At 42.5% G+C, this 57,671-nt stretch carries 45 protein-coding genes and 2 tRNA genes (1 of these 47 only partly in view); 27 read left to right on the forward strand and 20 right to left on the reverse strand.

Features of this window, described 5'->3' with window-relative positions; genetic code table 11:
• Nucleotides 1-13 precede the first annotated feature (13 nt).
• The 8 genes from GSY63_RS20350 to GSY63_RS20385 all read left to right on the forward strand — a co-directional run bounded on the left by GSY63_RS20350 (nt 14) and on the right by GSY63_RS20385 (nt 11,172).
• Nucleotides 14-1,729 (forward strand): RagB/SusD family nutrient uptake outer membrane protein, encoded by a 1,716-nt coding sequence (locus GSY63_RS20350; RefSeq protein ID WP_166587699.1) that lies wholly within the window; start codon nt 14-16, stop codon nt 1,727-1,729.
• A 12-nt stretch (nt 1,730-1,741) separates the two neighbouring features.
• On the forward strand, nt 1,742-3,115 hold the full coding sequence (locus tag GSY63_RS20355; RefSeq protein WP_166587700.1) for a sugar porter family MFS transporter: 1,374 nt from the start codon (nt 1,742-1,744) through the stop codon (nt 3,113-3,115).
• A gap of 19 nt (nt 3,116-3,134) precedes the next feature.
• Entirely contained in the window at nt 3,135-4,607 is a 1,473-nt protein-coding gene (locus tag GSY63_RS20360) for a family 43 glycosylhydrolase (protein ID WP_166587701.1), read from the forward strand.
• Between the two features lie 3 nt (nt 4,608-4,610).
• Nucleotides 4,611-5,588, forward strand: a complete 978-nt coding sequence (locus tag GSY63_RS20365; RefSeq protein ID WP_166587702.1) for an ROK family protein — start codon at nt 4,611-4,613, stop codon at nt 5,586-5,588.
• Nucleotides 5,589-5,598: 10 nt separating this feature from the next.
• Nucleotides 5,599-6,114 carry a hypothetical protein gene (locus GSY63_RS20370; protein WP_166587703.1) on the forward strand — a complete coding sequence of 172 codons (516 nt, stop codon included), beginning with the start codon at nt 5,599-5,601 and terminating at the stop codon, nt 6,112-6,114.
• A 616-nt stretch (nt 6,115-6,730) separates the two neighbouring features.
• Nucleotides 6,731-9,472, forward strand: a complete 2,742-nt coding sequence (locus GSY63_RS20375) for a hypothetical protein (protein ID WP_208094621.1) — start codon at nt 6,731-6,733, stop codon at nt 9,470-9,472.
• Nucleotides 9,473-9,490: 18 nt separating this feature from the next.
• Complete coding sequence (locus GSY63_RS20380) at nt 9,491-10,327, forward strand: hypothetical protein (RefSeq protein ID WP_166587705.1); 837 nt, start codon at nt 9,491-9,493, stop codon at nt 10,325-10,327.
• Entirely contained in the window at nt 10,324-11,172 is an 849-nt protein-coding gene (locus tag GSY63_RS20385) for an alpha/beta hydrolase (RefSeq protein ID WP_166587706.1), read from the forward strand. The genes GSY63_RS20380 and GSY63_RS20385 overlap by 4 nt, the downstream gene beginning before the upstream one ends.
• A 187-nt stretch (nt 11,173-11,359) precedes the next feature.
• Here the strand turns inward: GSY63_RS20385 and GSY63_RS20390 are convergent, their stop codons facing one another.
• On the reverse strand, nt 11,360-14,800 hold the full coding sequence (locus GSY63_RS20390; protein WP_208094622.1) for a patatin-like phospholipase domain-containing protein: 3,441 nt from the start codon (nt 14,798-14,800) through the stop codon (nt 11,360-11,362).
• Between the two features lie 788 nt (nt 14,801-15,588).
• On the opposite strand from GSY63_RS20390, the gene GSY63_RS20395 reads away from it, so the two are divergent.
• Complete coding sequence (locus GSY63_RS20395) at nt 15,589-16,800, forward strand: peptidoglycan recognition protein family protein (protein ID WP_166587707.1); 1,212 nt, start codon at nt 15,589-15,591, stop codon at nt 16,798-16,800.
• A 154-nt stretch (nt 16,801-16,954) separates the two neighbouring features.
• Here GSY63_RS20395 and GSY63_RS20400 read toward each other — a convergent pair.
• The 3 genes from GSY63_RS20400 to GSY63_RS20410 all read right to left on the reverse strand — a co-directional run bounded on the left by GSY63_RS20400 (nt 16,955) and on the right by GSY63_RS20410 (nt 17,747).
• Nucleotides 16,955-17,039, reverse strand: a tRNA-Leu gene (locus GSY63_RS20400).
• A 47-nt stretch (nt 17,040-17,086) separates the two neighbouring features.
• Nucleotides 17,087-17,159, reverse strand: a tRNA-Gly gene (locus GSY63_RS20405).
• 102 nt (nt 17,160-17,261) lie between these two features.
• Nucleotides 17,262-17,747, reverse strand: a complete 486-nt coding sequence (locus GSY63_RS20410) for a regulatory protein RecX (RefSeq protein ID WP_166587708.1) — start codon at nt 17,745-17,747, stop codon at nt 17,262-17,264.
• A gap of 58 nt (nt 17,748-17,805) precedes the next feature.
• Here GSY63_RS20410 and GSY63_RS20415 point away from each other — a divergent pair, with 58 nt between their 5' ends.
• Nucleotides 17,806-20,268: a bifunctional UDP-N-acetylmuramoyl-tripeptide:D-alanyl-D-alanine ligase/alanine racemase gene (locus tag GSY63_RS20415; protein WP_208094623.1), complete on the forward strand. Its 2,463-nt coding sequence runs from the start codon at nt 17,806-17,808 to the stop codon at nt 20,266-20,268.
• A 17-nt stretch (nt 20,269-20,285) separates the two neighbouring features.
• The gene (locus GSY63_RS20420; RefSeq protein WP_166587709.1) at nt 20,286-20,876 is read left to right on the forward strand and encodes a DUF502 domain-containing protein; all 591 of its coding nucleotides are present in this window, start codon (nt 20,286-20,288) and stop codon (nt 20,874-20,876) included.
• On the opposite strand, the gene GSY63_RS20425 is transcribed toward GSY63_RS20420, so the two are convergent.
• The 4 genes from GSY63_RS20425 to GSY63_RS20440 all read right to left on the reverse strand — a co-directional run bounded on the left by GSY63_RS20425 (nt 20,873) and on the right by GSY63_RS20440 (nt 25,845).
• Nucleotides 20,873-22,141, reverse strand: coding sequence for a TCR/Tet family MFS transporter (locus tag GSY63_RS20425; RefSeq protein WP_166587710.1), 1,269 nt, complete (start codon nt 22,139-22,141; stop codon nt 20,873-20,875). The two genes, GSY63_RS20420 and GSY63_RS20425, sit on opposite strands and share 4 nt — an antisense overlap.
• 34 nt (nt 22,142-22,175) lie before the next feature.
• Complete coding sequence (locus GSY63_RS20430) at nt 22,176-23,411, reverse strand: TCR/Tet family MFS transporter (RefSeq protein ID WP_166587711.1); 1,236 nt, start codon at nt 23,409-23,411, stop codon at nt 22,176-22,178.
• A 221-nt stretch (nt 23,412-23,632) separates the two neighbouring features.
• Nucleotides 23,633-24,340: an LOG family protein gene (locus tag GSY63_RS20435; RefSeq protein ID WP_166587712.1), complete on the reverse strand. Its 708-nt coding sequence runs from the start codon at nt 24,338-24,340 to the stop codon at nt 23,633-23,635.
• 20 nt (nt 24,341-24,360) lie between these two features.
• A complete protein-coding gene (locus GSY63_RS20440) occupies nt 24,361-25,845 on the reverse strand; it encodes a sodium:solute symporter (protein ID WP_166587713.1) in 1,485 nt (494 codons plus the stop codon).
• Between the two features lie 107 nt (nt 25,846-25,952).
• On the opposite strand from GSY63_RS20440, the gene recR reads away from it, so the two are divergent.
• The 4 genes from recR to GSY63_RS20460 all read left to right on the forward strand — a co-directional run bounded on the left by recR (nt 25,953) and on the right by GSY63_RS20460 (nt 29,355).
• Nucleotides 25,953-26,570 (forward strand): recombination mediator RecR, encoded by a 618-nt coding sequence (gene recR, locus GSY63_RS20445; protein WP_166587714.1) that lies wholly within the window; start codon nt 25,953-25,955, stop codon nt 26,568-26,570.
• A 6-nt stretch (nt 26,571-26,576) separates the two neighbouring features.
• Entirely contained in the window at nt 26,577-27,410 is an 834-nt protein-coding gene (locus GSY63_RS20450) for a glycosyltransferase (RefSeq protein ID WP_166587715.1), read from the forward strand.
• Nucleotides 27,394-28,209, forward strand: coding sequence for an SDR family oxidoreductase (locus GSY63_RS20455; protein ID WP_166587716.1), 816 nt, complete (start codon nt 27,394-27,396; stop codon nt 28,207-28,209). Before GSY63_RS20450 ends, GSY63_RS20455 begins: the two co-directional genes overlap by 17 nt.
• Nucleotides 28,210-28,563: 354 nt before the next feature.
• A complete protein-coding gene (locus GSY63_RS20460; RefSeq protein ID WP_166587717.1) occupies nt 28,564-29,355 on the forward strand; it encodes a hypothetical protein in 792 nt (263 codons plus the stop codon).
• Nucleotides 29,356-29,531: 176 nt separating this feature from the next.
• Here the strand turns inward: GSY63_RS20460 and GSY63_RS20465 are convergent, their stop codons facing one another.
• Nucleotides 29,532-30,419 (reverse strand): winged helix-turn-helix domain-containing protein, encoded by an 888-nt coding sequence (locus tag GSY63_RS20465; protein ID WP_166587718.1) that lies wholly within the window; start codon nt 30,417-30,419, stop codon nt 29,532-29,534.
• A gap of 117 nt (nt 30,420-30,536) precedes the next feature.
• Here GSY63_RS20465 and GSY63_RS20470 point away from each other — a divergent pair, with 117 nt between their 5' ends.
• Complete coding sequence (locus tag GSY63_RS20470; RefSeq protein ID WP_166587719.1) at nt 30,537-31,175, forward strand: WD40/YVTN/BNR-like repeat-containing protein; 639 nt, start codon at nt 30,537-30,539, stop codon at nt 31,173-31,175.
• A gap of 73 nt (nt 31,176-31,248) precedes the next feature.
• On the opposite strand, the gene GSY63_RS20475 is transcribed toward GSY63_RS20470, so the two are convergent.
• The 3 genes from GSY63_RS20475 to GSY63_RS20485 all read right to left on the reverse strand — a co-directional run bounded on the left by GSY63_RS20475 (nt 31,249) and on the right by GSY63_RS20485 (nt 34,035).
• Nucleotides 31,249-32,169 (reverse strand): helix-turn-helix domain-containing protein, encoded by a 921-nt coding sequence (locus GSY63_RS20475; protein ID WP_166587720.1) that lies wholly within the window; start codon nt 32,167-32,169, stop codon nt 31,249-31,251.
• A 64-nt stretch (nt 32,170-32,233) separates the two neighbouring features.
• Entirely contained in the window at nt 32,234-33,079 is an 846-nt protein-coding gene (locus GSY63_RS20480; protein WP_166587721.1) for an SDR family NAD(P)-dependent oxidoreductase, read from the reverse strand.
• A 98-nt stretch (nt 33,080-33,177) separates the two neighbouring features.
• Nucleotides 33,178-34,035: a helix-turn-helix domain-containing protein gene (locus GSY63_RS20485; RefSeq protein WP_166587722.1), complete on the reverse strand. Its 858-nt coding sequence runs from the start codon at nt 34,033-34,035 to the stop codon at nt 33,178-33,180.
• Between the two features lie 142 nt (nt 34,036-34,177).
• On the opposite strand from GSY63_RS20485, the gene GSY63_RS20490 reads away from it, so the two are divergent.
• The gene (locus GSY63_RS20490; protein ID WP_166587723.1) at nt 34,178-35,140 is read left to right on the forward strand and encodes a phytanoyl-CoA dioxygenase family protein; all 963 of its coding nucleotides are present in this window, start codon (nt 34,178-34,180) and stop codon (nt 35,138-35,140) included.
• Between the two features lie 142 nt (nt 35,141-35,282).
• On the opposite strand, the gene GSY63_RS20495 is transcribed toward GSY63_RS20490, so the two are convergent.
• From GSY63_RS20495 to GSY63_RS20510, 4 genes are all read right to left on the reverse strand, one after another.
• Nucleotides 35,283-37,883, reverse strand: a complete 2,601-nt coding sequence (locus GSY63_RS20495; RefSeq protein WP_166587724.1) for an MGH1-like glycoside hydrolase domain-containing protein — start codon at nt 37,881-37,883, stop codon at nt 35,283-35,285.
• A 418-nt stretch (nt 37,884-38,301) separates the two neighbouring features.
• Nucleotides 38,302-38,871 carry a dihydrofolate reductase family protein gene (locus GSY63_RS20500; protein WP_166587725.1) on the reverse strand — a complete coding sequence of 190 codons (570 nt, stop codon included), beginning with the start codon at nt 38,869-38,871 and terminating at the stop codon, nt 38,302-38,304.
• Between the two features lie 131 nt (nt 38,872-39,002).
• On the reverse strand, nt 39,003-39,374 hold the full coding sequence (locus tag GSY63_RS20505; protein WP_166587726.1) for a VOC family protein: 372 nt from the start codon (nt 39,372-39,374) through the stop codon (nt 39,003-39,005).
• Between the two features lie 300 nt (nt 39,375-39,674).
• A complete protein-coding gene (locus GSY63_RS20510) occupies nt 39,675-40,631 on the reverse strand; it encodes an ion channel (protein WP_166587727.1) in 957 nt (318 codons plus the stop codon).
• 223 nt (nt 40,632-40,854) lie between these two features.
• Here GSY63_RS20510 and trpD point away from each other — a divergent pair, with 223 nt between their 5' ends.
• From trpD to trpA, 4 genes are all read left to right on the forward strand, one after another.
• A complete protein-coding gene (trpD, locus tag GSY63_RS20515; protein WP_166587728.1) occupies nt 40,855-41,847 on the forward strand; it encodes an anthranilate phosphoribosyltransferase in 993 nt (330 codons plus the stop codon).
• Nucleotides 41,848-42,477, forward strand: coding sequence for a phosphoribosylanthranilate isomerase (locus GSY63_RS20520; RefSeq protein ID WP_166587729.1), 630 nt, complete (start codon nt 41,848-41,850; stop codon nt 42,475-42,477).
• Nucleotides 42,474-43,655: a tryptophan synthase subunit beta gene (gene trpB / locus GSY63_RS20525; protein WP_166587730.1), complete on the forward strand. Its 1,182-nt coding sequence runs from the start codon at nt 42,474-42,476 to the stop codon at nt 43,653-43,655. The genes GSY63_RS20520 and trpB overlap by 4 nt, the downstream gene beginning before the upstream one ends.
• 101 nt (nt 43,656-43,756) lie before the next feature.
• Nucleotides 43,757-44,530, forward strand: coding sequence for a tryptophan synthase subunit alpha (trpA, locus tag GSY63_RS20530; RefSeq protein WP_166587731.1), 774 nt, complete (start codon nt 43,757-43,759; stop codon nt 44,528-44,530).
• Nucleotides 44,531-45,008: 478 nt separating this feature from the next.
• On the opposite strand, the gene GSY63_RS20535 is transcribed toward trpA, so the two are convergent.
• Complete coding sequence (locus tag GSY63_RS20535; protein WP_166587732.1) at nt 45,009-45,629, reverse strand: L-threonylcarbamoyladenylate synthase; 621 nt, start codon at nt 45,627-45,629, stop codon at nt 45,009-45,011.
• Nucleotides 45,630-45,786: 157 nt separating this feature from the next.
• Between GSY63_RS20535 and GSY63_RS20540 the strand changes: the two genes are divergently transcribed.
• Nucleotides 45,787-46,986, forward strand: coding sequence for a PAS domain S-box protein (locus tag GSY63_RS20540; protein WP_166587733.1), 1,200 nt, complete (start codon nt 45,787-45,789; stop codon nt 46,984-46,986).
• A gap of 53 nt (nt 46,987-47,039) precedes the next feature.
• Here the strand turns inward: GSY63_RS20540 and GSY63_RS20545 are convergent, their stop codons facing one another.
• Both GSY63_RS20545 and sucC read right to left on the reverse strand, forming a co-directional pair.
• On the reverse strand, nt 47,040-47,573 hold the full coding sequence (locus GSY63_RS20545) for a YceI family protein (RefSeq protein WP_166587734.1): 534 nt from the start codon (nt 47,571-47,573) through the stop codon (nt 47,040-47,042).
• A 1,356-nt stretch (nt 47,574-48,929) separates the two neighbouring features.
• The gene (gene sucC, locus GSY63_RS20550) at nt 48,930-50,123 is read right to left on the reverse strand and encodes an ADP-forming succinate--CoA ligase subunit beta (protein WP_166587735.1); all 1,194 of its coding nucleotides are present in this window, start codon (nt 50,121-50,123) and stop codon (nt 48,930-48,932) included.
• A gap of 123 nt (nt 50,124-50,246) precedes the next feature.
• Between sucC and GSY63_RS20555 the strand changes: the two genes are divergently transcribed.
• From GSY63_RS20555 to GSY63_RS20570, 4 genes are all read left to right on the forward strand, one after another.
• On the forward strand, nt 50,247-50,903 hold the full coding sequence (locus tag GSY63_RS20555; protein ID WP_166587736.1) for an ABC transporter ATP-binding protein: 657 nt from the start codon (nt 50,247-50,249) through the stop codon (nt 50,901-50,903).
• Nucleotides 50,904-50,909: 6 nt separating this feature from the next.
• Nucleotides 50,910-51,218, forward strand: a complete 309-nt coding sequence (locus GSY63_RS20560; protein ID WP_166587737.1) for an ATP-grasp domain-containing protein — start codon at nt 50,910-50,912, stop codon at nt 51,216-51,218.
• The gene (locus tag GSY63_RS20565; RefSeq protein ID WP_166587738.1) at nt 51,208-51,831 is read left to right on the forward strand and encodes an HAD family hydrolase; all 624 of its coding nucleotides are present in this window, start codon (nt 51,208-51,210) and stop codon (nt 51,829-51,831) included. The genes GSY63_RS20560 and GSY63_RS20565 overlap by 11 nt, the downstream gene beginning before the upstream one ends.
• An 89-nt stretch (nt 51,832-51,920) precedes the next feature.
• A complete protein-coding gene (locus tag GSY63_RS20570) occupies nt 51,921-53,426 on the forward strand; it encodes a S41 family peptidase (RefSeq protein WP_166587739.1) in 1,506 nt (501 codons plus the stop codon).
• 52 nt (nt 53,427-53,478) lie between these two features.
• On the opposite strand, the gene smc is transcribed toward GSY63_RS20570, so the two are convergent.
• Nucleotides 53,479-57,018 (reverse strand): chromosome segregation protein SMC, encoded by a 3,540-nt coding sequence (gene smc / locus GSY63_RS20575; RefSeq protein ID WP_166587740.1) that lies wholly within the window; start codon nt 57,016-57,018, stop codon nt 53,479-53,481.
• 221 nt (nt 57,019-57,239) lie between these two features.
• Between smc and GSY63_RS20580 the strand changes: the two genes are divergently transcribed.
• A protein-coding gene (locus GSY63_RS20580) for an NAD(P)-dependent oxidoreductase (RefSeq protein WP_166587741.1) crosses the window boundary here: on the forward strand, nt 57,240-57,671 show its 5' portion. It continues 210 nt past the right edge of the window; only the first 432 of its 642 coding nucleotides appear in the window; it begins with the start codon at nt 57,240-57,242; its stop codon lies off the right edge, out of view.

The following is a 57,671-nucleotide window of genomic DNA, read 5'->3' on the forward strand; positions in this document are numbered from 1 at the left end:
AATGCCTGCAACCATGAAAAAGCAAATTTTATCAATCATATTGGTTTTAAGCGTGCTGGCCGCTTGTAAAAAGACCCTCGACCAGCAACCCCAGGGGGTTATTTCGAGCGATGAGCTGAATACACCAACGAATATCGAAAAGATGGTAATCGCAGCCTACTCATCGTTAGGTAACGAAAATCTGCATACGTCTAACAGCCTTTGGCCTTGGGGCAGCATGCGTAGTGGCGATGCCTATAAAGGCGGCGACGGTGTGGGCGACAACAGTGAGTGGAACGACTACGAAACCTTTGTAACCAACCAGAACACAAACAGCCTCACCGACCAGATGTGGGCGCAATTGTATAATGGAATTGCCCGCGTTAACAACGCGCTTCAACGGGTAGAGCAGATAGACGCAGGATCGTATCCACAAAAAATTCAGCGCCAAGCCGAAATGCGCTTTCTGAGAGGAAACTATTATTTCATGCTTAAGATCATGTGGAACAGGGTTCCTTACATCGATGAGAGTATAGCGGTAGATCAGTACATCAACATTTCGAACGTGGCACTGACCAGTGATCAGCTTTGGGATAAAATTGCTGCCGATTTTCGCTATGCTGCCGATAATTTACCCGCTACACAAGCAGACAAAGGCCGGCCAACTAAGTATGCGGCCCAGGCTTATCTGGCTAAAACCGAGTTATATCAGGCATACAAGCAGAACGACGAACATACCGTTACCGGGATAGATCAAACCAAGTTAAATCAAGTAGTAACGCTCTGCGATAGTGTGATTAACTATAGCGGTTATGCTTTAGCCGGAGATTTTGGAGATAATTTCCTAACCGCAAATGAAAACGGTCCTGAATCCATTTTTGCCATCCAATATTCAAAAAATGATGGAACGCAGTTTGGTCGTATAGATATGGGGCACTCGCTGGTTTACCCGATGAATCAGGAGTTTGGTTGCTGCTGGCAGCATATTCCAAGCCAGGACCTTGTTAACTCCTTTAAAACTGCATCTACAGGTTTGCCATTATTTACAGGTTATAATAACAGTGACGCTATCGAAGGCGGCGATTTCCTTAACCAGACATTCGATCCGAGGCTTGACCATACGGTTGCCATTCCGGGGCACCCTTACAAGTACGATCCAAAGTTTGTTTATCAAAAAACCTGGGCAAGGGCCCCGGCCATTTACGGTTATTTTTCGGAGTTGAAAGGTACTGTTGATGCCAGCGACCCATCCTTCCAAAAAATTCCGCCATTTATGTCAAGCTCAAAAAACTGGGAGCTGATCCGTTTCGCCGACGTTTTGCTTTGGAAAGCAGAGGCGCTAATTGAATTGGGCAGACCACAGGATGCACTGCCATTGGTTAATCAGGTAAGGCAACGTGCGGCAGTTAGCACGTCGAGGTTAAAGCAAACCGATGGCTCAGCTACATCAAATTATAAGGTGGCCACTTATCAGCCAGGCGTTAATTGCAACTGGACGCAGGATTTTGCCCGACAAGCACTCCGTACCGAACGACGCCTCGAATTTGCACTGGAAGGAAACCGTTTTTTTGATTTGGTACGTTGGGGCATTGCCGATACTTATTTAAACTCATATTTTACTTCGGAGTCATCTAAACGCTCCTACCTGAAAAATGCTAAATTTACGAAGGGACGCGATGAATATCTGCCGATCCCTTTAAACCAAATCAATTATAGCAAAGGCCTGTATAAGCAAAATCCAGGCTTCTAACCAAGTAAAATTATGAGTTTGAAACCAAACGTGTTAATGATCGCCGTTATCGCGGCTACCGGTGGACTGTTGTTCGGCTTTGATACCGGCGTAATTTCAGGAGCCCTTCCGTTTTTGAAACAGTATTGGCAACTTTCAGATGCCAATATCGAATTAATTACAACAACCGTTCTTATCGGCGCTGTTATCGGTGCCCTTACGAGTGGCAAATTGTCTGATGCCATCGGCCGTAAACGGATGATCATCATCAATGCCATTATCTTCACTGTCGGAGCTTTCGGTTGTGCTTATGCGCCCAATGTTACAACACTTATTGTTATGCGCATTATTGTGGGTTTTGCAATAGGTATCACATCATACGTGGTGCCTATGTACATTTCCGAAATTTCGCCAACACGGGTTAGGGGAGGGCTGGTAACCTTAAATCAGTTGATGATTACCATTGGTATATTGGTTTCTTACGTTGCAGATTATCTGTTGTCTGATGATAGTAAGCCCGAGTCGTGGCGTTGGATGTTTCTGGTGGGCTTTATACCGGCAGTAGTATTATTGATAGGTATGTTTTTTCTGCCGGAAACACCGCGCTGGCTCATAAGTAAAGGACGTTGGGAAGAAGGGAAAAAAATACTTCAAAAAGTGGAAGATGCGGATATCGTTGAACAAACCCTGGCTGAGCTACAATTGGACATTCAACTCGAGAGTAATCAATCGGCAAGCTGGACAGAGGTATTCAAACCTTGGTTACGTGCGCCACTCATTATCACCATTGGTATTTTCTTCTTTCAGCAATTCTCAGGTGTCAACACGATCATCTACTATTCACCTATTATCTTTAAAATGGCGGGTATTGTAAGCAATACTGGTTCTATACTGCCCGCTATTATCATTGGTGCGGTAAATGTTGCCGCTTGTTTTGTATCCATATTATTGCTTGACCGTGTGGGCCGACGCCGACTTTATTTTATAGGCATTTGGGGTATGATACCTTCTTTGGCCTTGCTTGGCGCATGCTTTCATTTTAAAGAACAGCTAGGAGCAAGCCTGCCGGTGTTTGCGGTACTAAGTATTGTGTGCTTCATTATTTTTATTGCAATCAGCCTGGCGCCGTTGGGCTGGCTGTTAATTTCAGAAGTGTTTCCGCTCAATGTTCGCGGCGTAGGCATGAGCATCGGCTCTTTATCACATTGGGGCTTTAACGCCATTATTGCATTTACTTTTTTAAAACTGGTTAATACGTTGGGCGTAGACGTAACTTTTTGGCTCTACGCATTGGTTTGTGTGGCAGGTGTTTGGTGGGGATACTATTACATCCCGGAAACCAAAGGAAAATCATTAGAAGAGATCGAAAGCCATTGGAGAACCGGCGGAACACCGCAAAAACTTTAAACTCTAATCTTTGAAAAAAATGAAAAAAATTTCTTTACTCATCCTATCTGTTATTTTCAGCATTACAGTGCAGGCTCAGTTAGGTGTAAAATATGATCCGAATATTCAATCGACTACTTCTATGCAGTATTTTAAGCCCAAAGGCAACCTCTTTGTGGGCGACTGTATCCCATTTTCGCACAACGGTACCTATTATTATTACTGGTTACTGGACTCGGCGCATCACAAAAGCCTTAACGGCCTTGGTGGGCATCAGTGGGCGCTAAGTACCTCTACCGACCTCAAAACCTGGAAACAGCATCCCTTGGTGCTTGGTATTGATGAAGCCTGGGAAAAGTCTATCTGTACCGGCTCGGTAGTTTATCATAATCATAAATATTACGCTTTTTACGCCACAAGGCTGATTAACGAGGAAGGTAAAGTGAACGAGCAATTGAGCTATGCCATTAGCGACGATGGTATTCATTTCGATAAACAAAAGCCAAATCCATTTTATACTTCTGCTCCGGGTTACAGCAAACGTAATTTCAGAGATCCCAAGGTGTTTGTTGATCAAGCAGGTGTTTTTCACCTGTTCGTATCAAGCGAGCAGGAAAATCCGGTTATGAGATCTGCCGCCGGATGCTTGGTACACCTAACCTCGAAAGATCTGAAAAGCTGGAAAGTAGAAGCACCGATTCTTACGGGGCAGGCCAGTGTTCCGGAATGCCCTGATTATTTCTTCTGGAAAGGTTGGTATTACCTTTTCTACAGCGATAACAGCCGAACTTATTATGTGAAATCTAAAAACGCTTATGGCCCATGGGAGGCTCCTCGTCATCAGGCAATTAATGAAGATTTCTCTAATGTGGTTAAGACAGCCGAATTTAAAAATGATCGCAGGATAGCTGCAGCCTGGGTTCCTAATCGTAATGAGAGTAAAGATGGCGGTCACGAAATATTTGGTGGCAATTCGCTGTTCAGAGAAATTATCCAGGAGCCGGACGGTACACTCGATACCCGTTTTCCGGCAGAGATGATCCCTCTAACAAACAATGCGCTTACAGAGGCGATAAAGCCCGCACTGGCTGCCTCTTTAATTGGGCAAGATGGCGCTCTGATCAACTCCCCAAATGGCGTAGGGGCGGCCCGTATTGACCACGTGCCTAACAATTGCCGTATTACCCTCGAGATAGAACCACAGGGAGCGAATGAAGAATTTGGACTGCTGCTTAAAGGTGATGACCAGGGTGATAACGGGTACCGTCTTAACTTTGTTAACGGCGATGGCATTGTAAGCCTGGGTAATACTAATATTACCGGTGTAGAAGGGCTAAATAAAGTGCTCAAAATAGACCTGGTAATGAAAGATGGTATTTTAGATGCCGATATTGACCATAGGCGCACCATCGTAAACCGAACTTATGAACATAATGGCGACGTAGTATGGCTGTATGCTAAACATGGTAAAGTTGCTTTCCGATCAGTTAAAATCTACCCTTTAAAAGACTAAGCCATGCTACTAGGTTTTGACATAGGCGGAACTAAATGCGCCGTACTTATAGGGGATAAAACTGCAGACGATATCCAAATCTTATGTAAAGAGTCGATGCCAACGGACCTGCCGGTATACGATATGATCGAAAAATTATTTGTTACCGCAGAACGGCTCCTTGCTCAGTTTAATATTGGTATAACAAAAGTAGAGGGCATAGGTATTAGTTGCGGTGGCCCACTTAGCAGTAAGAGAGGACTGATTCTGTCGCCGCCAAACCTATTGGGCTGGGATAATGTGCCTATTGTAAAAATGGCCTCGGAGCGATTCGGCAGGCCGGTTTTACTACAAAATGATGCTAATGCCTGTGCTGTAGCCGAGTGGAGATACGGCGCAGGCAAAGGCTACAACAACCTTATTTTTCTAACGTTTGGTACAGGTATGGGAGCTGGCTTAATACTCAATGGTCAGCTCTATTCCGGAATATCAGATTTAGCAGGTGAGGTAGGGCATATTCGATTGGCCGAGATGGGGCCGGTAGGGTTTGGTAAGGCGGGATCATTTGAAGGGTTCTGTAGTGGAGGCGGAATTGCGCAGATCGGCCAGATTAAGGCGAGGGAAATGTTACAGGTGGGCAAATCCGTAGCCTATTGCAATAGTATTGAAGAACTAACCCAGTTAACGGCTAAATCAATTGCCGAGGCTGCTTTTGCTGGCGACGAAACAGCTTTAGCTGTTTATCAACTCTGCGGGCAATACTTAGGCAAGGCACTCGCCTTATTTATTGATATGCTGAATCCGGAATTAATTATCCTGGGAAGTATTTTTGGTCGTTCGGAAGAACTATTGAGGCCGGCAATGATGGAATCGATTAACCAGGAAGCTTACTTTGAATCTATTGCTGCCTGTAAGATTGTTCCTGCTGGTTTATCAGAAAACGTTGGTGATATGGCTGCGCTATCCCTCGCAACAATGTCAAACCAAACAGCATTTCAATAATTAACCTGCAATGAAAGGCCGTTTAAAAATTGTACTGGTTTTTACATTGCTGTTTAATTCGTCGGCAAGGTTGTTGGCTCAAGACTATCAAACGCATTGGCCAGCGTTTAAAATCGGGAGGACTGACGCCTCTTACTACGGCGGTGAAGATCTTCAACCCCGTAGCAAGGTTTTGTTTGTTTATTTTTTGCCCGATTGCGACGACTGCCAGCATTTTACAACCAAGCTTTTGGAACAACGCAATAGGTTGCAGGGTTTCCGGGTGATTATGATCACCAACACGCCGCTGCAACCGTTGCGTGCTTTCGAAACAAAATATCATTTGAAACAGTATCCGGGCATTGTTGCAGGAACTGAGGGGAGTACGTTCGTGTTTCAGCGCGCTTTCCATATTCAGCAATTTCCTTTTGCTGTGTTATATGCTAATGGACGTCAATTGAAAACTTTCTCCGGCGATGCGATTGGAATGGTACAGCAAATTGTTGATGCTGTTGATAAGAACCAGTCTCGTTCCAAAACTCCCTGATTTATATGTCGATTCTGGTGGGTGAATTTCTAAAATAGGAATCACTCACCTAATCATTTACCACGATTTTGATTTTTATAGCCGTTTACCCTATCCAATAATTGACATTTGTAATTCTACTGGCATTGCAGGAGAGGGAGCACATCTGGTGCTTAACCTATATTTCAAGAAAATCTAAATAAAGCCTAGTCATCTGTTCTTATTTATTTTATATTAATTAATATTAAAAAATATTGCAATTTGTTTAGATTTATATTATAATGAAAATCAATTAGTTGTTAATTGCTTGATTGAATACCTAAATTTTTTACAATGTTCTTGTCGCAATTATTTTTCACTACAAGATACTTTATTACGGACTCTAAAGAGCATCCATCATGATGGCTTGCCGTACGGAAGATGTTCGACAACGTTTATCAAACTTTTTGATTCCCGAAATTATTTTTGCCGGACGCTGATCGCCAAATTTAGGCTATAACTGCCTGTATTGCAACGACTGTTCTATACGCTCCCCTCAGCGGCTTGCGCAGTGATATTTGCAATGATCTATGGTTTTTTATTTCAACCTTAAAATACTATCGCCATGGCCCCCAAATTACTTTTATTTTATTTTTTGTTGGCTGGCCTGTTCATTACGGGCATCTTATCCAACAAGAACAGTTTCCTGCTAAAAACCCCCAATGCAGAAAGCGGGATAGTTTCGCTCGAACTCTGCCATTCTAACGCCGAACAAGCAGCCATTTTAAATGACTGGAAAAAGAATTGGGCTTATGTCCCAAAATATACAGTAGATTCAGTCTATACCCGTGAAAAGGTGTGTGCCCTGCCAACTGCGGTGCATAACATAAAAGTCGATTTCATTTTTATCTTTTTCTATGTCGGGTTATTTGTGTTCTTAATTTGGCGAAAGCAGGAGTGCTACGAAGGTTTTTTAAGTGCCCGCCAGGCTGTATCCCTTGTTTTTATCGCGGGCATGCTGGATATCGTTGAAAACATCTTTGCGCTGCTGTCTATACGGGAAATTGAACGCGGAGCCACCGAAAGCGGTCTCGCACTGTTGGTATTTATTCCGTCCCTTATCAAATGGCTCCTGCTTATTTTTAGTATTGCTTATTATTATTACAGAGTGCTCCGCCCGGCGATGAAGAAAAACCTCAGGATAATAAACTTTTATTTAAGGGCCTTTGCTTTACAGTTATGGCGATTTCGGATCGTAGTGATTGGTTTGTTGGTACTATTAGTCCTGATTAATTTCGTCGATCAATTTGCGGATCTCCTTGTATCCATAAATAGTTCACCTTGGGGCGTATTCTGGTTCATGCTCGCAATACTTGTTCATGCCGTGTTGAACTGGTATTTGCCGAAAGCCTATGATGACGCCCATGAGCGAAAGCGTGATTACGACTTTAAATCCGTTTATCAAAAAAGCCCTGATTATAAAAAACGAGTTACCCTAAAAACCTATCTAAGCAGGTTAATTGGATCGGCAACACTGATGGTCCCAGCTACAGGTATTCTGTCTGCCATGCAGTCTTATCATATCAAATATTTCTTAGACGGCATCCCGCCGATGGCCCTTTTCGTACTAATAATTTTCTTTTATATCGAAATACTCCGGTTCAAATTGTTAGATCGCATATTTTTCAAGAACAAGCAATTTAACGAAAGTCGATATTGGATATTATTCCTAATTGTTTTGTTGGGTGTAGCCTGGAGTTTCTACGCGGGCAACAAGCAACCATCATCGCTCATTCATATTGCCATTAGCCTTTTCGGATTATCTTTTCTCTTTTTGGTCACCGTTAATTATCGCGAAAAGTTCCAAAACAATATACCCTTTGTCCCCATACTTGCTTTCGTGAGTGTGGTCGTATTTGTCTTTTTTATCCTTTTTAATTTTCGTTTTTTTTCGTCACTGGTTACCAGGGAAGACCGTTTTTATTCTTTGCCATTTGTTATCAGTGGAATGGTATTTTATACCATTCTCAGTTCCGTACTACTACTCATCGGCCTTAAGTACAAAATTCAGCCAATTACCTTTTTTATGGTGATCACATTTATGATATCTTCCGCAACGATTTCCGATTTTCATAATGTAAGCCTTGTTGACCGGAAAGTAACGCCTGCAGTGGAGGAGGACAGCTTGCGAGTTTACGTGAGGGATTGGTTGAAAAGCCGCGAATCGGAAATAATGAAGCAAGATGACGTGGGTAAAGAATATCCCGTATTCTTTGTGAATGCCTTTGGCGGTGGTATCAAAGCCGCTGCCTGGACAACGATGGTGGTAGGCAGGCTAGATTCCCTCATGCTGCTCAATAGGGATAGCTCAACGGCAACACCGGATTTCCAGCATTATGTATTCTCTTATTCTGGTGCATCCGGAGGGACTATCGGACTATCATTGTTGGCCGCTTCAAGATTGAAACATGTTGGGCATCCGGATTCGGACACCGTATTTGTTAACGATAAAACACAACTCAAATTCTATGGGCATGATTTTCTGACGAATGACCTGGTAGGCATTCTCGGACGTGACTTTTTAATGGGATCGTTCGGGCTTAACCTTTACGCCGACCGTGCTAAAGTTACTGAGGAAGCATGGGAAGCATATGGTTACCCTTCGGGGCTTGCATACGATACGGTTTTGCGTACGGCGTGGAAGGATAAACGTAAAGAGGTTCCGCTCTTCGTCTCCAATACTTACGACATTAATGATGGTGTCAAAGCTATACTGGCACCGGTAAAGCTAGATACGATGGATTTTCCCGGAGTTCTTCTGATACAAGATTTAATTAAAAACAAAGATATCCATCTGAGTAGCGCAGCCTTCTTGAGCGCGCGCTTTCCCTTTGTAAGCCCCACCGGAAAATTTAATGAGCAACATCATTTTACAGATGGCGGTACCGTTGAGAACTCAGGAGCGGAAACTTCCCTGCAGCTTATCAGGGTTTTTCGTTCTGTTTTGGACACGTTGAAAAAAACTAACCCGGCTTATAGCCGGGTCCACATCTCTATTCTATCCATTCCAAACAGTATTGCGCCCATGGACTCGGTAGAACGCACAAAAAATCTTTACGAGACCAGCGCACCATTGCTGGGTATTTTAAATACCATTAGTGGCAATTCGATCAAGGCCGATATCACAAATAAATACCTCGCCGGTCAACAGGGGTGGAGCTATTACTACGTCAGGCCTAATGATCTGAAGATCTGTAATGGAACAATTCACCCTGTGCTGCCTTTGGGTTGGCAGATTTCCGACTTTGCTTTAGATATGATGCTGGCCTCGGTTAAGCGAAAGGATACTGACCTTACAAAGATTCAGCAATATTTCTTAACAAATTTTAGTAAGTATTGATCCCTAAATCTATATGCAATGAACTTAATGATCATATTGGAAGTAACAAATTTACGTTTATTTAAAGGCGAACATGTATTGGAAATGTTTAAGGGATGGCCGCTCGCCATGCTGGCTGCGTCACTAACAGTTGGTGTGTTTACTACAGGTATTATTGAGGCACTTAAGCGATGGCAAAGGAAAAAGAATTTTGAAAAATGGGTTAAAGGTTGGCTAGAAAAAGGAAGTGTATTGGATGTAATTCCTAGCGACAATAGCATGGAGGGTACCACAGTTGAAAACCCATTATCGTCTGCGCCGGAAAAGCCTAAGCCGAGTTTTGATCTTAAGAGTGTACTTGCCCAGTTAGCATTGCTGACTACTGGAGGCAACGAGAAGGCACTTTATCACTTGCCCATTGAAAATCTTTGTGGTCAATTAGCCATCGCAGCACAGGCGGCTATGGAATACCCGGAAACCTATAAAGCTTTGTTAGGTGCTTTTATTAGTCATCAGGTTGACCAGAAAAGTCTTAATGAGGATTGGAAGACGGTAGTTGAATTTAATAGAACCCTGAACTCATTAAAAACAGAAAGCAATAACAATTATAACGAGGCGAGGAATAAGATCAACAATTATATTCAACGTAACATCGATGGCTTACAGATCGATATTTCTACAAAATGGCTAAACTTCCTTTGGCTTAGTTGCTTGTCTTGTAGTGTAATTTTGGCTGCTGTGCTCGGTTTTTTTGCTTTTGGTTGGGCGGATTGGCTTACATGGTTGGTGGTTACGATAATTGTTGGTTATGAAGGGGCGTTTTTATCGATAGTGATAAGGGGCATTTTGAAACGCTTAGAAAAGAGTAATGTATGAACATTGGGATAAGGCAAAACAAATCCCTTGAAATAAAGCGGGAGCGGGGGATTGGAGCATACACAGCGGTAAATGCGGAGGGGTTGTGGCCTGCTTTTGAAAATGATTTGGTTATTCTGGTTCATGGTTTTAACAACGATCGGAAAAGCGCGCAGGGTGTATACGACAAGCTGCTCTCAAACTATCGAAATTCGGGCGTGCCCGAACGTTATCTGAAACGGATTGTGCCCTTCTTCTGGCCAGCGTATAGAGATTGGGTAATTAAAGGCGCAAGTTACTCCACTATGATTGGTGATACCATTGCCATGTCATTCAAATTGGCGGAATATCTCAACATTTCGTTTCTCAACAACCGAAGGCTGCAAATTACCTTTATTGCCCATTCACTTGGCTGCCGCCTTGTTTTGGAAGCGATGACAAAAATCCTCACTCCCCAGATCCAGAATGTGAAACATACCTGCCTTCTGGCAGCTGCAGTACCAATCAGTTTATTCGGCAAACCATCGGGCAATCTTTATCCCTTAACAAACACAAGTTTGAAATTTTCGGGGATTGCTTCCAGAGCGGATTGGACACTGGCTACCCTTTTCAGACTTGGCGGGCTGTTATCCGCCGATGGAACGGCATCCCGGGCGGTGGGTTTTGATGGCAAACCAGAACACTTATGGACCGATGGTTGTGAGCACTTGCGGATCGGTCATACCAGGTATTGGGGAAATATGCAGGTTGCTCAATTTGTTGCGGGAAAAATCAATATGCCCGTAGCCAGGTCAATACGCCGGAATGATTTATTCGCTAATGAATTTTCTATTAATACAATTGGCAAAAGGGAAATTGGAGAATAGTTTTATAATGCTTTCAAACTATTATCAATTAGCGTTACTGTTGGGCCTAATGCGTTGTTGGTTTGATGTTCTCGACAGGGTAGAAGGCGGGTTGTCCTCGAATGCTCCGGCGGTTCAGATTTTCCAGACAATAATGCGATGCTGCGGCAATCACTGACGCGCTTATACCAAGGCGAAAACGGATTGATCAAAGCGTTCCCAGGAAATCAGTAAACATTTTCCATTGAAATTTTAACTTTTTATCTTTCAAATATTTGGCTTGAGTTGTTTGGCTGTTTTTCCAAGTGGGTATTACACCTGGAAAATGCAGGTCATCAATGTCGCTTATAGATAAATATCCCAATTTACGATAGCTTTCGAATTGGGCTTCATCGAAAAACTGGTCGCCGGTGGATTGCTGCGGGAAAGTTTTATTTACTTTCGAGTACTGACGGACATCGACAGTCTCCTGCCCATTTATGGAGGTTTTGATATAAATGAGTGTTCCTACAGGTCCATCCTTACCAGGATATTTGATCTGACCCTGTGCCACGTGTTTCGAATCTTTTCCTCCTTCTACAATGGCTTTCAAATCCAGCGTTATCTCCACGCCAAAATCAATCCTGCAGCGTCTGATGGCATTGCCAAGGCCTTCACAGGACGCGTCATCATCCTGTTCGCCGTCCCCTAAAATAATATAAGTACAACGGCGCCTGACCAGTTCATAGAGGCCCATGTTATCAAAATGGCCACCATCCGAAAGACAAACATAATCCGTATTAATGTCCGATTTACCCATGAGGTCTTTAATCAGATACAACAGGCCCCAGGATGGGTCTGAATTTTGCCATGCATTTTTCCGCGGATTGCCGATCCACCAGCCGAGTCGTATGTTAAACAACGTCAACAGAAATGCTACTGAAGTTGAAGAATGGTAACCCCAGTTGGGATTAACAGCAGCGCCGGAAATGGCCATAGCCGTTCCCAATGTAGGCCCGCCGTTTGGATTTGAAAATTGTTCCGTTGGTCGGTAGCCATATTCATAAACATGGTCGATATTATACGTTGCAGACCGGGTGGGGCTAAAGTCAAATCCGCAATATAGAGGTGAAAAGATAAATGATTCTGCCATTCGGTCCTGCCGGTCAAGCGCGGAGACCACTGTGGCATTCAATGCAGTATTGATGATTGGAAAGGGCCCCTGGTATCCCTCGGCTGCTCGAAAGGAGGAAAGTAGCAGGTCATCATTTGTATCGAAGCCGGTGAAAGGATTCGCCGTTTTTACACGGTCTTCACGGGTGCGGGTTGCACCCAGGTATGCTCTGGTCAGGCGGTTCCTGTAAAAATGATGCAGTGAAAACTCGTTCACGCCTATACGCCAGCTCAGGGCCAGGGTAAGCACCAGGAGCACGCCCGTTTCGCCCACGTTAAACCATTCGTGGGAATTGGCCGAAAAATCTTTTGGACACAAGTTCCTAAGCTGGCCGGTAATCCAGGAACCGATCAGAAGAAACCCGATCATGAAAATATAAGGGACAAGCTTAACGAACAGAGCTGTTGTGTTTTTTTGGGTTTCTGGATTTCCCTCCTTAGACTCAAATGCCTTTTTTACACCCCATCCAACAATTGCCGCCCACCCTCCCCAGGCGGCAACTAATGCCTTAGAGGCTGCGGGGTAGAGGTCTGGCAAAACCAGCGCGGCTAAGCTAACCAATATCCAAATAAGCACAAAGCGGTGCACGAGGCCGCCAATGCGGCCCCACCATTCCCGGCGGTAATCAGGAAATAGATTACCCATGATGGCCATGCGTACGATCACCGTTAAAGCCAGCACTTCCAAAATAATAGGCAAACCGAGCACTAAAGCCGCTTTGTTAGCATCGATCAACCCAAATAAGCATACTCTCGATTTTATATATTGAATCAACACCCAGGCAAGACCAAGAAAAGCGACACATGCCAGCGACGCAATAATCGAAGAACAGATTACTGCCCACCAGATTTTTTTTCTTAGTATTTCATCCATGGCAATTTCTTCAGTCGTTCTGGTGGCAGAAAGTACCGTTGCCCTGCCTGCGCCTCTTAAGTCCTCCCGCTTATGATAGTTGCCAAATGCTGCCAGCATAATGAAGCAAATAAAACACGAAACGCCCGTCGGCCATATAAGCTTGAGTTTGTTTACGAGATCAAGCTCTTGTGTTGTGTAACCGTAAAACCAAATGCTGATGATCAAGCCAAATATAGCTGCCCAAGCCATTAAAAAACCGGGAATACGCTTTGCCGATTGCACCAATCTGGTTTGGTACAATTTGATAAGTTCCCAATATCTGCGTCCAACTTCTTCTCCTCTTTGCAATTGCGCCGGTTGAAATGAACGCATAGCGAGTGCGACGGCGATAGATCCCGGGAATAATATCAAGAAGCTCCAGATAAGCGATTTCCAGTTACTAAACCTTGGTATGTGATCGTGAACTAAATGCAACCAACCCTGGTACAAATTAAAGATAAACGATAGCGTGCTAAGCAAAATAAGTAAAAGGACAAATTGGTTGATCAGGGTGTTCCGCAACCAGGTCATTCCAGAAGCCCAGGCATCGGCCGACATAATACTAACATTTGGTGATAAATAATTACTGAACATGCGCAGCCACCGTATAGGCCTCACCTCATCGGCTAAAGGGTCTGCTGATGTGTCCGGGCATAACCTGTCGCCCACTTTGCTTATCGAGGTCGCTCTCTTGATCCACGACTCCAACCAGGTGCCGATGTAGCCGCCGCCGGAAACTGTTGACAAATAATCAAAATGATGGAGCAAGCCCAGCTCTGCTAATTTTTGAATAATTCCCAGGTTGAAAGTTGCGGAACGGATACCACCGCCCGAAAATGCAAGGCCCATCAGTTTCATATCAACAGCCCGTTTGATCGGGTCGAAATTAGCAAGGGGCGCCGCGTCAGGATTTTCGGAAGAAGTTTTTTCTTCAGTTTTTTTTACCCCACGCCCCGAAGCCCAAAGATCTTTCTGTCTCGCTAGTCTTAAGTTTTCAATTTCCAGAAGTTCGTCTCCAAAAAAGGTTTCAAAGGGTAATGCAAGCCCTTGTTTTTTAAGTTTTGCCAGAAGCTTTGCATCATCTAATAAAAGCTCTTGCACCTCATCGGTATGATTAGTCCACCAGAGCTCATGCTTTTTCTTGTCTTTTTGATTTAATAAACTGTTTTCTGTAGGTTGGTATACCTGGTACAAACCAATATTTTCCTGGTCTTTTTTACCATCTGCAATTGCCATGATAACTTGTAATGGCATATATTCCAAATGCATGGCCAACGTGTTACGCTCGGCTGCTTGCCCAAACAAGATTTGGCGTAATTTTCGCCGCCAGAAGAATGGCGAATGGTATAAAGGGGCGCATTGACTATCCCAGTCCATATTTGCAACCGGTATCCATTTTAATAGCCTGATAACTACCTCAAAATATTTGTTCGTGATCTTGTGCTGGTCAAACCTGCCTTTGCTGATCCAGATTAAATCATTAATCCGTGCTTTATGGCTGCTGGTTAGTTCGATCCCGTTAAAATTTTCTAAATTTAATTTATTCCAACGCTCTGGTTGTAGCAATGTTTTTGCCACAGGAGGTGTTTGGTTGTACTTCATAATGTCCTGCAAAAGAACGATATATGAAGTTGTTTCTGCGGTAAGGTCAGTTACGATGTCCATATAATAGCTATTAAGGTCTAATGTTACTTGGTTGAAATCGTAAGCATTAATTGCTTGTGGAGATTAAAAGACGATTACTGATTACTATTGTGGAGCGGCTAAAAAGAGTATATCAAATGGGGGAGACTATAAATATAATTGTTATTTGACTGAGACGCAATGCTTTGTCATTTTTTTTGAAGATCGTTTTAACTTTTGTGGTCCGCCTGGCAATTATTTAAAAAGTTGTAGTGTCCAAAGTGGTTTTTTTTTTTGAGTTTGGGGGGATGCGGGAATGCGAGGTCTGTAAGATTTACACCACATTTGGGCCTTTACCGGGAATATGACGATTATAGCTAAATCCTGGCACGTATAACTTCACAGAGATCCCCTTTTCGAATGGCATGCAATTAAATAATAATTTGCTATCTTTAAGTATGCATGAGAGTGGGCCTCCTTTGAACTTCTGTTGAAAGCTGGCTGTGTGGGCATTACTGAACCTAAAATCAAGAGTAGATGTGTTTTTTTGTTGATTTTAAATAAGCCCGAAAGGCCCGGGTAATCGCGATGACGCAAGATCGGCAGGAGCGAAAAAAATGTTAGCTCGCTACCTGAGATTCACCAATGCTGCTTAACACTGATGTGATTAGCTAAACTGAATTCCCCTTAATCGATGGCTAAATCACCCTCAGTTAAAGAATAGACGTTAAGAGAACGCTTTATAAGAAAAAACAGATGGTAAGGATATGGCCGAGCATTTGGATTCTGAACTTGTTACGCAGCTTAAGAAGCTTATAGAAAAACTTGACAAACCTAAAAAGGACATTTATACCTGGGTAGGGTTGGCAACTTCATTCTTTTCTACTGTGGTGATAGCCGGGTTAAGCCTGTATTTTTCTAATAAGGAGTCTGCCAGAAGTTATGAATACAACATCAGGCAAATGGAAATGCAAAAAGCCGCCAGTAGTCAGCAACTCGAATTACAGAAGGCCAACCTGAAGCTGGAAGAAATGAAGGTACTCAATAGTCTAATACCTGCAATTTCCAGTAAAAACATTTCGGAAAAGGTTGCCACCCTTAATTTACTCAAGGCTTTCAATGTTCCTTATAATGCCACTGGTGTAACCAAAGTTACAGATAAAAAGGAGCCAGTTAAAGGTTCTGGTGTGCTCATCGCTGAGAATAAAGACAATAATGTCTTTTTAGCAACCAACAAGTTTTTAGAACTGCTGCTGGCAACAGCACAATCGCCCGATAAGTCTACGTCGAATAGACAGGAGGCTTTACTAAAAGCAAGTAAGCTCCTGATGTCGCACAAAACCACTCCGCAATTAAAAGATAAAGCAATTTCGGTTTTTACTACTATCGCGGCTTCCGCCAATGAACCCGCTGCTTTAAAGCAAACGGCTTTCGATATTCTCAAAGACATCAAAAATATCCCTTATGAACAACTTGCGCCAATGATATTAAAGGAAAATATCACCAGGCAAATAAATACTATTATTATACATCACACCGGCGCTCCGTTCTCATTGAGTAATTATTCTGCGGATAAAATCTTTACCATAGCTAATTTTCAAAAAAGTGAATTGAAATGGAATAAAGCTTCCTGGCATTACCTTATAGCGCCGGATGGAACTGTGTGGACGGGGGTTGATCTTAATTTATCAGCGATTCATGCCGGGAGATTTAACAAGGCTTCCATATCGGTTTGTTTTTATGTTGACGGAGAGAAGGAATTGCCGACAACTGCCCAAATGTCTACGTTCAGAAACCTAACAAATTTGCTAACAACGAAGTTCAAATTACCTGCAGATTCCATTATACCCCACCGGAATTTGCCGCCGCATTTTAAATCTTGTCCTGGAAAATTAATTACCGATACATTTCTAAAAGATCAGCTTACCTCATCTAATTTAGGGGGTAAACGTTCTCGTCAGGTATCCCTACTTTACTAATTTTTTTGATCAATTTTTTCGGTTTAAACGTTGGTCTGGTCGATAATTGATCTTACGCTGTAAAGGTGATAATGACCGTTTTTGACGATTTAGGCGATTTCGGCGAATGGCTTTAAAACAAAAAAGCCTCTAAATCAATGATTTAGAGGCTTTGTACTCAGAGCGGGAATCGAACCCGCACGCCTTTAACGGGCACAGGATTTTAAGTCCTGCGTGTCTACCAGTTCCACCATCTGAGCAGGTGTCTACCTTTTAAAAACAAATCCTTCCGGGGAAGGATTGTTAGAGCGAAAGACGAGATTCGAACTCGCGACCCCGACCTTGGCAAGGTCGTGCTCTACCAACTGAGCTACTTTCGCATGTGGTATTTGTCGTAACAAATACCGTTTCGTTTTGGTGATGCAAATATAGGGAGATTTAAAAGTTCTGCAAGGGCTTCTTAATTTTTTTTTAAAAGTTTTTTATAAGTCGCTGTTTTTCATCACAGATAAAATTAAATCGTACTCAAATCCGCGCCCTAAAGCATATTGCGTAACCTTGTAATCGCGCTTAAAAGTGTCTTTCTCCGTTGTTTCGCGTGTTTTTTTCGCTATTACCTTTTTTAATATCTCTAAGTAATCGTCGTAATCTAAACTCAGTAGCGCCTTCTTTATTAACGGTTCAGATACTCTTTTAAACTTTAAACCTTGTTTTATTTTGCCTTTGCCCCAGTGTTTCAGGTTCATTTTTCCGCGCGCATAGGCAGTGGCAAAGCGTAATTCGTTTAAAAAGTTAGTCTCTACCAGTTGAGTAATTACACGTTCAACGGCATCAGGGTATAGTCCCCACTCGTATAGTTTGTCGCGTACTTCCTGCTGCGAGCGTTCCTGGTAAGCGCAGTAATGTTCGGCCTTGGTTAGTGCAACTTTTTCATCAGTTATCTTTTTTCGCGGTTTCGGCTCATCCATCAAAACTAAAGTAATCTAAATTTCTTCTATTGGCATAAATATCTTCAAATTAGTGCCCATGCTAAGCAGCCTGTATTCCATTAAAGAAGTTAAGCAAATTATTAATGCCCATGGCCCCATTATACGCGAAGCCACGGTAAGCGTGCTGATAACAGATAGCCGCCGGATTATTAACCCTGCCGAAGCTCTGTTCTTTGCATTAAGCGGTAGACGAGATGGTCACGATTTTATTCCGGAGGCCTACAATGCAGGTGTACGCAGCTTTGTTGTAGAACGCGAGCCTGCCGAGCGTTATTCGGGCTCTAATTTTTTGGTGGTGGAGAATGTGCTGGCCGCCCTGCAAACCTTAGCAGCATACCACCGTGGCGAATTCGACCTACAGGTGATTGGCATTACCGGAAGCAACGGTAAAACGATAATTAAAGAGTGGTTGTATCAGCTGCTGGCCGCCGATAAAAACATTGTACGTAACCCTAAAAGCTATAATTCGCAGGTAGGGGTGCCGCTTTCGGTATGGCAAATTAATAAAGAACACGACCTGGGGATTTTCGAGGCGGGTATCTCCACCGTTAACGAAATGGATGCGCTGGAAAAGATGATCGAGCCGCAGATCGGGATCTTTACCCACATTGGGTCGGCTCACGACGAAGGTTTTGCCAGCCGCCGCGAAAAGGTACTGGAAAAGCTAAAACTGTTTAAGCATTCGGAAATATTGATCTATAATTACGATCAGTTTATTGACTATAAAAAAGACATCCTGACCCCAAAGAAATTTACCTGGAGCCAGAAGTTTAAAGAAGTAGACCTGTACGTTTTCAGTGAAACTATTATAGCCAAGAAGTTTTATTTGCGGGCAAAGTATAAGGGGCAGGAGATAGAGTGTTTGATCCCTTTTTTAGATCAGGCTTCGATAGAAAATGCCATTGTTTGCTGGGCCACTATGCTGGCGATGGGCTACGACCCGGTTGAAGTTGATAACCGTTTGGAGCATCTGACCGCTGTGAGCATGCGCCTGGAGTTAAAAACCGGAATAAACGATTGTACTATTATCGACGATTCGTATAATTCCGACATCCAGTCGTTAGAGATTGCGTTGAACTTTTTGAACCAGCAGAATCAGCACCAAACTAAAACGCTCATCTTATCAGATATTTTTCAATCCGGGTTACAACAGAACGAGTTATACAAGCGCGTTGCAGCGCTGGTTAAGAATCATAAAATAGATAAGCTGATCGGGGTGGGTGAGGGTATTTCAGCTCATCAGGAATACTTTGACATCTTAAAAAAGCATTTTTATCCGGATACTCAATCGCTCCTGAAGCAACTGGACAGCCTCGAGTTTAGTGGCGAAACCATCCTGATCAAAGGTTCGCGAACATTCGAGTTTGAGCGGATCAGTAAGGCGCTTTCACAAAAGGCGCACGAAACACTGATGGAGATCAACCTCAATGCCATGATTGATAACCTTAATTTTTACCGATCGAAACTGCTGCCCGGCGTTAAGGTAATGGTAATGGTAAAGGCGTTCTCGTACGGAAGCGGCACTTTCGAAATTGCAAACGTGCTGCAATATGCCAGGGTTGATTACCTCGCGGTAGCTTATATTGATGAAGGCGTCGCCCTGCGCGATAGCGGTATCACCCTGCCCATTATGGTGCTTAACCCCGAGGCTTCGGCTTTTGATAAAATGGTGGCCCATGATCTTGAACCCGAGTTGTTTAGCTTTAACCAGCTCGACGAATTTGTGAAGTTTGCTTACCAGAATAACTTAAGCGATTACCCGGTGCACTTAAAAATAGATACCGGCATGCACCGATTAGGATTCGAAGGCTTTGAGATTGAAACCCTTTGCGATTTTCTGGAAGAGATCAAATACATCAAAGTTAAATCGGTGTTTTCGCACTTAGCGGCTAGTGGTTCGCCTGAGCATGATGCCTTTACCTTAACCCAAATGAAACGCTTCGAAAAGGCTTACCTGCAAATAGAAGAAGCTTTAGGCTATAAATTTATCAGGCATATTTCTAATACTTCGGCCATTATACGTTGGCCTATGGCGCAGTATGATATGGTGCGCTTGGGCATTGGTTTATATGGTATAGATGCCGCCGTGCCAGATCATTTAAACGGCCTGCAGTCCATCGCCACGTTGAAGACCAGCGTATCGCAGGTGAAGAAAATTCCTGCAGGAGAAACCATAGGTTACGAACGTTTAGGTAAACTGAACAAAGACGGTAAAATTGCAACCGTACGCATCGGGTACGCCGATGGCTATCTTCGCGCTTTCGGTAATGGCGTTGGCAAAATGCTGGTTAAGGGCACCTGGGTACCTACTGTAGGTAACATTGCTATGGATATGTGTATGATAGACGTGAGCGACGTTGATATAAAGGAAGGCGACGACGTAATTGTGTTTAACGACCGGCAGGCTATAGAGGCAATGGCTAAACAAATTGGCACCATACCGTACGAAATCTTAACAAATATTTCACAAAGGGTAAAAAGAGTGTACTTTTATGAGTAGAAACATTTGCCCCCGCCATGAACAGAATTGCCCGCGCTATACTTAATCTTTTTATTAAAGGTTTGCTTGTGGTTGTGCCCCTTGGGCTGGCCTGTTTTTTAATTTATTGGGCGGTGGCTGGTATAGATAAGGCGCTGAATTTGAGCGATCTGCTATGGGTAAACCCTAAAACAGGTAAGCCCATCTACATACCTGGTATGGGTATTCTGAGTGTTACGATTTTCATATTTGTAGCGGGCCTTATAGTAACCACGGTAATTACCGATCCGATAAAAAGGTGGTTTGGCAGGTGGCTAAACAGGCTGCCGCTATTCAAGTTTCTATACTCTTCAATCAAAGATCTTACCGAGGCTTTTGTAGGCGAAGAAAAGAAGTTTAACGAACCTGTTTTGGTTGACATGAATGGTAGTAAACGTATAGGCTTCCTCACCCAAAAAGACCTGACAACACTTGGTTTACCTAATGAGGTTGCGGTTTATTTCCCGTGGTCGTACTCTTTCGCGGGACAGGTAGTTATTGTACCGGCCGATAAGGTTAAACACATAGATAAGAGCGCTGCCCAGATGATGAAATTTGTGATTTCGGGTGGTGTTACGGGTTTGGATTAGTCGGTTATTGGGGTTGGATTCTTCTCCAATAACAAAGCCTTTTCTCGTTGATTTTTGAAACTCCGGATCGCGATAAACATACTAATCAGCATCAGTATTGAGCCTAACAAATACGGTGCGCCCGGAAAATAGAGCGAGCCATCTTTCCTGGTGAAATGATGGAAGATAGAAGTCATTAATAGCGGGCCGATGATCGTGGTAACACTCACTAAACTGGTTAAAGCACCCTGTAGTTCGCCTTGCTCGTTGGCTGCTACTTTTTCGGTAATAATACCTTGTAATGCGGGACCGGAGATACCGCCGAGGCAATAGGGAATCATAAACAGGTACATCATCCAACCGTAGCCCGCAAAGGCAATTAATACCAACCCGACGGCGTAGAACATAATTCCAGCCACTATACTTCTTTTTTGACCAAATTTGGGGATGATAATGCGGATTAACCCGCCTTGTATCGATACCAATAGTACACCTATAAAAATCCCCAAACTACTGATGCTGGGTAATGTCCATTGAAATTTTTCGATAAGATAAAAGGCCAGCACACTTTCAACCGCCTTTTGTGCAATGTAAACCAACGTAAAAGCGCTGATCAGTCCCGCAAGCACAGGGTAAGCATTTAGTCGAATCAATGACCCAACCGGGTTTGCCCGCTTCCAGTTAAATGCACGGCGATGTTCTTTAGGTAATGATTCGGGGAGTACAAAGTAACCGTAAATAGCGTTTAACAGGGCTAACCCCGCTGCCACCATAAAGGGTATTTTAAGGCCTACAGCGCCAAGGTACCCACCTAAGCCAATGCCAAGGATAAAGCCAAGCCCGGATGCTGCGCCTACTAAACCGAAGTTCGCGGCACGCTTGTCGCCAGTACTAATATCGGCAATGTAAGCGGTGGCGGTGGTAGTACTGGCTCCTGCAATACCTGCTATAAAACGGCCCACAAAAAGCCAGGCAATGGTAGGGGCAAAGGCCATAAAAAGATAATCGATGCCAAAACCAAATAGCGAGCCCAACAGAACCGGCCTGCGGCCAAAGCGGTCGCTAAGGTTACCCAATATTGGCGAGCATATAAACTGCATTAATGCATATACAAAGGTTAGGTAACCGCTGTATTGCGTAGCCGTGCTAATATCGGCGTGGATCAACTGCTCCAGCAGTTTGGGCAGTATCGGGATGATGATACCTAAACCAAGCACATCAATAAAAACAGTAACAAATATGAACCCTAATGCAGCGGGTCTTTTTGGCTCAGTTTGATTATCCATACCGCAAATACAACAACAAAGGGCGTTAAAGTTTTTACTCTACAGTAACTTTTTGGCGGGCACGTTTAAAATTGCGAACGGCCAGTAATGTACTTGCCAGCATCAATATAGAACCCATTAAGAATGGGGCTCCTGGAAAATGCACTGGCGCACTTTTGCCGGTAAACCAGGCAAAAAGGGTAGTCATTAACGGCGGACCAACTATAGACGTTACGCTCATTAAGCTGGTTAAACCACCCTGAAGTTCGCCTTGTTCATTAGCGGGGATCTGAGTGCTGATCAGTCCCTGCAAAGCCGGGCCTGCAATACCTCCTAGGCAGTAAATTGCGAGAATGGCAAACATCATCCAACTGTGTGTGGCAAAAGCAAACAGGCATAATGCAATGCTGTATAAGAGCAGCCCGAGCACAATGCTTTTCTTTTGACCTAGTTTTGGAATGGTAACTCTAATTAATAAACCTTGAACCAGTCCTGAAAGTAAGCCGACCAATCCTAACGAATAACCAACCAGCGCCTCGTTCCATCCAAAGCGCGACATAGTAAAAAACGTCCAGGTGCTTTGCACGGCGTGGGCAGCAATATAGATCAATACCAGCGAGCCAATTAAACCGCTCACTTCCGGATGCTTTTTCAATTGCATTAATGAGCCAACAGGGTTAGCACGCTTCCATTCAAACGGTCGACGGTTTTCGGGAGCCAGGGATTCTGGCAGAATAAAGAAACCGTATATGGCATTCAGCAAAGCCAGGCCTGCTGCTGCTAAGAATGGTAATTTGGTGCTATATTGACCCAACACACCACCCAATACCGGGCCTATAATAAATCCGATACCAAAGGCTGCGCCGATAATACCGAAGTTCTGTGCGCGTTTTTCTGGTTCGCTGATATCGGCAATATAGGCCGATGCGGTGGTGAAACTTGCACCTGTAATACCGGCAATAATGCGCCCTACGAATAACCACCAAACTGTTGGCGCAAAAGCCAAAAAAGTATAATCTATAGCAAAACCCATTAACGAACCTAACAATACCGGCCTGCGGCCGTACTTATCGCTTAGGTTTCCTAAAACCGGCGCAAACAGAAACTGCATAAAAGAATAAGCGAACGTCATCCACCCGCCGTAGCGTGCAGCATCGCTTAAATTACCGTGTATGAGGTGTTCTAAAAGCTTGGGTATAACCGGGATGATAATACCAAAGCCGGTAATATCGATCAATAGGGTTACGAAGATAAAGCCAAGTGCGGCCTGTCGCTTGGGTTGCTCGGACATGCGTTTATTAGTTATTAGGTTATTGGTTATTAAGTTAGGCGCTAACTATTTTAAAACGTGAAAATAGCAATAACTTAATAACCAATAACTATCAACTTTAATAATCTCGTCATGCCGAACTTGTTTCGGCACCCCACGTGCCAGGTATAGTACGCAAGTTTAAGACCTGTCCTATGGGTTCCCGAAACAAGTTCGGGATGACAGGTCTGGAAATCAACTAATTAAAAGTTCGGTTTCAACATGTATTTCTGGTAGAAACGTAAGATGTGGTCAACTGCCTCTTCAGGGGTGTCTACCACCCGGTATAAGTTCAGGTCGTCGGGGTTAATGTTGTGTTCGTCATTCAACATTTTCGACTCTACCCAGTCAAACAAACCTTTCCAGTAATCAGTACCCACAAATACAATCGGGAAGCGGGCAATTTTACCGGTTTGGATCAATGTTATCGCTTCGAAAGATTCGTCCATAGTACCGAAACCGCCCGGCAGGATGATAAATCCCTGTGAATACTTCATAAACATTACCTTGCGGATAAAGAAGTAATCAAACTCCAATAGCTTATCGCGGTCGATGTATTTGTTGTGGAACTGCTCAAATGGCAACTCGATGTTTAAACCTACCGATTTACCGCCAGCTTCGTAAGCACCCTTGTTGGCTGCTTCCATTACACCGGGGCCGCCTCCAGATATTACACCATAACCATGTTCGGTTAATAAACGCGCCGTATCCTCGGCCATTTTGTAGTACTTGTTCTCGTTTTTGGTACGTGCCGATCCAAAGATGGATACGCAGGGGCCAATTTTGGCCAGTTTCTCAAACCCGTCAACAAACTCGGCCATAATCTTAAAGATCTGCCATGAGTCTGTAACTTTAATTTCGTGCCAGTCTTTGTTGGTAAAGGCTCTTCTTATTTTTTCGTCGCCTGTCATATCGCTCTAAGTAGAAATTATTAAACTACTGCTATTTTATGTTTGGCCTTTGAGGTTAGCAGCAAGCCGACAAAGGTAATTAATCCGTTTACAATAATAAGTTCGTTATCAAAAACATACCCCCCTAACAAGCGCTTTGATTCGGTGCTTAGGAAGAAACAAATTGCCGGTGAAATTAAGCAGATAAAAGGTACCAGCTTATCAGCCACCTGGCGGTTCTTCAACAATAAACCAAAGGCATACAAGCCTAAAAGCGGCCCGTAGGTGTATGATGCAATTTTGAAAATAGCGCTCACTACAGCATCGTTGTTAATGGCATTAAACAAAATGATGGTTAAAAACATCAGCCCTGAAAACGCGATGTGTACATAATGCCGCATGGCCACCATTTGTTTGCTGTTGGTATCGTTACGCTTGTTAAAGTTTAAAAAATCGATACAGAAAGAGGTAGTTAAAGCCGTTAAAGCCGAGTCTGTAGTGGCAAATGTTGCAGCCGTAAGGCCCAGCATAAATACAATGGCCGGCAAGGTGCCCAGATAATTTAGGGCGATAGTAGGGTACAGGTAATCTGTTTTAGCTACGGTTACATTGTTCTGGGCTGCATAAATATAAAGCAATGCACCAACACTCAGGAAAAACAGGTTAATCACCACAAAAATACTGGTGAAGCTGAACATGTTTTTCTGCGCTTCGCGGATGTTTTTTAAGCTCAGATTCTTCTGCATCAAGTCCTGGTCGAGACCTACCATGGCAATGGTAATAAACATGCCGCCAAAAAACTGCTTGCCAAAATGGAGCTTGCTGCCGGTAAAATCGTCGAGGAAGAATATTTTAGAGTAGTTGCTGTTTTTTACGGTTTCGAAAGCTTGTATCACGTCAAGGTTGAGACTGCGACATATAAAGAAGATCGACAGAAAAACCGACGTTACCAGAAATAATGTTTGCAAGCTATCGGTAATAATAATGGTTTTTAAGCCGCCTTTATACGTGTAAGACCAGATGAGCACCAGGCAGATTAGCACGGTTACTGCAAAGGGCACATGATAGGCATCGAAGATAAATTTCTGCAAAATAATTACAACCAGGTACAATCTGAAGGCCGAACCAATAGTACGGCTAACTAAAAATATACCTGCGGCAGTTTTATAACTCCATTTGCCCAATGCGCTTTCTATATAGCCGTAAATAGAGGTAAGCTGCATGCGGTAATAGAGCGGGAGTAGCACCAAGCAGATTACTACGAAACCGGCGGCGTTGCCCAACACAAACTGAAAATAAGCAAACTGATCGCCGGACGGGGCGCCCACTTTGCCGGGTACCGATATAAAGGTTACCCCGCTTAGCGCAGTGCCTATCATGCCGAAGGCTACCAGATACCATTTAGAGTTACGGTTGGCCACAAAAAACGTATCGTTATCTGATGTGTTTTTGGTGGTTAAGAATGAAATTAGTACCAGTACTAAGAAGTAACCAATTATAAATAAGAGCAATACGCCGGGGGCCATAGTATTTTTTTGAATTAATAAATATACGTTTGTAAAACGCAAGGCGAAAGATAGGCTGTTGACCTTATCCTGACAAGAAATCGAGCGCTTTTTTTTAAATTTGAGCTATGAATTTTTCCTCCAAATTGTTAGAAAATGCTGTTGCCGAATTCTCGAAGCTGCCTGGTGTTGGGCAAAAAACTGCTTTGCGTTTGGTGCTGCATTTACTTAACCAGGAAAAAGATGAGGTAGAGCGCTTCGGCTCGGCTATTGTGAAACTGCGCAACGAAATATTGTTTTGCAAGGTTTGCAATAATATATCAGACCAACACACCTGCGAGATATGCACTTCGCACAAACGCGACCGCAGTACAATTTGTATAGTAGAAGATACACGCGATGTAATGGCCATCGAAAACACCAACCAGTTTAACGGCGTGTACCATGTTTTAGGTGGTTTAATTTCGCCAATGGATGGCATTGGACCTGCGGACCTTGAAATAGATTCACTGTTAACCAGAATAGCCCCCGGCGAGGTTAAAGAGGTGATATTTGCGTTAAGCGCCACCATGGAGGGCGATACCACTATATTTTATTTAAATAAGAGGCTAAAAGATTTCAATATAAATATCTCAACCATAGCCCGTGGCATAGCTTTTGGGGGTGAGTTGGAGTACGTGGACGAAATTACCTTAGGACGGTCAATTGCAACCCGCGTGCCCTACGAAAATTCACTGTCGAGATAAGAGCGTATGAAGGTATCTGTGATTCTGGTTAGCCACAATATGTGCAAGCTGCTGCGTCAAACATTAGGCGCGTTATCCCAATCCATCAAAAATATTGAGGCTGAGGTTATCCTGGTTGATAATTGTTCGGACGATCAGACCATTGAAACTGTTATGAAAGAGTTTCCGAATGTAAGGTTAACAACGGCAACAGTTTGTAAAGGATTATCGCGCTCTATTAATCAGGGTATAAAAATGGCAAGCGGCGAGTATGTTTTACTGCTGAGCCCCGATGTGATTACCAAAACCAAAACAATTAAGAACGCCGTTGATTTTATGGATGCACACCCCTTAGCCGGTGGTGTGAGCGTGCGTATGCTTGATGCCGAAGGCAATTACATGCCCGAGTCTAAAAAAGTGCTTCCACGCACTTGGGTTACCTTTTTTAAAATGACGGGCTTGCTTAAACAGTTTTCTAAATCACGTCTTACAGAGCACTATACCGCCCGCCACGACGATGAGTTTGATACCACCGAAACCGATGTTTTAAGTGATAAATTTATGCTGATAAGACGTAGCGTGATCGATAACGTAGGATTGCTCGACGAGCGCTTTATACGCTACGGCGCTAATATCGATCTGTCGCATCGCATCCGTTTGTCGGGATTCAAAAATTATTATTTCCCCAAAACATACATCATTAATTTACAACACGACCGCTTAGAAAAATTAAGCTGGGAGCACTTGAAAAGTTTTTACGGCGCGATGTTTATATTCGCGGTAAAATATATATTCAGGTTGCCTGCCATGCACGTAAAGCCAGTGCAGGACCTGTACCCGGCTTATGAATTTAAAGGATAAAATTGTTGTAATTACCGGCGCATCGTCGGGTATAGGCAAGGCGCTGGCCTTGGAGTGTGCTGCCCGTGGCGCTAACTTGGTTTTGGCTGCACGCCAGTACGTTACCTTGTGCGAGATATCGCAAAACATCGAAAAACAATACGGTATTAAGGCAGTAGCTGTGCAGTGCGATGTAAGCATTGAGGCTGATTGCGAACACCTCATCAAACAAGCCATAGTAACTTTTGGAAGGGTAGATGTGCTGGTAAACAACGCAGGTATCTCTATGCGTGCCTTGTTTAAAGATGTTGATCTGGGTGTAATCCGTTCGTTAATGGATGTAAACTTTTGGGGCACTGTTTATTGCACCAAGTATGCTATGCCTGCTTTGTTAGAATCGAAGGGCACGGTAGTAGGGGTGTCATCTATAGCAGGTTACAAAGGTTTACCTGGCCGTACAGGTTATTCTGCCTCAAAATTTGCCATGAATGGTTTTCTTGATGCCTTGCGTGTAGAAAATCTCAAAACCGGTGTGCATGTAATGACAGCCTGCCCGGGTTTTACCGCATCAAACATCCGTAATACTGCCCTCAACAAAGCAGGCATTTCCCAAGGCGAAAGCACCCTCGACGAGCAAAAAATGATGTCGGCAGAAGAAGTGGCTAAAAACATAGCCGACGGTATTGTAAACCGCTCACGCACCCTAACCATGACTGGGCAGGGTAAACTGGCCGTTGCGCTAAGCAAGTTTTTACCGGGATTATTGGATAAACTGGTTTATAATACGTTTACTAAAGAGAAAGATCCGCTGTTGAGGTAATTTGTTAACGGAGGAGCTGGAATTACCAGTAAATTTCGACAAAAGGTCTTGGAGATTTAACTGATTTAAAAAGGGGTTTTCACTGTTATTTTTGTTTGCTTTTTAAATAAGTGAGTGCAAAGCGCTGCTATAAACTCTCTTTTAAACCAGCGGTATTTTTTAGGATAGCCACTATTTTCATAAATACTGACTTATCCATAATGGTGCGGCGTGAACTCGGAAGGTTTGCTAAATACGATATTTTAGATCTTTTTTTAGATTGTGTTGATAATCAGGTTTTTGTACTTTGTTTTCTCGTTTTGTTTCTGTAATATTATTTAAAGTTAGGTAGCTCACGTTTGAAACTAAAGCTAAATGGAAAATATAAAATCAGGATCCAAGGGAGAAGGATTGTATTTAAAAATAGGGCTGGCTATTTTTTCATTTCTATTGGGACTATTGGCTACTTTCGTGAATAAAATATATTCCGAACAAAAGACCGCTTTGGCATATAATATTATCGTAGAACCCCTAATATCAATCAAACCTGGACTTCAAAATCAAAATACGATGGGGCTGTTAAATAAGTCTCTGTTTCACGTAAAGATCGAAAACGTCGGGGACTTGCCGGTTAAAAATTTTGCATTTAGATTGGTGTTCAATAAAGAATCGAATTTAGCCTCAACTTCGATTAGTACAGATCCAATTCGCGAAGTACCTTATCACATTGATAACAATGGAGTTACTAAGAACGAGTTACGCCTCTCAAATATCACGCTTGATTTGCAGCAATCTGTTACAACAAACATTATGGTTGAGTCTGTAAGCGAACCCACTATCCAAGCCATACCTAATACAGTTAATAGTGGCCATGTGGACTGGTTAAAAGCTTCTTCCTACAGCAACTTTTCATTGGCTTACAGTATTCTTTCGGTAGTTAGGAAATATATCTACGCTTTAGTAGTTCCCGGCCTCATAACTGCTTTGCCAACAGCAATAGCATTATTCTTTTTTGGAATTGTTCAAAAGGATGAAAAGACCTATACGAGAAGATATACAATTGCAATTTCTTCAGCTCAAGCGATATCGACGATAGTTAGAGTTGTTTTGTATTTCAGTTTAATCCCAGATTTAGCTTTTATAATCAAACACTATTTTGGTAGTTAAATTCAGTTTTAGCAGTGCGTCTATCAGACTTCTCCGCGTTACAAAAGGGCGAAAAGTTTTTCTTAGTAATTGCAGTGCGCGGATTCCATTCCCGCTCTGCATACAAAGCCTCGATACTAATATTGAGGCTTTGTAATTTATAGCACTCAAATCTTATTTTTCTGAAAACAAGGTTTTTATCCAACCTCAAGCTTATATCCCTTGCTGCGTATAACAACAATGTTGACATTCGGATCGGGTTCCAGTTTTTTTCTGAGTTTTGATATAAACATATCCAGGCTGCGTCCTACAATAACACCTTCATCTTCCCAGATCTCTTTTTGCAGCCGGTTTCTTGCTATGGTCTCGTTAGGAGATAATGCCAAAATCCGCAGTATACGCGTTTCTGTTCCGGTCAGGTCTATGATATTTTCATTTATCGTCAGTTGCCGATTCTTCACATCAAACAGCAACGAGCCCAATGTTAACATGTCGGTGTTTTGATCAGCAGGTGCAACTCTTCCCGGTTTAGCCGATCTCAAAAAAATAAAACCAACAAATGCTAAAAATGGCAGGCCGCCCAGAAGGTATTTGTACTTTGTCGTATTTATTCCTGTCGGTTTAAATTTGATATTGATCAGGTAAGATGCTTTCGGTTGCTTTCGGCCTTTACATGCTACAATATCATCTTTTTTATTTCCAGATATAGCAAAGCCATAGGCTACACTGGCGTCGCCAACGTTCAGCACATTAACAACATAATCATGTGTAAGCGGGTCTTTGGCTAACAAGCGCCGGGTGGTATTAACGAGGGAGTCTGGTTGAAAAGTAAGATCATTTTCAAACCTGATCTGGTATTCGTTTTTTGCAATCTTTTTTACGGGCAGCACTCTCGATGTCGGGTCGCCTGATTGTGAAAGTAGTTCATCTCCTATCCTGCGAAGTAAAACTTCCCTTCTGGCAATATCAAAGTCGTCATCGCCGGTAATACTAAAAGCCACACACACTACGGATAAAAACAAGAGTATTATCGACCCGAACAGGTATTTGTGTTTTCCGGCGATGAATTCTCGGCTAAGATGCATAGCGTCAGGTTTTTATTTACAAAGTTTACAATTTTATTTACATTCCAAACTACCCGTGCCCAAAAACATCAAAGTAATTTTGCTGAATAAAATTTATAGGATATGAAAAATAAAAAAATGAAAAAAATCCTTGTGTTTGTTCCTGGCATGCTACTGGTATTATTTCTACTAAATTCTTTTGTGCTCAGAGAAAGGCAAGAAGTTCTCAAATCTACCGATGGCGGACAGACATGGGAGGACGGTAGCCTAGACCTGGCCGAAATTAAGAAGCCGGTAACTATAGTGCAATCAGGTGGGGTTTTGATTGCTACAGGTTCAAAGGGCATCAGGCGTTCGACAGATAATGGCGAACACTGGCAATGGGTAATAAGCGAGGGTGGCGTAGGTATAGCTGTTGAACGGATAGAAGGTGGATTTGCTGCTATATCTTACAACGCAGAAACCAAATCCAGAAGGATACGCATTTCATTGGATAAAGGAAAAACCTGGCAAGCTATTGATGAAGGCCTTCAGACTTCTCCATTTATTTCGTCGATTAAACAGATGGGCAAATACTTTATATGTGGTGATACAGATGGAATATTCCGGTCATCCGACATGGGTAAAACGTGGATGAAAGTTCATCCCGGCGTTGATAAAAACGACTTTGTATTTATACCAATATTAAACAAGCCTGTTAATAAACCTAAAAATGTATTTAGAATATATGCTTCCGGTGATGTATTGTATGCTGTGGCGGGTAGTGCAGGATGCTGAAGTTACTATTTTATAGAAATAGGTTCGTTGGAACATCGGATTTTGTTGTTTAAGAGATAGTGCCGTTCCTGTTTTAATTAAAAGACTGCCTGAATTCCAGTGGCGACAAATTGGTTTTAGTCTTAAACAACTTACTGAATGATTGCGAGTGTTCGAAGCCCAGAGCATAGGCTACTTCGCTAACTGATAGGTTGGTGGTTGATAGTTTCTCCTTCGCCTTTTCAATTAACTTATCGTGGATGTGCTGCTGTGCATTTTGCCCGGTGAGCGAGCGCAGCATATCGCTTAAGTAGCTGGGGGTTAGGTTTAAGTGGTCGGCAAGGTAGGCCACGGTAGGTATTCCCTGGCTTAAAGATATTTCATTGTTAAAATAATCGTCCAGCAAAACTTCCAGTTTTTGCAACAGATCGTTACTCACTGCTTTGCGGGTGATAAACTGGCGTTTATAAAAGCGATTGGCGTAGTTGAGCAATAGTTCGATTTGGGCAATTACAACATCCTGGCTAAAATCGTCTATCCGGCTATCCAGTTCGGTTTGAATCATTTTAAAAATGGACATCATGGTTGCCTTTTCATCCTCCGAGAGATGCAAGGTTTCATTAGCCGAATAAGAGAAAAAGCCGTACTGCTTAATGGTTTTGGCCAAAGGATAACCCAAAAAGAAGTCGGGGTGAATGAGTAATGCAAATTCTGAGCATACAGCGCCGCCATTTTCATTACTGCCAATCACCTGGCCGGGGGAGGCGAAGAGTAAACCACCTTCATCAAAATCATAATAGCCCTGACCATATTTTAGTTTTCCGCTAAGTTTGGGCTTGTAAGATATTTTGTAGAAGCTTAGCACATGGTTAGCAGGTAGCCCCTCAGCAACAGCCTGATCGCTAATGCCGTGCATAACGCTTATTAAAGGATGTTTAGGCAACGGCAATCCGAAAACACGGAATGCATCCGACAGCGAGTCGAACTTTAGCGGTGCGGCGATTTCTTTCTTCATCTTCAAAATTAATACAATGATAACCGGCAATAGGTTTACTACCGGTCATCATCTGATCATCATTTTACTTTTCTTCGCCCTGCGCCGAGCTGGAAACAGCGTTCCATTCTTCCCACGAGGCCATCCGCTCCGCATAGGCTGCGCGTGTCCATTCCAGGTTATGACTACCTAAATTAAAACGCAACGGCGGGTTCTCCGAATCTACCATTTGAAACAACGCCTGTGGTGTCGCATTGGGGTCCCCGCGTTTCATAGATCTTAAACTATCAAAAAATTGGTTTTTGTAGTCGGTATAGATGTCCATGCCTTCCGCAAATTTCAAAGACTCAGGGCTACCAAACTCTGTGGCATAAGCACCTGGCTCTATAATGGTTACCTTAATTCCGAAAGGCTTAATCTCTGCCGCCAGGCTTTCGTGAATTGCCTCGAATGCCCATTTTGAAGATGCATAGTACCCAATTACCGGAAGCGTTACGTGCCCAAGGTTGCTGGACGTACCCATTATGTGGCCGTAACCTTGTTGACGGAGAAGCGGCAAAGCAGCTTGTATAACAGCCAAAGCGCCGAAAATATTGGTGTCGTACATGGCTTTAACATCTTCTGCGCTCGACTCTTCAATAGTACCCACAAGCGAATAGCCAGCGTTGTTAAGCACAATATCAAGCTTGCCAAAATGATCGAATGCTTGTTGTACTGATGTTTTTACTTGTTCGGTGTTGGTTACATCGAGTTCGAGCGTTAAAACGTTATCGCCGTATTTTTCGCCGAGCTCGGCAATGCTGGCCAGATTGCGGGCGGTGGCTGCTACTTTATCGCCGCGCTCAAGCGCAGCCTCGGTCCAAACGCGGCCGAAACCTCTGGATGCGCCTGTAATGAACCATACTTTATTAGAATTGCTTTGTTGTGTCATCGTCTGATAATTAAATTTGATATAACAAAGGTCGGCGAACGATGGCGCCAACTTGTAGCCTAAATGAGGGCTTTTGTAGCCGAAACGAGGGTGGGCGGTTAAGCCGGGTTATTTCTTTTCAAAAATGCCTTCTTAAACTCCAAAGGTCCCTGACCGGTTGACTGCTTAAACAATTTGTTAAAATACGATAGGCTTTGAAAGCCAACGCTGTAGCAAGTTTCAGATACGGTATTGTCCTGCAACAAAAGGGTTTTGGCCTGATTTATCCGATATTGATTAACAAAGTCGGTAAAAGTCATGGCGGTTTGGCGTTTAAAATACCTGCAAAATGCTGCGGTGCTTAAACCCACCTTATCGGCAATGGCATTAACATCAGCCGTTTCGTGATAATGTTGGTGAATATAGTTATAGATGTTGCCCATCCGCAGTTTATCATTAAGATAGAGTTTTACGCTGGTATCTTCCTGGTTCAATTGTTCAAACTCATGGCTTTGCGATAGGAGTTGAAAAACCTCCATTAAGCTAAGCAGGCGTTTAAACCCATCTAATTTCGGTATCTGTTTTAACATTTCGGCGGCCTTAGCTTTAGTCTCTCCGCTAAATGAAATACCATAAGTAGCCCGCTTGAAAAGTTGCTGTATGCCGGTAAATTCGGCTATGGGCTCAGATTGATCTTTAAAGAAATGCTCCTTTACCTGCACCACAATCTGGTGATAGTCGGTCATTAACCCATAATCGAAATTAAGATGGGGGATGTTGGGGCCTATCAGTACCAAATCGCTTTCCATAAAACTGGAAATATGCTGCCCCACATGGCGTATTCCTGCTAAGCCTTCAATGTAAATTAATTCGTACTCCGGGTGGTAATGCCAGTAAAAATAGTTTCGCAAACTTGGCGAAAATATCCGGAACGAGTGCCCAGGTTCAATCACGACATCTTCTTTCTGAATTTTCATTTTGTGCTTTTAAAATACCAATATACTAATGATAAAATAACTAAGTGGTCAATGCAGAGCAAAAAATGATCATTTGAGAAATATGTAACCCTCTTTTGTCCCGCTACTTTTGTTTCTATAAATAGTTGTAAACAGATATAATATGGAAACAGCAACCATGGCAACCGGCGTAAATACCGGGCACAAAGAAATTCCGGGCAACCCCTCAACAGCAACCAGCAGCAGGCTTAAGTTAAGCGACCGCAGCAATGGGCAACCGCTTAAAGTGCTATCAGAAGATGATTGGAAGTTTTGGATAGAGAATGGCTACGTAATAATTAAAAACGCCGTTCCGCGCGAGCATGCATTGAAAACCGCAGCTTTCCTTTGGGAATTTGAAGGCAAGAATCCAAACGATCCTGACACCTGGTATACCTCGCCCTTGTCGGAAATGAAGATGAAAGAATTGACCAACACTGGTATGGTAGAGGTATACAATAATCAACTATTATGGGATAATCGCCAGAATCAGCGGGTACATGACGCCTTTGCCGATATTTGGGGAACCGAAAAGCTATGGGTTACTATTGACCGTGCAAATCTTAATTTTCCGATTCGACCGGGCTTCGAATACAAAGGTTTTATCCATTGGGATTATGACCCTGAAACCAAACCACAAAACGTACAGGGCGTATTGGCTCTTGCCGATCAAACCGACGAGAATATGGGTGGATTTCAATGTATCCCGGAATTGTTTCGTACCTATGATACCTGGAAATTGACGCAGCCCGACGACAGGGACCATTTTAAACCAGATACAACCGGTTTTACACCAACCAAAGTAAAAATGGAGGCAGGAGATCTGCTTATTTTCAACAGCTCCCAACCGCATGGTATACGGGCGAACAACAGCGTTGACAAAGTAAGGATAGCCCAATATATATCTATGATGCCTGCTGATGAGGACAACGAAGACATGCGCCAATGGAGGATAACCTCGTGGAAAGAACGTCGTTCGCCCGAGGGTTACGCTTTCCCCGGAGACCCATTGCAAAGAGAACAAAAGTATCCAGTTGCGGAGCTTTCACTGTTGGGGAAAAAGATATTGGGATTGGAGAAATGGTAGGTGTCGGACTCTCGAAAGTTGTCATTTCGAAAGAGGTACGACTGAGAAATCTTCTGCAACCCACAGATTTCTGCCATTGGTTATCATAACGCAGAAGATTTCTCCTATCGTCGAAACGACAATTTTTTTAATAAATTTATAACTACTCATCCATCTCTAACAACAAATTAGCCAGCAAGGCAGTCCAACCGGTTTGGTGCGATGCGCCGAGCCCCTGGCCGGTATCGCCGTGGAAGAATTCGTAAAACAGATGATGTTCCTTAAAGTGCTCGGTCGACCATTGGGCGTGTTCGGCAGTATGGTACTGATACGCCCCCTTGTCGTTTCTTTCAAACATTTTCAACAGCCTTTTGGTGAGCTCGTTGGCAATTTGTTTAAGCGTTAGCTTTTTGCCAGATCCTACCGGGAATTCGTGGGTGTAAGAGTCGCCGTAGTATTCGTGGTATTTTCGCAACGAATTAATGATCAGGTAATTTATAGGCAACCAAATAGGGCCCCGCCAGTTAGAGTTGCCGCCAAACATAGCGCTCGAACTTTCTCCGGGCTCGTACTGGATGCGATATTCTGTACCCTGATAGCCAAATACAAAAGGCTTATCTTCATAGCATTTTGATAGGGATCGGATGCCATAATCTGATAAAAACTCGTCTTCATCCAGCAAGCGTTTCAGCAGATGGTCGAGGCGGTCGCCAACCATAATGGCAAATAAATAATTGCCATCCTTATTCTTGTGTTCTATGTCCGAAATAACTCGTGTCAGGTCCGGTCGGGTAAGCCGGATACTTTCCAATCGGCTGTTAAATTCGCGCAGTTTCGCAAAGATGTCGGCAGGCATTATTTCAATTGCCAATAACGGGATAATGCCCACCAATGAGCGGATCTTTAACCGCTGGGTGGTGCCATTCTCAAACTGAATGGCATCGTAATAAAAGCCATCCTCATCATCCCATAAAGAGATATCGCTTTTACCAATGCGCTGCATGGCCCAGCCAATGTTTAAAAAGTGACGGAAAAACTTGGCGGCCGATTCTTCGTAAGCGGTATTATGTTGCGCCAGTTCTAACGAAATCCGCAGCATATTAATAGAGTACATCGCCATCCAGCTGGTAGCGTCGGCTTGCTGCAACTTTTTGATACCTTGGGGCATTTGATTACGGTCGAAAACGCCAATGTTATCCAGGCCAAGAAATCCGCCCTCAAAAATATCGGTGCCGTTGGCATCCTTTTGATTTACCCACCAGGTAAAGTTCATCAATAGTTTTTGGAAAGCCCGTTCCAGAAAGTCCCAATCAGCAACCCCGGTTTTCTTTCGGTCGGCTTCAAAAACATACCAAACGCTCCAGGCATGTACGGGTGGGTTTACATCACTAAAATTCCACTCGTAGGCCGGGATCTGCCCATTAGGATGCATATAGTATTCGCGTAGCACCACCAATAATTGTTGTTTGGCAAACTCCTGATCTATATGGATAAACGATGCCGCATGGAAGGCCAGGTCCCAGGCTGCAAACCAGGGGTATTCCCACTTGTCGGGCATCGAAATTATGTTGCGGCAGGTGAGGTGCTGCCAATCAAAGTTGCGTTTAAAATTGCGGTTAGGGGCTTCTTCGTGTGGTTCGCCAAAAAGCCATTTAAATACGTCGAAATAATAAAATTGCTTCGTCCATAATAATCCGCCTAAGGAACTTCTCAGTAATTGTTGCCGATCTTTAGATAAATTTTCGGGCGTTAGTTTGTCGTAATAGTCATTAGTTTCTGCCTTACGGTTCGCAAATACACTATCAAAATCTTCCCAGGGGTCTTCTAACTCTACTCTGCTTAACCTTATTTTAAATGTTTGAGAACTGCCCGCTGCTATATCTGCTTTTAGCCATATGGCGGCTTTGGTGCCATTTTTTTCGGGATTGATGGTTTTTTGATTGTTTACCACGTAGTTGTTGATACCATCCTTTACAAAAGGTGTATCATTTGGCTTATGGAAGATTCGCTGGCTATTGGTTTCATTTTCGCAAAAAAGTTGTTCGCCATCTTCGTGGTAAAAATGAAAGCTTCCATTTCGAGACGAACTGGTGTGGATACAGTTGTCGGAGATTGACATCATCTCGGGTTTGGTGAACCGAAGGTTATGCCTCCAGAAGTTACGGAACCACACATGCGGAAGTACATGTATTGTAGCCTCTTCGGGCCCGCGGTTGTAAACCGTAATTTTCATTAAAATATCCTTGATCCCCGCCTTTGCATACTCTATATAGCAATCAAAATAGCGGTTGTCTTTAAATATATTGGTATCCAGCAGCTCAAATTCGGGGCTTAGCCTGTCGCGTTTATTCTTTTGCAGCAGATCCATATACGGATACGCCTCCTGCGGATATTTGTATAGAAATTTGCAATACGAATGCGTGGGAGATGAGTCGAGATGAAAATAAAGTTCCTTTACATCTTCGCCGTGGTTACCCTCGCCATTGGTTAAACCGTAAAGCCTTTCTTTTATTATGGGGTCTTTGCCGTTCCAAAAAGCAGGGGCAAGGCATAAAACCTGTTCAGTATCGCAAAACCCACCGATGCCTTCTTCGCCCCAACGGTATGCGTAGCTGCGGGCCAGGTCGTGGTTAATAAAACTCCAGGCATTTCCGTTCTGGCTGTAGTCTTCCCGTACCGTTCCCCACTGACGTTCAGAAAGATAAGGGCCCCACCATTTCCAGTTTTTTCCTTTATATGAATCTGAAAGCCTGTTTTCTTCCATAAAATTGTTAGTAAATAATTACGTAATTGCAAGAAGAGGCGATTTTTTAGAGACATCTTCTGAATTATTTACAAAAGATAGAAAAGATCTAAACTAAATTGAGAATTTTATTTAAATAGTTTGAATTTGTTGCAAAATTCATGTTTTGTTAATCAGAATGTTGATTTAAATATTTAAATAGATGATTTTGAGCGGTGTTTTCGTCACGTGGTCCGATAATTCGCAAAATTGGAGATCGAGGGAGAGGAATTTGTTTGACTTTATAAAGATTTGTTGGGAAATATTTCCGTAACGATGAGGTTGCTTTATGAGCAGTGGTGATTTTCTTCTTCGGTAGACAAAGTCTACCAACATTTTAGTCCGAAGTTAGAAACTTCGGACAGCGAGATGATTTAAAAAGAGGGATTCGACTTCTGACTTATGCCGGCAGATATTTGATAAGCAGTTTTCCACTTTTATAAGCGGTCGAACTCTCCAATTTTAAAACTGTTTTATCTTTAAAAATGGAGAGCCCCTTGCCGATTGCCACTGGCGCCTGGAAAATATAATATTCGTCTACAAGATTCTGACTAACCAACGAACTTACAAACTCGGCACCGCCATACACCATAATGTCCTTGCCCGGTTGTTTTTTTAGTTCTTGTACTACGGTAGCCAAATCGCCATTTTCCACTTTTAGGTTTCTACCTTTAATATCAGTTTCGGTACGGCTGAATACGATTTTGTGCAGGTTAACCATAAGCTTTGCCAAGGGATATTCTTTGCTGTCGGGCTTGTTGTCTACTACGTTTTCCCAATAATCTACAAACTCGCGGGTCATTTTGCGGCCCATCAAAATGGTATCGCAACTGTCGGCAAGTTCAATTACTTTTAGGAAACTAGAGTCATCCGGTTCGCCGGTATTAATCCACATCCAATCTAATTCACCGTTAGGCCCTGCTACAAAGCCATCAAGGCTCATCTGTACTTGTAATTTTAATTTTCTCATACAAATTGGTTTAAGGTGCTGTTACGCGCCATAACAAATATCTGTACATGGTTGATAAACCGATGGGTACAATCACGACAAAACAGGAGGTGGTTTGCGTCAAAAAATTAAGACGTGGCTTTATACCTGTATTATTCTTCCCACAGCTCAATGCTATTACCTTCCGGATCGAGGATATGCACAAACTTGCCGTAATCATAGGTGGCGATTTCATCTAAAACGGTTACCCCATCCTTTTTTAGCTGTTCAACCAAAGCCTCTATATTTTCGACGCGGTAATTGATCATGAAGTCTTTTTTCGATGGTTCGAAATACTTGGTGTCTTTGGCAAAAGGGCTCCATACGGTGCTGGCCTCTTTGTCGGGTTCGTCGAAGCTGCGCCACTTAAACATGGTACCGTACTGCTCAACCGGCAGGCCGAGGTTTTTTGCATACCATTCGTTCATTTTTTTTGGGTCGTCGCATTTAAAGAAGATGCCACCAAGTCCGGTTACTTTTTTCATAAAGGGGTGATTTAAATTAAATACAATTTCAAAAAAAGTTTCAGCATATTCAACGCTTGCTCTAATAAATTTTAGAAAGATTCCGCTGGAGGTGTTTTGACAGCATTGAATATAAGCATCAATGGAACTTTTTACCGATAATCCTACTTATAAGTCATAAAAGTGGTGCAAAATATTGTAAAGTAATTTGTTATATAGTTTATGTAAATTGTTTATTATTAAATTATTAAGCTGAATTTTTTTAATAAAAATGACTTTTAAATAGGAACATACTGGTGCGTGTGGTGCGCACCACCTGGTTTAGCTAATTTCGGGTAGGTCCGCCTGTTCAAAATCGCTGATCTTGCCGAGGTGCAGGTGTACTAAGCCGGCTTCATCATGGAAAAATGCAGGGGTAAATTTGGCTCCCCAAACAATCTCGTCATACTGATAAGAGGTACGCGAATGTACCGTTTGTGAAAAGGTATCGTCAAAGGCCTGCACTAAAATATTAAAGGTGGCCATCGAGTTTTTCATGTCTTCAGGCGTAATGTTATAAAGCGGGCTGTCTTCGGTAAGGGGGTGTACTACGGTCCAACTAAGGGTAAGGATGCTTACCTTGCTGCGTTCCAGCGGCAAGGTGTAAAACCTGCGGATTGTTTTGCCATCCACTACTTCATTAAAAGAGAAGGTCATTTCGATAGCAAGGTCAAGCAATACATTAAGCCGCATATTGGCCAGCCTGAACATCAGCCCGCGACCGCCGGTAAGGGCGTAGGGCGCAATAAGCATGTTATCGCTAAACACAAATTTAGCCGATGGACGCGAAAAACGCCCGTATAATAAACCCGTTGCCATGGCAAACGCCAACAACCCAATCATAGATTCGAATGCCGCTACCCAATTTGCTATAACGCCGGCAGGGCTGATATGTCCGTAACCAACTGTAGATAATGTTTGTGCCGAAAAAAAAAATGCGTTAAGAAAAGGGTTACTTACATTATTATCATTGGTGCCATGCAGGTTTCCGATGCCTATTGAGAGGTAAATGGAAGCAAAAAATACGTTAACCACAATGTACGCTACCAAAACTGTAAGCCAAAAAGCCGGCCAGCGCATGGTAATAAGCCGGTGGTAAGTATTGGTGGTACTAAAAAAGGGAATACCAAGGCGTTTTACATTGATGCTGCCGTTACGGTTGATGATACGCTGCCTAACGGCCTGGTTACCAAAACCAAGGTCGTCTTCGGGGTTTACAGCTTGTTTTTTGATGGCCATAACAGGGGTGATGGAGCAATGTAAATAAAGTTTGGTAAAATTATTGTTCTTGTTTGTTTTTAGCGAAAACAATATTCATATTTGTCGCACAACAAAACGAATAATGAAAAATTTAAACATGAATTGGTGGTGGCTTAACGAGAGATCGTAAGGCAATCCCGTTTGTGTATATTTTATAAGATATTTCAAAGGTTGCCTAAATGGCAACCTTTTTTTTTGCATCATGAAAGCAATATTAAATCATCTTTTCGAGCACAAAACCTTTAGTCGCGAACAGTCTAAAGAGATACTCACCAACATTGCGCAGGGTAAATACAACAACTCGCAAATGGCGGCATTTATGACGGCCTACTGCATGCGTAGCATTACCGTCGACGAGCTGGAAGGTTTCCGTGATGCTATGTTAGATCTTTGTCTACCCATCCACTTGGAAGCTGATGATCTAATAGATCTTTGCGGTACCGGAGGCGACGGAAAGGATACTTTCAATATTTCGACCCTTGCGTCATTTGTGGTGGCCGGTGCAGGATATCATGTGGCTAAGCATGGTAACTATGGGGTGTCCTCAGGTTGCGGTTCATCGAATGTGATGGAGCATTTGGGATATACTTTTACTAATAACACAGATGAAATTAAAAGAAGTATGGATAGGGCCAATATCTGTTTCCTGCATGCCCCGCTGTTTCATCCGGCTATGAAGACTGTGGCGCCCATCCGTCGCGAATTGGGTGTTAAAACCTTCTTTAATATGCTTGGGCCATTGGTTAATCCGGCTAAACCTAAAAACCAACTGGCAGGGGTATACAATTTAGAATTAGCGAGATTATATGCTTACTTGTACCAAAAATCGGATGTTAAATATACCATCGTAAACGCCTTGGATGGTTATGACGAAGTTTCACTTACTGGCGATTTCAAAACGTTTTCGGCCGATGGTGAAAAGATCAATAATATCGAGAGCCTCGGTTTCGAGAAGCTAAACCCATTGGATATAGCTGGGGGGCATACAGTGGCAGATTCGGCAGATGTGTTTACAACCGTGCTTAATGCCGAAGGCAGCAGCGCCCAGCATAATGTTGTATTGTGTAATGCCGCGTTGGCTATTCGAACTATTAACCCTGATAAATCATTTTCCGATTGTTTTTATGAGGCTGAGGAATCTTTATTGGCTAAAAAGGCGTTAACAAGTTTCAAAAATCTGATAAACGCCAACTAAATGAAAATTAAGGTCTGCGGATTAAAAGCGCCGGAAAACATTAAAGCAGTAGCCGAACTGCAGCCAGATTATATGGGCTTTATAAGTTACGGACTTTCGCCACGTTTCATCGGCGATTTGAAAGCCAGTGTGCTGAATGATTTATCCGATTCGATAAAAAAGACCGGAGTATTTGTGAATGAATCGCTTGAACATATTGGTTCGCTGATCAGGGAATATGGTTTTGATGCCGTACAGCTACATGGTTACGAAAATCCTGAGTTTTGCGAGGCATTAAAGGGCAGAGCCACAATTTTAAAGGCTTTCGGTATTGACGAAGAATTCGACTTTGAACAATTGAAACCGTACGTTGGGCACGTCGACTACTTTTTGTTCGATACCAAAACCGATAAACACGGGGGCTCTGGTAAAACCTTTAATTGGGGCATTTTGGATAACTACAACCTGGAGATACCGTTTTTTCTAAGTGGCGGGCTGAGCCCCGACAATATAGAACAGGTAATTTTCATAAAACATCCACAATTTTATGGTGTCGATCTCAACAGCAGGTTTGAAACTGCACCAGGCATAAAAGATATAGAGAAGCTGAAACAGGCTTTTGATTTACTAAGACAAACTGCTATAAAATGAAATATACAGTAAATGAACAAGGCTATTACGGCGATTTCGGTGGTGCATATATCCCCGAAATGTTGTATCCTAATATTGAAGAATTAAGGCAACAATACCTCAGCATTATAAACGATACGGCGTTTAAAGCGGAGTTTGATGCTTTGCTGAAAGATTATGTAGGTCGCCCATCTCCATTGTACCTGGCAAAACGTTTGTCTGAAAAATACGGTGCCAACATTTACCTCAAGCGTGAAGACCTGAACCATACCGGTTCGCATAAGATCAATAATGCTATTGGGCAGATATTGCTTGCACAGCGCCTGGGCAAAAAGCGCATTATTGCCGAAACGGGAGCAGGACAGCATGGTGTTGCCACCGCCACTGTATGTGCCCTTAAAGGCATTGAATGTGTGGTTTACATGGGCGAGATAGACATGGAGCGCCAGGCGCCGAATGTAGCTCGTATGAAAATGCTCGGTGCTAAGGTTGTGCCTGCTACATCAGGCAGCAAAACGCTTAAGGACGCTACTAACGAAGCCATGCGCGATTGGATTAATAACCCTGTCGATACCCACTATATTATCGGCTCTGTAGTTGGCCCATATCCATATCCCGAAATGGTGGCTAAGTTTCAGTCGATCATTTCGTTAGAAACCAAAAAACAATTGTTAGAACAAACGGGTAAAGAATTACCTGATTATGCGCTAGCGTGCGTTGGTGGTGGCAGCAATGCCATGGGTATGTTCTACCATTTTCTGGATGACGAAAGCGTTAAACTAGTTGCTGTAGAGGCGGCTGGTAAAGGTGTAGATAGCGGTCATTCGGCTGCAACATCTGTGCTGGGTCGCGAAGGTGTGCTGCACGGTAGCCGCACTATTTTGATGCAAACAGATGATGGACAAGTTGTAGAACCTTATTCCATTTCGGCGGGGCTGGATTATCCTGGTATCGGTCCACAACATGCACACCTGCATAAAGTTAAACGTGCGGAGTATGTAAGTATTACCGATGATGAGGCGCTAAATGCTGGGTTATTATTATCACAGTTGGAGGGCATTATTCCAGCCATCGAATCTGCTCACGCTTTTGCCTACCTAGAAAAAATGACTTTTAAACCTACTGATAATGTGGTGATATGCCTGTCTGGTAGGGGCGATAAAGATTTAGATACTTATATAAAGCACTTTGGATATTAGATAGCCTAGGGTTGATGGTTCATAGATCCTGGTGAACATTCGCTAAGGATCGAGGGCCATCAACAATGATTTTCCTTACTATGAACCGTGAATTAACAACCATGAACCGTCTCAATCAACTTTTCAATACAAAAAATAAGAATTTGCTATCTGTGTACTTTACGGCTGGTTATCCGGAACTGAACAGCACCGTTTCAATTGCCGAAGCTTTGGAAAAGGCCGGTGTAGATTTTCTTGAAATAGGTTTTCCGTACTCAGATCCGGTTGCTGACGGGCCTACTATTCAGCATAGCTCACAAGTGGCTTTGGATAATGGCATGAATCTTAACCTGCTATTCGAGCAACTTGCCGAACTACGCTCAAAAGTTAGTATACCCGTTTTATTAATGGGTTATGTTAACCCAATGGTACAATACGGTGTTGAACGTTTTTGTCAAAAGGCTGCCGAGGTAGGCGTGGACGGTGTTATTGTACCCGACCTGCCAATGTATGAGTACGAAATGCTTTATAAAGATGTATTTGCCAAACATGGTATAAGCAATATCTTTCTGGTAACTCCACAGACTTCGGAAGATCGCATCCGGAAGATTGACGGCCTGAGCAATAGTTTTGTTTACCTGCTTTCCTCGGCTTCAATAACCGGCAAGGCATTACAATTGAATAACGAGGTTGATACCTATTTCGGCCGTATAAAAGCTATGCAACTTAAAAATCCAACCGTTGTGGGTTTTGGTATTGGTGATAACGCCGCCTTCACCAAGGCTTGTGAATACAATAACGGTGCTATTGTGGGGAGTGCTTTTGTAAAGTATTTAGGTTCGAGGAAAGATTACCTTGAGGGTATTAATGATTTTGTTAAGGGGTTAAGAGGGTAGCGTAATAACTATAATTCGATAGGAAGTGCTATATAGCTTACGGAAACCGAAGGTCTTTTATTCTTTACTTTTTTCACAAATTCATTAACACTTACTAAACCATAGCGAGGGAAGAAAGTTAGATAATATTCTTCACCACTATCTTTAAATATTATTTTCCATGTAGAGCGCCAAAACGCAATTGTGTACACAAGCTTTATTTCTATAATGTATTCTAAGTTAATTACGGTCTCTGTATTCTTATTGATTATGTAAAGAAAATTATCATCATAGAAGCATGTCCTATTTTTCTTGTACAGACTATAGAAGGTATTTCCTATAAAGATAAATACAATAGCAACCAAAAATGTGGGAATAAACGACCAGGTAATTCCCCAAATTAAAACAACAATAGTGGTTACTAGGTATAATAACACCTTGTCAGTTTTTAGACTATTTGATAAGCGTACCTTCTCCAATATTAAAGCATTACTATATCTTACAAGTACATCTCTAAATCCCCTTTGCCTTCCCTTAATACTTCAAAGTCGCCGGACGTACAGTCAACTACGGTTGAAGCAATGTTACCCCCGTAACCGCCGTCAATCACCAGGTCCACAAGGTCCTCATATTTTTCGTGTATTAGTTCAGGATCGGTTGAGTATTCGATAATGTCGTCCTCGTCGTGGATAGAAGTAGAGAGGATAGGATTGCCCAGCACACGCACAATTTCTCGCGCAATATCATTATCAGGCACACGTATACCTACCGTTTTTTTGTTGCTGCTTAACAACTTCGGTACATTGTGACTGGCGTTAAAAATAAAAGTAAACGGCCCGGGCAATGCTTTCTTTAATACCCTAAAACAAGTATTGTCTATCGGTTTGGTATAATCTGATATATTGCTCAAGTCATAACAAATGAAAGAAAAATTGGCTTTTTCCGGTTTAATGTTACGGATTCTACATATTTTTTCAATAGCTCTGTGATTGGTAATATCACAACCTAACCCATAAACGGTATCCGTAGGGTAAATAACCACACCGCCCTTGCGTAATACGTCAGCAACTTGTTCAATTGCTTTAGGGTTAGGGTTTTCGGGGTAAATTTTGATTAGCATATTGTATAAGCAAACCTAACTATTAATTAGTTTTTTGAAACTGATTAGAATGAATAAATTTTTATTGTGCAAACATTCTAATTTAACAATGGATTAATATATAGTTATATTGTATTGTCATTATAAACCATTTTAAGTAAAAATTAAATCAGGCTCAATGAAGTTGGGAGCGCTCCGTATCTGCATTATTTACATATTGCTTAGTTTTCTGTGGATTACACTGAGCGATAAGGCGCTCTTTTTATTGCGAGATCAGTTTACACCAGCTAATTTTTTGTTAGTTAGCAGTGCTAAGGGACTTTTTTTCGTGCTCATTACCGGCTTTTTATTTTATAAGCTGATCAAAATAGATGAAGTAAGACTGAAAGAAAGTGAAAAAAAATATAGAACGATGTACGAGGGCAACCCATTGCCGATGTGGATTTATGACGCACAAACATTAAAAATTACTTCTGTTAATTCTGCTGCAATTAAAAGTTATGGCTACTCTGAGGCGGAATTTCTGCAAAGGACAGCAATGGATATTCGACCCAAAGAAGATATTCCCAAGTTGTTGGAAGAGATCAATAATTTATCTACTGACGCTGTTAGAGCGTCAGACTGGACACATATCAAAGCCGATGGTTCGTCATTTCACGTCAATATTCATTCACAAAAAATTGTTATCGATCAGAAGCCATATATTATGGTTATTGCGCGTGACATTACCGAAAAGGTTGCATTTGAAGAGCGCCTAAAGACGCTCAACCAAAAGTTGCTGGATGAGAAAGCCCGATTGATTGATACGCAATTGCTGGCCAAATTGGGAGGTTGGGTGTTGTACCTCGAGGATATGCGATTAGAATGGTCGGACGAGGTGTACCAAATCACAGATCATACACCTCAACCGGGTGAGAGCCTCTTTGACGTTTATCTTGCCCACATTTATCTCGAAGATCGCCCGGCTATGATAGCTGCGTTAGAAGCGTTGGTAAAGAATGGTAAGCGTTTCGACGTTACCCACCGTATCAGATTACATGATGGGCAAACGCGGTATATCCATCATATAGCCCGGTTAGAATATGAAGATGGTAAGCCTTATAGGGTAGTGGGTTCACTACAAGATATTACAGAATATAAAGAGAAGGAAATTAGGATAGAACAGCAGAATAAGGTGCTCCAGGAAATAGCATGGTTAAACTCCCACGAAATAAGGGGGCCGGTTGCCTCAATTTTGGGTTTATTTAATATTTACAAAGAAGCCCACAGTGCCGAAGAGCGGGAGAAGATCATTGAGATGATCAGCACTTATACCGAAAACCTTGATGTGATAGTACATAACATTGCCGAAAGGTTGAATAAAGAAATTAGCGAATAAATAAAAAAGGCCAGCTATTTGTAGCTGGCCTTTTTTGTAATTAAGAAATATAATTAAGCTTTTGCAAACTGCGCGTTGATGATCAACTTAATGTCTTCGCCAACAACGATAGCACCAGCTTCGGTTATACCTTCCCAGGTTAAACCAAACTCTTTACGGTTAATTTTACCGGTAATTTCGAAACCTGCTTTAGTGTTACCATAAAAGTCGGTTGCAGTACCACCAAACTCAACGTTTAATTTTACAGATTTGGTTACATCTTTAATAGTCAAATCGCCGGTTAATTCGTAATCGCTATCATCAACCTTTTTTAAAGAAGTTGATTTGAAAGAGATTTTAGGATATTTCTCAGCATCAAAGAAATCAGGGCCGGTTAAGTGCTGGTCACGAGCTTCCTGAGTGGTGTCAATACTAGCTACTTCTAAAGAGAAGTCAATTTTTGAATCCTGGAAATCGTCGCTTTCAGTTAAAACTTCGCCTTCAAATGATTTGAAGAAACCAGTTACAGTTGAAATTACAAGGTGTTTAACTTTAAACTGAACCTCTGAGTGCATTGGGTCTAAAACCCATTTTGTTTCTGTTGCCATGGTATATGATTGTTTTATTGAATCAAAGATATAAATATATGTTTAAACATGTATTTATAATATACTAAGTTTACACTAGGTAGACAAATGCCTGATTATGAGTGCAGCTATAGCACAATAGTAACTTATTAATGTATGTTTTGTTGCCTTGCGGTGTTAAATAATTGCAAAGAATTTAGAATCCATGTTTTCAGGAATTACTAATTATAGGACTTAATGCTTTAGGGAGAGAGAATGTGGATGTCTTGAGCCTGATTATGATTCAGAGTGCTTAGTAGGGAAGTATACTGGTAGGATTTGCCTGGTGGATGCCTTGAAGGATTAATGATGCTATGTTGCTTCGATATTCTTGTCCCGATATTGAGCGGTATCGGGAGATCGTTGTGTGATAGGGTGATCTTATAATTAAGATTTCAGTTAGTTGCTAACTCTTGAAGCGATAATCTTTGCGATTAAAATTAGGGGAGCTGCTTGAGTAATTATTCCGGCGATTACGATTGTAGTATTCATGACATTAGATTTTATGGTTGAATATTTGGTAAGTTATCTGCTTAGTCGTTTGAAGCAACGATTCTGGCTATAGAGATTAAGGCTGCTGATGTGATAATACCTGCGATTACGATTGTAGCGATCATGATTTTAGTTTTTATAATTTAAATAAATGATTATCGGTATGATTAGTTATTAACTCTTGAAGCAATGATTTTAGCGATTAAAACTAAAGGAGCTGCTTGAGCGATGATTCCGGCGATAACGATTGTAGTATTCATGGTTTCTGTTGTTTTATGATATATAGAGTGGTTGAAAATTGAAAAGGTTTAATGCTTAGCCATTGAATTTGTTAGCGATGGTTTTTACTACTAAGAATAAAGGAGCTGCCTGAGCGATGATACCTGCGATGATGATTGAGTTGTTCATGGTTTTTATGTTTTAAAGTTTTTAATTATCGTTTGATGTATAGGTTAAGGCAAAAGGTATACCGATGTGAAGAAATTTATGAAAAGTGCCTCTAATGATATTAAAAGCCACTTTTGATAAGGGGTGGAATAATTCCCCAAAAGATAAAGTGGGGAAAAAGATGTGGAAATGGGGAATTTGTTGCGTTTCGCAAAGATGTTTAAACCTTTGGAACAGGGGCTAATTCACAACCGTCACGCTGAACTTGGTTCAGGACCCCACGTGTTAAGCCTGCATTATGGAAGTCGCCGACGTATCCTGTGGGGTGCTGAAACAAGTTCAGCATGACGAAGCGGAGAGGAAATATATAAAACCAAAAGAGGGACGCTCATTGCGTCCCTCTTTCAATATTTAAAACCGAGTCAACTTAATTAACCCAGTACTCAATCAACTAAATGATTAAAGTGCTAAAACTTCTTTAACTCTATCTGCAGCTTCTTTTAACAGAATAGCAGAGTAAACTTTTAAACCAGAGTTATCAATTAAAGCTTTACCTTCTTCGGCATTGGTACCCTGTAAACGTACAATGATCGGAACCGGAATATTACCAATTTCGTTGTAAGCATCAATAACACCTTGTGCAACGCGGTCGCAACGTACAATACCACCAAAGATGTTGATCAGGATAGCTTTTACGTTTGGATCTTGCAAAATGATGTTAAAACCAGCTTTAACGGTTTGTGCATTAGCAGTTCCACCAACGTCTAAGAAGTTAGCAGGCTCGCCACCGGCAATTTTAATAATGTCCATAGTGGCCATTGCTAAACCAGCACCGTTAACCATACAACCAACGTTACCATCAAGCTTAACATAGTTAAGGTTTGATTTGCTTGCTTCAACCTCAGTTGGATCTTCTTCTGCAGTGTCGCGCATATCAGCATAGTCTTTATGACGATACAATGCGTTGTCATCAATATTAACTTTAGCATCAACTGCTAAAATTTTATTGTCAGATGTTTTTAATACCGGGTTAATCTCAAACTGAGAAGAATCGGTAGCATCGTAAGCTTTATATAAAGCGGTGATAAATTTCACCATTTCTTTAAAGGCATCGCCGCTTACACCTAAGTTAAAGGCAATTTTACGAGCCTGGAAGCCTTGTAAGCCAACTTTAGGATCTATCTCTTCTTTGAAAATTAATTCTGGAGTGCTGTGTGCAACTTCTTCAATGTCCATACCACCCTCGGTAGAGTACATAATAATGTTGCGGCCTTTAGCACGGTCAAGCAATACGCTGATATAAAATTCTTTGGTTTCGCTTTCGCCCGGGTAGTAAACATCCTGTGCAATTAAAACCTTGCTCACTAATTTACCTTCGGGACCAGTTTGTGGGGTTACCAGTTGCATACCAAGTATGTTACCAGCTTTTTCCCTAACGTCGTCCAGGTTCTTGGCCACTTTAACGCCACCGCCTTTACCGCGGCCGCCGGCATGTATCTGGGCTTTAACTACCACCCAGTCTGAACCGAAATCTTCTTTCATTTTTTTAGCCGCCTCAACAGCCTGGTCAACGGTATCGGCAACTATGCCTTCTTGTACCCTGACACCAAAACTTTTTAAAATGGCTTTGCCCTGATATTCGTGAATGTTCATGTCTACTGTTAGAATTTGCGGTAAATCTACAATTTCATCCCTACTTATGAAACCTTAATTTATTTTATCCATTAATTATTACAGTTGGTACAATTTGGACGGTAAAATTCTATTTTTGCCCTAATGCTTAAAGCGCTAAACATTCATAAAAAATTTGGTAACCTGCATATACTAAAAGGTGTAAACCTCGAAGTGAAGCAGGGCGAAATTGTTGCCATTGTAGGTGCATCAGGAGCCGGAAAAAGTTCTCTGCTAAACATCTTGGGCACTTTAGATAAAACTGATAGCGGTAATGTGATCATTGGCAACACAGATACCAGTACTTTAAGCAGTAAGCAACTCAGCGCTTTTCGTAACCATAAAATTGGTTTTATCTTCCAGTTTCATCATTTGTTGGTTGAATTTACTGCGCTGGAAAACGTGTGTATCCCGGCTTATATAGCAGGTACATCAAAGCCTGCGGCTGAGAAGAGGGCTATCGAATTGTTAAACAAGTTGGGTTTAGGCGAACGCCTGCACCACAAGCCGGCCCAGCTGTCAGGTGGCGAGCAACAACGCGTGGCAGTGGCAAGGGCTTTAATAAATAGCCCCGCGCTGATATTTGCCGACGAACCTTCGGGCAATCTAGATTCGGCCAATGCACGTGAGCTTCATGAGCTTTTTTTACAACTGCGCGACGAGTTTAATCAAACCTTTGTTATTGTAACCCATAATGAAGAACTGGCCGATCTGTCGGACCGTAAGGTTGTAATGCGGGATGGTTTAATTGTACAGGAATAATATAAAGTGAGCATATTAATAACAGCTGCATCTGCAGCAAAGGCATATCAGATTAAAGGAACCATGGGGGCTGCCGATGTTATTTTGGGCGATTATGAAGCATTACCCGAGGTAATGGTGAACGCCGGCAAAATGATCAGGTTGCCCAATCCTAAAAATGCAGCCTATATACACGAGATGCTAGCACTGTGCCTTGATAAAAATATTACCGAGCTTTACCCGTTACGTAATATTGAAATGGATTTGTTGAAAGAAGCACAACTATTGTTCGACGAATATGGTATAAACATCAATTACATTGCAGATGGTTTATAATGATATAGATTCCACTAAAAAGGCATTTGTTTTTGAACTGGACAACGTGCTGTATCCTGAGAAAGATTATCTGTACCAGGTTTACTATTTGTTTGCCAGCTTTTTAGAGTACACGGAAATGTTGGATCCCAAGGCTATGGTGAGTCTTATGACCAGTACTTACGAAGAGGAAGGTCACGATGCCGTGTTTGATGCTTTACAAAGGCAGTTTAACGTAGACGCCAAGTATGCACAAAATTTTCAGCACCTGATGGCTAATGCTAAGTTGCCCCTTAAACTGCTGTTGTATCAACAAATGCTGGACTTGCTGCAGGAGATTGTTGTCGACCGCAAAAAACTGTTTATTGTAACCAACGGTAACCCCGAACAGCAATTAAATAAAATAAGGCAAACCGAGTGGCACGGTTTAGAGCAATACCTCATTTGTTATTTTGCCAATGAATACACACCCAAACCCGAGCCAGACACTATACACACCCTGATAAAGGAACATGGCTTGCAGCTGCGCGATCTGGTTATGATCGGCGATAGTAAAAACGACGAATTTTGCGCCGAAGCGAGCGGAATTGATTATATTGAAGTTGGAAACTTTATTAGTGTTCCCCTTAAATAGCTCACTGCACGTTATGTTATACAAGTAGAAATATTTTATTTGTATTAAACTATTTTTCAGATTGTTGCGTATGAGTATATATAAATTTTATGAAGAAGCTATTATTAATCGCTCTGCTAGGATTAGTTGTTTTTGCCGAAAGTTGTAAAAAGGATAAGACAACAGATACCCCAACTCCAACTACCGGATCTACTTATGATCTCGTTCGCGACTCTGTATTTCTTTATGCCAAAGAGGCTTATTATTGGTATGATGCTCTGCCGACCTATAGTGTCTTTAATCCCAGAAGCTTTACCGGCACGGATGATTTGGCTGGGCTTACCAAAGAAGTAAATGCCATTTCTCAATATAAAATAAACCCTGCCACAGGAAAGCCTTACGAAGCTGTTTTAAATAGCGATGGAACCGTTAGTGGTTCGGCCAAATACTCTTTTATAGATGAAGGCGAAACATCAACCCGGCTAAGCGCCGTTACCGGCGATTTTGGTTTTGTACCTATATATTATAACACTGCAGATAACCTGGTGGTTAAATATGTCAACATCGGTTCTCCGGCAGATAAAGCGGGAATAAAGCGCGGGTATAAAATCACTAAGATCAACGGTAATACCTCATTTGCCTATGATAATGGTGGCACTAACACCCAGTTTGTTGTTAACGCCTACAGTAACAGCAGCAGTATTACAATGACGCTGCAAAGGCCGGATGCAACCACATTCGACGTGAGTTTAACTGCAGCCGTTTATACTGTAAATCCTATAATTACCAGCAAGGTGGTTGATCTAGGCAATGGTAAAAAAGTGGGTTATATCGTTTTTAACAGCTTTGTAGCTGCCTCAAATGCCGATCCGTTGCTCGACGCGGTATTCGCCACATTTAAATCAAATAATATTACCGACCTGATTGTCGATTTGCGTTATGATGGTGGAGGTTATGTAGAAACTTCTGAATATCTTGCCAATTTGATAGCACCTGCCTCGGCATCTGGTAAACTAATGTACAATACATACTACAATACAACTTTAGCTAACGGCAAAGGCACATTACCGCAAATAAAAGGCTATGATTTTTCGGTAAAAGGTAATGCTGTTAATTTTGGCGCTAGCCATCCGTTAAATTTAACCCGCGTATTCTTCTTGGTTTCTGGTTCAACGGCGTCAGCAAGTGAGCTTACCATTAATAACTTGCGCCCTTATATGAATGTTCAATTAGTTGGCCGCACTACTTATGGTAAACCGGTTGGTTTCTTCGCCATTAAGATCAATAAGTATAGTCTATATATTCCCGAGTTTGAAACCAAGAATGGAAGCGACCAGGGAGGATATTACACAGGTATGGTTCCCGCGTCAACAGATTACCCTGGATTTGTTACTTACGACGACCTTTCTAAAGATTTCGGTGATGTTACGGAAAATATGCTTGCCGTTACTTTAGGCTACATTAAAAACGGCACCTATAAGGCCTCATCAGTATCAATACAAAGTTTAGTGCAAACTAACGCTTTAACTGCTGACCAACAATCAGTTGTTGCAGGGAAATTTGACAACGATACCTTTAAAGGAATGATAGCCAAACCGCTTGTGAAAAAGAAATAACAACAAGACAGGATAAAATAATAAAGCGCTCTGGGAAACCGGGGCGCTTTTTTTAGTCGGCCAGTTCTCGTAAATCAACCGGTACTACACGTGATACGCCCTGTTCAACCATGGTAACGCCATAAATAACATCGGTACTGGCAATAGTACGTTTGTTATGTGATACTACAATAAACTGCGAATCGGCAGAGAACTTACGGATAATATTGTTGAACTTATCAATATTAGTATCATCTAATGGAGCGTCAACCTCATCAAAAATACAGAATGGCGCCGGCTTAAGCAGATAAAGCGAAAATAAGATAGCGGTTGCTGTAAGCGTTTTTTCGCCCCCCGAAAGTTGGTTGATGGACAATGGGCGCTTACCTTTTGGCTTGGCAATAATATCAATATCCGATTCCAGTGGCTGGTTAGGATCAGTGAGGATCAAGTCGCAGGAATCTTCCTCATTAAACAGCGAGCGAAATACCTTAATAAAGTTCTCACGCACCATAATAAAGGCAGCCATAAATTTCTCACGGGCTGTATCGTCAATCTCCTGTATGGTGGCCAGCAATGACGACTTCGCTTCCAGCAAGTCTTTTTTTTGCGCGTTAATAAACTGGTACCGCTCGTCCATTTCGTTATAAGCCTCAATGGCCATCGGGTTAATGGCGCCGAACTCGTCTAACTGTTTCTTTAAACGCTCAGTCTTTTCACGCAATTCCTGTTCCGTTTCATCTGCGGGAGGGGGGCTGTCGAGCAGGTCTTCAATATCAACACTAAACTCTACCGATAAGCGTTCTTTAAGGGCGTTCAGATCCAGTTTAAGATTATTGCGTTTATCTTTAAGTTCGTTCTCAATTACCTCAGCCTGTTCTTTTTTACGGCGAAGGAGGCTGATCTCATTCTCAGTCTCCGTTATTTTCCCACGCGAAGTATAGTACACCTGTTCTGCCTCGGCGGTAGCCTTTTCCATTTCCTCGCGCTGCACATACATGGCAATCAGGTCCTCGTCAGAGTGATCGGTGTCCTTCATGGTTTCCAGCATGGCAACCTTTAGTTTCTCTAATTCAGACGCGTTTTGGGTGATTCGCACCTCCAGACTATCATGTTGGGTTTCGCGATACTCTAAGTCTTTAACTAAGCCTGATACTTTGTTTTGCTGCTGGTGAAAACGTATATTTTCTTGGTTATAAGCTCCAGACTGCACGGTTACATATTCGTTCAGCTCGTTAAAAGCTTGCTGTTTATCTAACAGCAATTCGCTTTGTATCTGTTTTTGGGTTCTAAACTCGGCCAGTTGCGGCTCGGCGGCCAGCATATCAGTTTGTATTGTGGCTATCTTAGCCGCAATATCTTCTTTACGGTTACGGCTGTTTTCAATAAACGACTGATACTGTTCTTGCCGTGTTTTAACAGTTATTAGTTCGGTATTCAAACGATTGAGATCCAACTGCTTCATGCGGATCTCATCAGCACGGGTAGAAGCTTTAAGCGCAGTCAGTTTATTCTGTAAAGCCTCTATGTTCTGATTAGCCTTGTTTACATCGTTCTCGATGCCTTTAATTTCTTTGGCTAAATTCTCGAGATTTTTAGCACGGCCGATACGCTTACCTTCAAATAAACCTACTGAACCACCGGCAACGGTATATTTCGATTTGTTGAACTTACCGCTCTTACCCAATAAAACTATGCCATCAGGTAAATCGCTATTGTTTAAGTCGCTTTCCGATGAATCATCTATCAGGTAGACATTTTTGAGCAGGTGGCTGCACAGGTTTTTATAGCGCGCATCTACCTCAACTACATTTAATGCCGGCACGTAGGCGGCCTGGGGGGCGGGGGCAGGGTGCTCAACAGGCTGATAATTATTGAGAATAAAGAACTGGGCGCGCCCTTTGGCCGAATTACTTAACAAGTTAATAGCGCTAATGGCATCATCATAGCTATCAACCACATAGTAGTTCATCAGTGGCTCCAGGTAATTCTCTATGGCAATGCGATAGTCCTCCTTACAAAATAGTACATCGCTAAACAGCGGAGCGTTTTTAGACCAACCCGCATTTTTCTTTAAAAACCTGATCGACTCCGGAAAGCCTTCCAGGTTGTCGACCATGCTTTTGGTAAGCGTATACTCGTTTTGTTTGGCGTCCAGCTTGCGGCTTTCCTGCCTTACATAATCTTTTACGCGAGTTATCTCACTGTCGGTTTCTTTGATCTGTTCCTGCAGCGTTTCTTCGCCAGTAACTGCCTGATCATACTCGGTTTGCAGGGTCTCGGTGCGGTATTGCAGTTCGGCTACTAATTGATTAAACTGCGACAGTTCAACCTCTTTACCGGCCGCATCCTCCATGTTACGCTGGCTTTCCTGCTCTAAAGCCTGTTGCTGGATACGCAGGATGTCAATATCCTTCTCGGTTTTATAGATCTGGTTTTGAAGCCGATTGTTAATCGCATTCAGCTCATTTAATTCTTCGCGCGATGCAGTTTGATCGGCCCTGAGTTCATCAACGGCTTGTTTCAATTCCGCTACGCGGGTTTGCACCATTTGCAGCGTTTCTTCTTCCTGCGCTTTCTCTTCCGAAAGGCGTTTGATATTGTATAAAACGTGATTCAGTTGGTTGCGATCACGTTCCAACTCTTCGTTCAGGCGACTTTCTTTATCTTTTTGATATTTAAGCTGCTCGTTACGTACTTTCTTTTCGCTCTCGTAAGCGCGAATCTTGCCAATAAAATCATTGGTAGCCTTTTGCTGTACAGAAAGGTTTTTCTCGTTAGTAAGGCTATCCAGTTTTTGCTGCTGAATGCTCGCTTCTAAAGTATCTATCTGGGCAACAATGCCTGTTTTATCTGCTTTTTCTTTTTGTTCTTGCTCTTCAATACGTGATAGCGAATCACTGAAGGAAACAATACGGAACGAAGCCAGCAAAATGCTCAATGTTTTATACTGTTCTTTTAGGCGGTAATAGCGCTCAGCCTTTTTAGCTTGATTCTCGAGCGTTTTGAGGTTCTTCTCAATCTCAAAAAGTAAGTCTTCAACCCGCGATAAATCAGCTTCTGTATCTTTTAACTTGCTGAAAGTCTGTTTTTTGCGAAGCTTGTATTTGGAGATACCAGAGGCTTCTTCGAACAGGTTTCTACGTGAGCCCTCTTTATTGGTAATGATCTCGTCGATCATTTTCAGCTCGATGATAGAGTAGGAGTCGGCACCGATACCGGTATCTAAAAATAAGTCGGTAATATCCTTTAAACGGCACTGCACATCATTGAGGCGGTACTCACTTTCGCCGGTGCGGTAAAGTTTGCGGGTTAACGTGACCTGCGAAAACTCGGTGGGCAGGATGTTCTTAGTATTATCGAAAGTGAGAGAAACCTCTGCAAGATTGGCTGGCTTGCGGCTTTTGCTACCGTTGAAGATGATGTTCTCCATTTTTTCGGAGCGGAGCATGCGTGTACTTTGCTCACCCAATACCCAGCGGATACTGTCAACCACGTTTGATTTACCACAGCCGTTCGGCCCCACAATAGCCGTAATACCCTCATTAAAATTAATGGTGATCTTATCGCCAAAGCTTTTGAATCCTTTAATCTCTAATCGCGTGAGCTGCATTTACGGGTTATAGCCAATCAATAATTAACTTTCAAAGTAATCATAAAAAAGTGGATTTTGAAAGGGAAAGATGGATAAAAAGACATTTGGAAAAAGAAGGGAAGGACGGAATAGGGATTCGCGTTCCCTCCCCGGGAGGGTTAGAGAGGGGTTTCTGCACTAATGCCAAACATTTACGCTGTTTAACTACTTAAAAGCTATATTAACACAAAACATACCATATGAAAATTGCAGTTTTTGGCGCAAGCGGCCGTATTGGTAGCCGCATAGTTAACGAAGCTCTGAGCCGTGGGCATAATGTTACCGCTGTGGTACGCCATCCCGAAACTTACACAGGTGGCAACCGACCACATTTATATGTGGCCAAAGGCGATGTATTTAATTCGGACCATGTTGAAAGCTGCGCTTTTGACCATGATGCAGTAGTGAGTGCCTACAGCAATACAGGTGGTGCAACACCCGGAAGCATTGCAGAAGTTGCCCTGCCGTTAATAAACGGCCTAAAGCAAGCCAACGTAACACGTCTGATCGTTGTAGGAGGAGCAGGCAGCCTGGAGGTTTCGCCCGGCGTGCAGTTAGTAGATGCACCAGATTTTCCGGAAGCATATAAGGCCATTTCCTTAGCGCATCGAGATGCTTTGAAAATTTATCAG

This window comes from Mucilaginibacter agri (assembly GCF_009928685.1).
Taxonomy (GTDB): Bacteria; Bacteroidota; Bacteroidia; order Sphingobacteriales; family Sphingobacteriaceae; genus Mucilaginibacter; species Mucilaginibacter agri.

Excerpts from the sequence above, each read along its gene's own strand:
- GSY63_RS20500 (WP_166587725.1), bottom strand. The coding sequence starts at position 38,871 with ATGAGAAAATTAAAATTACAAGTACAGATGAGCCTTGATGGCTTTGTA.
- trpB (WP_166587730.1), top strand. The coding sequence starts at position 42,474 with ATGAAATATACAGTAAATGAACAAGGCTATTACGGCGATTTCGGTGGT.
- GSY63_RS20420 (WP_166587709.1), top strand. The coding sequence starts at position 20,286 with ATGAACAGAATTGCCCGCGCTATACTTAATCTTTTTATTAAAGGTTTG.
- GSY63_RS20570 (WP_166587739.1), top strand. The coding sequence starts at position 51,921 with ATGAAGAAGCTATTATTAATCGCTCTGCTAGGATTAGTTGTTTTTGCC.
- GSY63_RS20555 (WP_166587736.1), top strand. The coding sequence starts at position 50,247 with ATGCTTAAAGCGCTAAACATTCATAAAAAATTTGGTAACCTGCATATA.
- GSY63_RS20380 (WP_166587705.1), top strand. The coding sequence starts at position 9,491 with ATGAACTTAATGATCATATTGGAAGTAACAAATTTACGTTTATTTAAA.
- GSY63_RS20425 (WP_166587710.1), bottom strand. The coding sequence starts at position 22,141 with ATGGATAATCAAACTGAGCCAAAAAGACCCGCTGCATTAGGGTTCATA.
- GSY63_RS20540 (WP_166587733.1), top strand. The coding sequence starts at position 45,787 with ATGAAGTTGGGAGCGCTCCGTATCTGCATTATTTACATATTGCTTAGT.
- smc (WP_166587740.1), bottom strand. The coding sequence starts at position 57,018 with ATGCAGCTCACGCGATTAGAGATTAAAGGATTCAAAAGCTTTGGCGAT.
- GSY63_RS20350 (WP_166587699.1), top strand. The coding sequence starts at position 14 with ATGAAAAAGCAAATTTTATCAATCATATTGGTTTTAAGCGTGCTGGCC.
- GSY63_RS20565 (WP_166587738.1), top strand. The coding sequence starts at position 51,208 with ATGGTTTATAATGATATAGATTCCACTAAAAAGGCATTTGTTTTTGAA.
- GSY63_RS20360 (WP_166587701.1), top strand. The coding sequence starts at position 3,135 with ATGAAAAAAATTTCTTTACTCATCCTATCTGTTATTTTCAGCATTACA.
- GSY63_RS20385 (WP_166587706.1), top strand. The coding sequence starts at position 10,324 with ATGAACATTGGGATAAGGCAAAACAAATCCCTTGAAATAAAGCGGGAG.
- sucC (WP_166587735.1), bottom strand. The coding sequence starts at position 50,123 with ATGAACATTCACGAATATCAGGGCAAAGCCATTTTAAAAAGTTTTGGT.
- GSY63_RS20545 (WP_166587734.1), bottom strand. The coding sequence starts at position 47,573 with ATGGCAACAGAAACAAAATGGGTTTTAGACCCAATGCACTCAGAGGTT.
- GSY63_RS20495 (WP_166587724.1), bottom strand. The coding sequence starts at position 37,883 with ATGGAAGAAAACAGGCTTTCAGATTCATATAAAGGAAAAAACTGGAAA.
- GSY63_RS20460 (WP_166587717.1), top strand. The coding sequence starts at position 28,564 with ATGGAAAATATAAAATCAGGATCCAAGGGAGAAGGATTGTATTTAAAA.
- GSY63_RS20455 (WP_166587716.1), top strand. The coding sequence starts at position 27,394 with ATGAATTTAAAGGATAAAATTGTTGTAATTACCGGCGCATCGTCGGGT.
- GSY63_RS20415 (WP_208094623.1), top strand. The coding sequence starts at position 17,806 with ATGCTAAGCAGCCTGTATTCCATTAAAGAAGTTAAGCAAATTATTAAT.
- GSY63_RS20485 (WP_166587722.1), bottom strand. The coding sequence starts at position 34,035 with ATGAAAATTCAGAAAGAAGATGTCGTGATTGAACCTGGGCACTCGTTC.
- GSY63_RS20535 (WP_166587732.1), bottom strand. The coding sequence starts at position 45,629 with ATGCTAATCAAAATTTACCCCGAAAACCCTAACCCTAAAGCAATTGAA.
- GSY63_RS20410 (WP_166587708.1), bottom strand. The coding sequence starts at position 17,747 with ATGGATGAGCCGAAACCGCGAAAAAAGATAACTGATGAAAAAGTTGCA.
- trpD (WP_166587728.1), top strand. The coding sequence starts at position 40,855 with ATGAAAGCAATATTAAATCATCTTTTCGAGCACAAAACCTTTAGTCGC.
- recR (WP_166587714.1), top strand. The coding sequence starts at position 25,953 with ATGAATTTTTCCTCCAAATTGTTAGAAAATGCTGTTGCCGAATTCTCG.
- trpA (WP_166587731.1), top strand. The coding sequence starts at position 43,757 with ATGAACCGTCTCAATCAACTTTTCAATACAAAAAATAAGAATTTGCTA.
- GSY63_RS20355 (WP_166587700.1), top strand. The coding sequence starts at position 1,742 with ATGAGTTTGAAACCAAACGTGTTAATGATCGCCGTTATCGCGGCTACC.
- GSY63_RS20435 (WP_166587712.1), bottom strand. The coding sequence starts at position 24,340 with ATGACAGGCGACGAAAAAATAAGAAGAGCCTTTACCAACAAAGACTGG.
- GSY63_RS20520 (WP_166587729.1), top strand. The coding sequence starts at position 41,848 with ATGAAAATTAAGGTCTGCGGATTAAAAGCGCCGGAAAACATTAAAGCA.
- GSY63_RS20470 (WP_166587719.1), top strand. The coding sequence starts at position 30,537 with ATGAAAAAAATCCTTGTGTTTGTTCCTGGCATGCTACTGGTATTATTT.
- GSY63_RS20475 (WP_166587720.1), bottom strand. The coding sequence starts at position 32,169 with ATGAAGAAAGAAATCGCCGCACCGCTAAAGTTCGACTCGCTGTCGGAT.
- GSY63_RS20480 (WP_166587721.1), bottom strand. The coding sequence starts at position 33,079 with ATGACACAACAAAGCAATTCTAATAAAGTATGGTTCATTACAGGCGCA.
- GSY63_RS20370 (WP_166587703.1), top strand. The coding sequence starts at position 5,599 with ATGAAAGGCCGTTTAAAAATTGTACTGGTTTTTACATTGCTGTTTAAT.
- GSY63_RS20505 (WP_166587726.1), bottom strand. The coding sequence starts at position 39,374 with ATGAAAAAAGTAACCGGACTTGGTGGCATCTTCTTTAAATGCGACGAC.
- GSY63_RS20395 (WP_166587707.1), top strand. The coding sequence starts at position 15,589 with ATGGCCGAGCATTTGGATTCTGAACTTGTTACGCAGCTTAAGAAGCTT.
- GSY63_RS20465 (WP_166587718.1), bottom strand. The coding sequence starts at position 30,419 with ATGCATCTTAGCCGAGAATTCATCGCCGGAAAACACAAATACCTGTTC.
- GSY63_RS20440 (WP_166587713.1), bottom strand. The coding sequence starts at position 25,845 with ATGGCCCCCGGCGTATTGCTCTTATTTATAATTGGTTACTTCTTAGTA.
- GSY63_RS20430 (WP_166587711.1), bottom strand. The coding sequence starts at position 23,411 with ATGTCCGAGCAACCCAAGCGACAGGCCGCACTTGGCTTTATCTTCGTA.
- GSY63_RS20490 (WP_166587723.1), top strand. The coding sequence starts at position 34,178 with ATGGAAACAGCAACCATGGCAACCGGCGTAAATACCGGGCACAAAGAA.
- GSY63_RS20510 (WP_166587727.1), bottom strand. The coding sequence starts at position 40,631 with ATGGCCATCAAAAAACAAGCTGTAAACCCCGAAGACGACCTTGGTTTT.
- GSY63_RS20365 (WP_166587702.1), top strand. The coding sequence starts at position 4,611 with ATGCTACTAGGTTTTGACATAGGCGGAACTAAATGCGCCGTACTTATA.
- GSY63_RS20450 (WP_166587715.1), top strand. The coding sequence starts at position 26,577 with ATGAAGGTATCTGTGATTCTGGTTAGCCACAATATGTGCAAGCTGCTG.
- GSY63_RS20390 (WP_208094622.1), bottom strand. The coding sequence starts at position 14,800 with ATGAAGTACAACCAAACACCTCCTGTGGCAAAAACATTGCTACAACCA.